Consider the following 56,015-nt stretch of genomic DNA (forward strand, 5'->3'; position numbering starts at 1 on the left):
CAGGAAGCGAAACCGCACCCCGGCGCCGCCGCCGATGGACAGCCTTATGACGAACCAATCCCCACACGTCAACACCCACACAACAGAAAAATGACAGGCCCACCACAGGATCGGTGAACGGTGTCGTTCCGAGACGTCCCACGGCGTTCGACGCGCCTTTCTTCCCTTGCCCGTTCCGTCACAGCGGATGGCCGGAGTAGGGACACAGGGCATCCGACAGGGAACGACGCCGTCACGGTTCGGCGGATCGCCCGGTTCCTTTCACCGGCAAATACGTCACGGGCAGGAACCTCGCTCACAGCAGCGGCGCCTCATTCTCGACATCCTGCCTCACGACATGCTTGGTCGGTCCAAGCCCGCTCGGGGTGCCTGGCCACGACACCAAGGACTTCTGCGTGACGCGTGGGCGCCTCAAGATCGCGAAGCAGGATCAGGGTTACGCGGAACGCGAGACCGTCCGGGACGATCGGGGCATCGATCCGCCCCTGGCCCGGCTCGGTGCCGATGCCACCCGGATCGATCGCCGCGAGGTCAACCTGCGCTGGCTCTGCGCCAGCGCTCTCACCGGCTTCACGGGCGCGGGCCTCATCGGCGGCGCGATCTTCGTCTCCCTCCAGGGAGACGTCTCCTTTGCGGCGATCCCTGAGCGCGTCCCCGTGGTGGTCCGCCAATCCACCGACGAGGCCGGCATCAACCTCTCGCGCAAAGGCGACCGCCTGGTGCGCAACCTGATGATCGCCTCGGCCAAGCAGACCTTCCGCACGCCGGTGACGGTCCGTCTGGCGGACCGGGAGATCATCAAGGTCCGGCCGTTCATGCGGATCACCAGTGCGCTCTCCATGACCACCGGTGTGTTCGCGCCCGAGGTGCCGCGCTTCGACCCGATGAAGTTCATCTCCGACGAGCCGGCCGAGCGCGCGGCGGACCCCACCGTCGCCGACAGTCCGGGCGCCGAGGTCTCCGTGATCAAGCGCGATCTCGTGGGCCTCACCGTGGAGCCCGGCGCGCCGGCGCTCACCGACGACGACGTCACCGCACAGGTCGCCGAGGAAAAGCGCCTCGCCGACGAGGCCGGCCGGCGCGCCACCATCCCCCTGGCGCCGCAGATGATGCTGTCGCGCACCCTGCAGCAGGCCGGGCCCGGCCCGGACTTCGACGCCGCCACCCGGTCGCAGGGCGAGGCGAGCCCCTTCAAGTCGATCGACGTCCTCGTGGTGCCCGAGAACGTCACCCGGCTCGCCAAGACCGAGATCCGCAGCGGCGACCACCCCCTGGTGGACGAGCGCGATCTCGCGATCAAACGCGGCGAAACCCTCGACTCGGTCCTCAAGGCCACCGGCAGCGCCACGGACGCGCAGGTGCGCGCCATCCTGTCTGCGTTGGGGGGCAAGGCCCGCACCGGAGACCTGCCCGAGGGCCAGCAGTTCCGGCTGCAGGTCGCCCCCGGCCCCAAGCCCGGCGATCCGCGACAGATCACACGGGTCATCCTCTACGGCGAGAACGGCGTCGAGGCGATCGCGGCGATGACCGACCGCGGCGTCTTCGTCTCGGTGGCGCCGCCCACCCAGGACGCGCCGGCGCGCAAGGGCCCGGCCGCCGTGGAGGCCGAGGGCGAGGAGGAGGACGGCGGTTCCGGCCCGCGTCTCTACCAGAGCCTCTACGAGACCGCCGCCCGGCACGAGTTGCCGCGCAGTGCGGTGGAGGACCTCGTGCGGATCTTCGGCTACGACGTCGACTTCCAGCGCCGCATCTCGTCGGGCGACGCCCTCGACGTCTTCTACGGCTACGACGAGGAGGCCGGCCCGGCCACGGCCGAGCGGCCGGACCTGCTCTATGCCGCCCTCACCCTCAACGGCGAGGCGCGCCGGGTCTACCGGTTCCAGTCGCCGGACGACGGGACGATCGACTACCTCGACGACCAGGGCCGGTCGCTCAAGAAGTTCCTCATCCGCAAGCCCATCGCCGACGGCATCATGCGCTCGGGCTACGGCTACCGGCGCCACCCCGTCCTCGGCTACGCCAAGATGCACACGGGCGTGGATTGGTCCAACCCGATCGGCACGCCCATCGTGGCGGCCGGCAACGGCACGGTCATCAAGGCGGAATGGGATTCCGGCTACGGGCGCCGGGTCGAGGTCCAGCACATCAACGGCTATGTCACCACCTACAACCACATGTCGCGCTTCGCCCGCGGCGTCTCGGCCGGGGCCAAGGTCCGCCAGGGCCAGGTGATCGGATACGTGGGCTCCACCGGCCTCTCCACCGGCGCGCACCTGCACTACGAGGTCATCATCAACGGCCATTTCGTGGATCCGATGAAGATCCGCGTGCCGCGCGGGCGCGAGCTCGACGGGCGCCTGCTGGCCGAGTTCCGCCGCCAGCGCGAGCAGATCGACGGCGTGATGCTGAAGGGCCGCAACGGCACGGCGGTGGCCCAGCGCGAACCGATGCGCTGACCCCACCTCATCCCATGTCGGTCGATCACGGCGTGGTGCGAACATGGGCTTCGCTCAGGCGCCCCCCGGGCTCGCCGATACGGTTCCCACTCGATTCGGGCGGTAACCGTATCAGCCGAATCCGACTTGGGCGCGCACGTCGCAGGCCGTCCAGCCGGCCGCCCTGAGATCGGCCAGCGATTCCGATCCCTTCGACTTGGCGAGCTTGTCGCCCTTCCCGTCGCGCACGAGGGCGTGGTGGTGATAGCGGGGACGGTCCAATCCGAGGAGGGCTTGGAGCAGGACGTGGATGTCGGTGGCGGCGAGCAGATCGGCTCCCCGCACCACATGGGTGACCGCCTGGGCATCGTCGTCGATCACCACCGCCAGGTGATAACTCGCCGGCACGTCGCGGCGGCCGATCACGACATCGCCCCAGCGGTGCGGTTCTGCGATGCGACAGCCGGTGTCGCCGAAGGCGTCGAACGTCGTCCAGCGATGCGGGCCGGGAGCGGCGGCGCGGGCGCGCTCACCGTGCAGGCGCCAGAGCGGAAGCGCCCCGGCACCGCGGCGCACGGCGATCTCCGCGTTCGTCAGATCGCGGCAGGAACCGGGATAGTGGGGGACGCCGTCGGGATCACGCGGCCAGGGCCGACCGGTACGCGCTTCCAGGGTCTCGACGGCCGCCGACATCGTCGCGCGCGAGCAGAAGCACGGATAGGCGAAACCACGCTCCGCCAGGGAGGCGATGGCGTCGCGATACACATCGAGACGGGACGATTGATGCAGGACAGGGCGCTCGAAGCGCAGCCCGAGCCAAATGAGATCCGCCTCGATGGCGGCGATCAGGTCGGGGCGCGAGCGCACGGGATCGAGGTCTTCGATCCTCAGCAGGATGCGGCCACCCATTCGAGCGGCCAAGTCAGCATTGAGGCAGGCCGAATGGGCATGACCGAGATGAAGGCGCCCGTTGGGGCTTGGCGCGAACCGGAAGACGGGTGTGGTCACGCTCGATCAGCGACAGAACACGTCACCCTCTGCGGAACCCGGCCGGCAGAGCGCCGGCCGAGTTCCAAACGCTTCAGCGGTCGCCGGCGCCCGAGAGCAGCTTCTCGATCTGCGAGAGACCGTTCTCACGGGCCTTGGCCTCGGTCGGCTGGCTGCGGTCGGACCGCTGCACCAGCTTGCCGTTCTTGCGGATCAACCACTGGTAGACGCCACCCGGGTTCGCGGGGGGCTGGATCTCCAGGGAGTACGGATGGGTGTTGGTCATTGTATCGCTCATTCCTCCGATATGGCACGGGCGGAGGGATTTCGCCACCCGCCGCGACCAAGAGAACTGAGCAAGAGCAGCATCCCGGCCCTCCCCGCCCGGTCGTCGGCGTGCCGGAGGCGGCGTTTCGTCAGCCGCCGACCCGGCGCAGGCAGGCCGTCTGACCGGTGACGCAGGCGATGCCCGGCATCGAGCAGGCCACGCCCTCCGCGCCGCGCTGGCAGACGCGGCAGCCGTCGCCCCATTCCGCGCAGCTCTCGTCCGTGGCCGGGGAGACCGCATGCGGCCGCGTGGCGGCCGGAGCGAGATGCGACAGCAGCACGCTCGCCAGGACGACCGCGGCGATGGCCAGCGCGATCATGCCGTCGCGTGCCGGTGAGGCGGAGGCGTTCTCAGATCCCATGACGTCCCAGATTCCGTGGCGCGGTGTTCGCGCGGCTGTCCGGATCTGTCAACGCGCGACCCGTGTCCTCGGGCATGGGGTTCGGGGACATGGGCTTGGGGGACATGGGCTCGGGGGACATGGGCTTCGGGACGCTTCCGGCATGGCCTCACGCCACGGCGCGACCCTCCAGCACCATCGGCAGCGCGCGCAGGTCGAGGGGCTTTGCCAGGAACCCGTCGAAGCCCGCATCGCGGGCGTCGCGTTCGTCGGCGAGGCCGGCGTTGGCGGTCAGGGCGACCACGTGCAGGCGCGGCCCTCCGGTCGCGGCCTCCCGGGCCCGGATGCGGCGGGCGGTCTCGAGCCCGTCGAGGCCGGGCATGCGGATGTCGATCAGGGCGAGGTCGAAACGATCCTCTCCTTGGGGGACTTCCGGGTTGGCGGGGCTCTCCAGCAGGGACAGGGCCTCCCAGCCGTCGCGGGCGAGGACGACGCGGGCGCCGAGCTTTTCCAGGGCGCGGGTCGCCAGGAGCGCGTTGATCGGGTTGTCCTCGGCCAGGAGCACGCGCAGGCGCCGGGTCGCGGGCGACCGGATCGGCAGGGCGGCGGGGGAGGACAAAGGAGCCGGAACGCGGGGCGCCAGCAGGCGATCGAACAGGGAGCGCGCCCGCACCGGCTTGACGAGGTAGCCGTCGAAGCCGGCGGCCCCCGGAGCGCCGAACTCGCGCCGGTCGAACGGCGACAGGAGGATGAGGCTGCAACGCACGCCCCTGCGGCGGGCCTCGAGCGCCACCGCGCGCACCGCCACGTCACCCAGGGCACGGTCGGCGATCACCGCATCGAACGCCGTGCCGTCGAGGGCGGCGATGGCCTCCTCGGGAGTCGGCACGATCACGGCCGCGGCGCCCGACCGGGACAGACAGCGTGCCAGGAACGGCCCCTGGAACGGCGAGCCGGCCACGATCAGGACGTGACGGCCCGCCAACGATACCGGGACGGCGGGGGCGCCGTCGCCCGGGGCCAGGGGCAGGACGACCTCGAAGGTGCTGCCGCTGCCGAGGATCGAGGTCGCCGCGATGCGCCCTTCCATGAGGTCGACGAGGCGCCGGGTGATGGCGAGACCGAGGCCGGTGCCCTCGTGGCGCCGGCTGGCGCTGCTGTCCTCCTGCTCGAACTCCTCGAACAGGGCCGGAATGCGGTCCTGCGGGATGCCCGACCCGGTATCGCGGACGCGCACCACCACCCCCTCCGGCGACGTCGCGATCTCGACGCCGACACCGCCCTGGGCCGTGAACTTGACGGCGTTGCCGGCGAGGTTGGTGAGGATCTGGCGCACCCGGTCGGCATCGCCCACCACCGTGGCGGGCAGGTCGTCGGCGAGGTCGAGGGCGATCTCGATGCCCTTGTCCTGCGCCCGCGGGGCGAGGAGCTCGACCACGCCCTCGGCCAGGGCACAGAGGTCGAAGGGCTCCGCGGCCAGGTCGAGCCGGCCGGCCTCGATGCGCGAGAAGTCGAGGATGCCGTCGATGAGCGAGAGCAGGGCCTTGCCGGAGGTGCGCACGGCCTCGACGTAGGTGCGCTGCTCGGCATCGAGGCCGGTGTCGAGCACGAGGTCGGCCATCCCGAGAATCCCGTTCAGCGGCGTGCGGAACTCGTGGCTGACCGTGGCGAGGAAACGCGACTTGGCGACGCTGGCGGCCTCGGCCCGGCTTAGGGCCTCGTCCAGGGAACGGGCCGCCTCGACGCGGGCGGTGACGTCGGACCCGGCGCGCAGCCATTGCACCTGGCCCTGCGCGTCGCTCACCGGCATCTCGATGAAGGAGAACCACCGCGCCGGCCCTGAGACCGGCCTGACCTGCACCTCGATCCGGCGCACGCCGTCGGCGCGGTCCTCGGTCGGTCCCTGCGCCACCACCGGCAGGATGGTCGTGGAGCCGACGAGGTCGATCGGCGCCCGCCCCAGGAGCCGCGCGAAGCCGTCGCTGGCGAAGGTGATGCGCCCCTGCGCGTCGCGCTGCACGACGACGTCGGTGGTCGCCTCGACCAGCGCCCGGTAGCGTTCCTCGCTCTCCGAGAGCTGCCAGATCCGATCCTCGAGATGCTCGACCTCCGAGACTTCCCCGGCGGCCGCGGACCGGCGGCGCCCGACGGCCGCGACGGCGGCCGCCCCCGTGAGCCCCGCCAGCAGGCAGGCGACGACCTCGATCCAGACCATCTCGCCTCCCCCGGCGTCGCCGCTGCCGCGGGCGATGGTGGCGAAGAAGCGTGAAGGACGCCTTTACCGCCCGGCGCCCGGATCGCCGGCCGGGTCGGGCGCCGCTTCACGGGCCGGTCGCGATGGTGTAGCGCGAGCGATCGAAGACGAGCCCGGCGCCCGCGAGCCCGCTCCCGACGGGATGTCCCCGACCGGGATGTCCCCGGGCCGGCCGGCAGCCTTCCGCGCGGACACCGACCGCCAGACGCATTCCGAGACGTGACGCCATGACCGAGACGACTTCGCCCACGACCCGCATCGATGCCACCTTCGCCCGGTGCCGGGCGGAGGGGCGGGCCGCCCTCGTCACCTACGTCATGGCCGGCGACCCCGATGCGGAGACCTCCCTGCGGATCCTCGAGGCCCTGCCGGGTGCGGGCGCCGACATCGTCGAGTTCGGGCTTCCCTTCACCGACCCGATGGCCGACGGCCCCGCGATCCAGGCCGCCGCCCTGCGCGCCCTCAAGGGCGGCCAGGGCGTGGTGGCGACCCTCGACCTCGTGCGCCGGTTCCGGGCCGGGAATGCGGGCACGCCGGTGATCCTGATGGGCTACTACAACCCGATCCACGCCTACGGCGTCGACCGCTTCCTCGACGATGCGGTGGCGGCGGGCATCGACGGCCTCATCGTGGTCGACCTGCCGCCGGAGGAGGACGACGAGCTGTGCCTGCCGGCGCTGGCCAAGGGCCTGGCCTTCATCCGCCTCGCCACGCCCACCACCGACGCGCGGCGCCTGCCGGCGGTCCTCGCGAACACCGCCGGTTTCGTCTACTACGTGTCGATCACCGGCATCACCGGGACCGCGACCCCGGACTTCGGCCGGGTGGCCGAGGCGGTGTCGCGCATCCGCCTTCACACCGACCTGCCCATCGTGGTGGGCTTCGGCGTCAGGACGGGGGCCGATGCGGCCGCGATCGCCAGGGGGGCGGACGGCGTCGTGGTCGGTTCGGCGCTGGTGGACGCGCTGCATCGCTCGCTCGACGCGCAGGGTGCGGCCGGGTCCGGCACCGTCGAGGCGGTGAGCGGCCTCGTGCGCGATTTGGCCGCCGGCATCCGGGAGGCGGCCGGCACCCGGGCCTGAGCCCCGCCGGCAACCTGCGAACGGGCCCTTCGTCGACCCGAGCCTTGAACGACGGGTCGCGCGCACCGAAGTCGCGTTGAGAGGAACGGCGTCTGGATGATGGTGGAACCGATGAACTGGATCTCTGAGGTCGTCCGGCCCAGGATCAAGACGCTGTTCAAGCGCGAGACGCCCGAGAACCTCTGGATCAAATGTCCGGACACCGGCCAGATGGTCTTCCACAAGGAGGTCGAGGGGAACCTGTGGGTCATCCCCGGCTCCGAGCATCACCTGAAGATGAGCGCCCAGGCGCGCCTCAAGATGATGTTCGACGAGGGCACCTGGATCGACGTGCCCCTGCCCGAGGTGGCGGCCGATCCGCTCCGGTTCCGCGACGAGAAACGCTACGTCGACCGGCTGCGGGAGGCGCGCGCCAAGACCGGCATGACCGACGCGTTCAAGATCGGGTTCGGCCGGGTCGGCGGTCTGCCCATGACCCTGGCGGTCCAGGATTTCGCCTTCATGGCCGGCTCCCTCGGCATGGCCGCCGGCGAGGCCTTCATCCGCGGGGCCGAGACGGCGCTCGACAAGCGCACCCCCTTCGTCCTGTTCTCGGCCTCGGGCGGCGCGCGCATGCAGGAGGGCATCCTCTCGCTGATGCAGATGCCGCGCACCACCGTGGCGATCCGCCGGCTCAACGCCGCCAAGCTGCCCTACGTGGTGGTGCTGACGAACCCGACCACGGGCGGCGTCACCGCCTCCTTCGCGATGCTGGGCGACGTCCATCTCGCCGAGCCGGGGGCCCTGATCTGCTTTGCCGGCCCCCGCGTGATCGAGCAGACGATCCGCGAGAAGCTGCCCGACGGCTTCCAGCGCTCGGAGTACCTCCTGGCCCGCGGCATGGTGGACCAGGTCGTCCATCGCCACGCCCTCAAGGAGACCGTGGTGCGCCTGTGCGGCCTGCTGATGGACCAGCGTGCCGACGCCGGCTCGCCCCGGCCCGCCCCGCAACAGCCTTCCGTGGCCGAACCGGCCTGACCCCGACGACGCAAGCGGCCTCCTATGGATTCCTCCGCCATGGATTCCTCCGACGCGCTCATGGCGCGCTTCCTCGCCCTGCATCCGCGCACCATCGACCTGTCCCTGGGGCGGATCGAACGGCTCCTGGCGCGGCTCGACCATCCCGAGCGGCGGCTGCCGCCGGTGATCCACGTGGCCGGCACCAACGGCAAGGGATCGACCATCGCCTTCATGCGGGCGATCCTCGAGGCGGCGGGCCTGGCCGCGCACGTCTACACCTCGCCCCACCTCGTGCGGTTCCACGAGCGCATCCGCATCGGCGCCATCGGCGGCGGCCATTTCGTGCCCGAGGAGCGCCTGGCCGAGGCGCTGGCGCGCTGCGAGGCCGTGAACGCCGGGGAACCGATCACGGTGTTCGAGATCACCACGGCCGCGGCGCTGCTGCTGTTCTCGGAGGCGCCGGCCGACGTGCTGCTCCTCGAAGTCGGCCTCGGCGGCCGGGTCGACGCCACCAACGTCATCGACAAGCCCGCCTGCGCGGTGGTGACGCCGATCGGGCGCGATCACGCCGAATACCTCGGCGACACCGTCGAGGCCGTGGCCACCGAGAAGGCCGGCATCTTCAAGCGCGGCTGCCCGGCGGTGATCGCCGCGCAGGATTACGCCGAGGCGGACGCGGTCCTGTGCCGCCATGCGGACGCGGTCGGGGCGACGCCGGTGTGGGTCGGCAACCAGGACTTCTCCGTCCACGAGGAGAACGGCCGCCTCGTCTACCAGGACGAGACCGACCTGTTCGACCTGCCCCAGCCACGCCTGTCGGGGCGCCACCAGTTCACCAACGCCGCCACCGCGATCGCGGCCCTTCGCGCCGCGGGCTTCGGCGACATCGGCGTCGAGGCGGTGGAGGCGGGCCTGCGCAACGTCGAATGGCCCGGTCGCCTGCAGCGCCTCAACCGCGGCCGTCTCGCAGACCTCGCCCCGGCGGGCGCCGAACTCTGGCTCGACGGCGGCCACAACGTCGACGGGGGCCGCATCCTGGCCGCGGCGATGGCGGATCTCGGCGAGCGCAGCGACGTGCCCCTCGTGATCATCGCGGGCCTGCTCGGCACCAAGGACGCGGAGGGCTTCCTGCGCAACTTCGTCGGGCTGGCGCGCGGCCTCGTGGCCGTGCCGATCGCCGGGCAGATGGCGGCCCGCCCGGCCGAGGAGATCGCACGCATCGCCACCGACGTCGGCCTCAACGTCACGATCGCGTCGGGCGTCGAGGCGGCTCTCGAAGGGCTAGCCGACACCGCGTTCGAGAAGCCGCCGCGCATCCTGATCTGCGGATCGCTGTATCTCGCAGGCGCCGTACTGGAGGCCAACGGCACGCCGCCGACCTGAAGACTCGTCCCGGCACAGGGCGAAAGACGTCGCAACTTCACGTCCGCCAGTCGTGTGTCCTCGGCGCTACAGCTTAGCAAGCCCGGATCGATTAGCTTCCCTTCGAACGGACTTCGTTTCTGGGGACAACCGATGAAAAAGCTTCTCACCTCGCTCGCCGCCTTCACCGCGCTGACCACCGTCGCTTCGGCCGCAGACCTTCCGCGCCGCGCCGCGCCGCCGGTCTTCGTTCCGGTCCCGGTCTTCACCTGGACGGGCTTCTACTTCGGTATCAACGCCGGCTACGGCTTCGACGTCTACGACAACGTGTTCCCGAACCTCGTTCGCAGCGGCAACCTCACCGGCTTCGCCGCCGGACCGTCGCAGATCGCCTTCTCCAACAGCTCCAACGAAGGCTTCACCGGCGGTGGCCAGGTCGGCTACAACTACCAGTTCACCCCGGGCTCGGGCCTGGTGGTCGGTATCGAGGCCGACGCCCAGTACGTCGACTTCGGCCGTAACCGCACCAACTTCGTCCTGACCCCCGGCTTCGCCCCGATCGACGGCAACGTCACCTTCGTCGATCCCCGTGGCACCGCCAGCCTCGACTACTTCGGCACCGTGCGCGGCCGCATCGGTTACGCCTTCGACAAGGTCCTGTTCTACGGCACCGGCGGCTTCGCCTACGGCGCCGGCAGCAACGAGCGTTCGTTCGGCGGCTTCCGCGGCAACGACGACTTCCGCACCGGCTACGCCGCCGGCGGYGGTRTCGAGTACGCCCTYCCCACCGACTCCTTCCTGAACTTCTTCAAGTCCTCGGCCGACGCTCTTCCGATCTAACAACAACCGCAACGCCGGCGTCTACGCCTTCGACACCAACGGCGTCACCTACCGCCAGCCCGGCTTCTCCAACCGCAGCAACGGCACCGAGTTCGTCGCCGTCCGCGCCGGCCTGAACTACAAGTTCGGCTCCTACTAGGATCCGAACGCTCCCTCGCCGGCACGCCCGGCGGGGGAGGTTCGACGACAGAACGTCAAAAAGCCCGGCCTCGCGGCCGGGCTTTTTCGTTGTCAGACGACAACGCATCGGGACACCCTCCCCACGACTGGGGAGAGATGTTCCGGCGCGCCTCAGATATCGAGTTCCGCCCCGTCCGCGAAGGCGGCGCGTTCGGAGATGAAGGCGAAGCGCGCTTCGGGCTTGTTGCCCATCAGGCGCTCGACGGCGTCGCCGGTGGAGGCGCGGGCGTCCTCCAGGACCGCGACGCGCAGGAGCGTGCGCTTCCCCGGGTCCATGGTGGTCTCCTTCAGCTGCGCCGGCATCATCTCACCCAGGCCCTTGAAGCGCCCGATCTCGACCTTGGCGCCCTTGAACACGGTCTTGATCACCTGCGCCTTGTGGGCGTCGTCGCGGGCATAGGCCGTCTTGGCGCCGTGGGTCAGCCGGTAGAGCGGCGGGATCGCGAGGTAGAGGTGCCCCTTGTCGATGAGCTTGGGCATCTGCCGGTAGAAGAAGGTGATCAGCAGCGAAGCGATATGGGCGCCGTCGACGTCGGCGTCGGTCATGATGATGACCTTCTCGTAGCGCAGGTCCTCGCCCCGGTAGGCGGAGCCGGTGCCGCAGCCGAGCGCCTGGGTCAGGTCGGAGATGAGCTGGTTGGCGCCCATCTTGTCCCGGCTGGCGCTCGCCACGTTGAGGATCTTGCCCCGCAGCGGCAGGATCGCCTGGCTCGCCCGGTCCCGGGCCTGCTTGGCGGAACCGCCAGCGGAATCGCCCTCGACGATGAAGATCTCCGAGCCGGCCATGCCGGCCTTGGAGCAATCGGCGAGCTTGCCCGGCAGGCGCAGCTTGCGGGTGGCGGATTTCCGCGCGACCTCCTTCTCCTGGCGGCGGCGCAGGCGCTCCTCGGCCCGGTCGATCACCCAGTCGAGCAGCTTGTTGGCCTGGGCCGGGGAGGCGGCGAGCCAATGATCGAAGGCATCGCGGATCGCCGTCTCGACGATGCGCGAGGCCTCCACCGTGGCGAGCTTGTCCTTGGTCTGGCCTTGGAACTCCGGCTCGCGGATGAAGACGGAGAGCATCGAGGCGCAGGTAGCCATCACGTCGTCGGTGGTGACATGGGCCATGCGCTTGGCCTGGCCGACCCGCTCGGCGTGCTCGCGCAGCGCCCGCAGCAGGGCGACGCGCAGGCCGCTCTCGTGGGTGCCGCCCTCTGCGGTGGGGATGGTGTTGCAGTAAGAGGCCGAGACGCCGTCGTCCACGACCATCCAGGCCACCGCCCATTCGAGGGAGCCGTGGCCTCCCGGTTTGGCGACCTTCCCCGAGAAGATGCCGTCGGTGACGAGTTCCTTGCCCTCGAGATCGCGGGCGAGATAGTCGCGCAAGCCCCCGGGGAAACGGTGCACGGTCTCGGCCGGGACGTCGTCGATCCCCTCCAGAAGGGCGGGCGCGCAGCGCCAGCGGATCTCGACGCCGCCGAACAGATAGGCCTTGGAGCGGGCCATCCTGAACAGCCGGCGCGGGTCGAACTTCAACGCCCCGAAGATCTGCGCGTCGGGGTGGAAGCGCACCCGCGTGCCGCGCCGGTTCTGCACCCGGCCCACCGTCTCCAGGCCGCCCTGCGCGTGCCCGCGCGAAAAGGTCTGGCGGTAGAGGGTCTGGCCGCGGGCGACCTCGACCTCGAGGAGGTCGGACAGGGCGTTGACCACCGAGATGCCGACGCCGTGCAGGCCGCCGGACGTCTCGTAGACCTTGGAATCGAACTTTCCGCCGGCATGCAGCGTGGTCATGATGACCTCCAGCGCCGACTTGCCCGGAAACTTCGGGTGCGGGTCGACGGGGATGCCGCGGCCGTTGTCGGTGACCACGAGGTGGCCGCTCTCCTCCAGTTCGACCTCGATGAAGCTGGCGTGGCCCGCCACCGCCTCGTCCATCGCGTTGTCGACCACCTCGGCGAAGAGGTGGTGCAGGGCGCGCTCGTCGGTGCCGCCGATGTACATGCCCGGCCGGCGCCGGACGGGTTCCAGCCCCTCCAGCACCTCGATGGAGGAGGCGTCGTAGCCCGCTTCCGCCACGTCCTGCGGAGCCTTTATGTCCAACAGAGCCTTGCCGTCCTGCGGAGGCTTGCCGTCCTGCGGAGCTTTGGGCAACGGCGTGCGGGCGGCCGCCGGCGACCGGGCGCGCGGGGGTGCCGGAGCGAAGAGATCCACCGGCCGGCCGACGGCTTCGGCCTGGGGAGCCTGACGGGGCGTCTCACGTTGAGTCATCGCGCGACCATACTGGAACGAAACGGAAACGTGAAGCGGCGCACCCGGGGCGGGGCGGGCCGCTTCACGGTTTAGATCAGCTTGCGCCGTTTCCGTTAACGTCCTCCCGACGGCGCCTCAGCTTCCGACCCGGCCGCCCCCGCGCCGAGTGATCGCCACCACCGCCGGGCGCGGCGGCATGCCCTCGTCGAAGTCCGGCCAGCGGGTCGAGGGCGCCTCGAAGGTGGCGGGCTTGGCCTTCGGATCGTCCTCGTCGGCCTCGCCGGGGTGCTGCACGGCCACGAAGAAGGTGGTGTCGTCGGGGGTGAAATAGGGGCCGCACATCTCGGCGCCGTTGGGCACGCGGAAGAAGTGCTTGGCGGTCCCGCGTCCCGCCCCTTCGGTCTCGAGTCCCCAGATGCCGTCGTTGCGCCCGGTGCGGGAAGCGGAATTGCCGTCGGTGGCGACCCAGAGCCGCCCTTGTGAATCCACCGCGCAATTGTCGGGCATGCCGAACCAGCCGTCCTTGGTGGTGGACGAGGAGAAGGTCGCCCCCACCGCCGCGATCGCCGGATCGCCGCAGCGCACCAGGATCTCCCAGGCGAACCCGGGGGCGGCATGGTCGCCGTCGTCGGGGGTGAGTTCGACGATGTGGCCGAAGCGGTTGTCGCCGCGCGGGTTGGCGGCATTCACGTCGTCGGGCTTTCGCGAGGCATTGTTGGTGAGCATGACGTAGACCTTGCCCGTCCTGGCGTTGGCCTCGACGTCCTCGGGCCGGTCCATCTTGGTGGCGCCGAGCGCATCCGCCGCGAGGCGGGTCTGGATCAGCACGTCGGCCTGGCTGGCGAATCCGTTCTGCGGGGTCAGCGGGCCCTGGCCGAACACCAAAGGCAGCCAGGTGCCGCGTCCGTCGGCGTCGAAGCGGGCGACATGCAGCGTGCCGCGGTCGAGGATGTCGCGGTTGGCCGATGCATCGGCGGCGACCGCGTCGGCGGTGACGAACTTGTAGACGTAGTCGAAGCGCTGGTCGTCGCCCTGGTAGACCACGTAGCGGCCGGCGCTCGAGACGATGCCGGCCGCCCCCTCGTGCTTGAACCGGCCCATGGCGGTACGCTTCTTGGGCACGCTGGCGGGGTCGAAGGGGTCGATCTCCACCACCCAGCCGAAGCGGTTGGCCTCGTTGGGCTCGGCGCCCACGTCGAAGCGGGGGTCGAAGCGGCCCCAGGCGTAGGCGTTCCCGGGGATGCCGAGGCGCTTGTGGTTCCCGGCCTCCGGCGAGCCCTCGGCGAGGGTCCCGGAAAAGTAGTAGTTGATGTTCTCCTCGCAGGTGAGCCACGTCCCCCAAGGCGTTGTGCCGCCGGCACAATTGTTGATCATGCCGAGTACGGTGCGGCCGTCCGGGTCGGCGCTTGTCTTCATCCGGTCCGCGCCCGCGGCCGGGCCGGCGATCGTCATCGGCGTCGTGGCGGTGATGCGGCGGGCGTAGGCCGAATCCGGCACGACCCGCCATTTCTCGTCGACCTTCCGGACCTCGATGACCGAGCCGCCGTGGGCGGCCATCTCGATCCCGACGAGGTCGGCCGTCATCCCGGCCAGGGCGACGCTCTTGATGTCCTGCCGGCCGAGGCCGGGGAACATCAGCTCCTCGTTGGTGTACTCGTGGTTGACGACCAGCAGGCCGTGCGCCGCCGGGTCCGCCGCCCCCGGCATCGGGAAATACCCGACGAAGTCGTTGTTGTAGCCGAACTGTCGGCCCTGCGCCTCGGCCGACTGGTTGCGCGGGTCGAAGGCCGGCGCGCCGGGCAGGACCGGATCGCCCCAGCGGATCAGCACGTCGGCATCGTGCCCCTCGGCGACGTGATGGCGGTCGTCAGAGCCGGCGGCGATCTCGTTGAACGGAAACGGCGAGGCCGCCGTACCGTCCGCCGCCCGCGCGCTGCCGGCCGCGAGCGCGCGGGGCGTCACCACGGCCGCGATGGCGCCGACGCCGAGCAGCCCCCGCAGCAGGTCGCGCCGGTCGAAGCGGGCGGCCACCACGTCGCCGAAGGTGGGGTTGGGGCTGAGGTTGGTGCCGATGTCCTCGGCGTCCTCGGCCGCCTGCGAACGGGTGCGGGACGGGTCGATCATGGTCGGCTCCGTTTTGGTCGGGCCAATGGGGTCTGCGGTGGCCGGTGCGATCCTGCCGCGTATCCTGCCTGCGTGGCAGTGCGATGACGCCGCGGCGGCCATAGGCGGCATGACGGCCTGGAGAAAGACCGTGTCGAGGCAGACCGTCACGACGACCTGAAGCACCGGGAACAAAGCGCGACCGTTCGCGTCATCCCCCCAGTGGTCCGGGACCGTGAGCGGGGGATGGCATGGCACCGTCGGCAGCACTCAGCATGGCCCGTCACGACGACCTCATGCGCACGGCGGCCGCGGCCGGGCATACCTTCGCCCCGCCGGAATACGGCCAGGACGACGGCGCCGTCGGAACGCCGAGGCGCCTGCTGACCCTGTCGGCCCTCTCGGTTTCCGGCTTCATCGCGAGCTACGGCGTCTTCCTCATCCTCGGCTGATCCAGACTCCTGTCGAAGGCAGCGGCTCGACCGGCCGGCAACGACCAACCCGGATGAGGGTGCGTCCCATCGCGAGCCGGATATCACCGGGGACAAAAGGGGTCAGCCTCCGCAGACATTGGCGAAGGCTCCGAGACCGATCGGGACGGTAGGTCGTCTCGCGGCACCCCGGTGAAGCCGGGCGCCCCGTCCGTTCACGCTTTCTTACGCACCGCCGGCTTCTTCGCCGCAGGCTTGCGGGCGGTGGTGGCCTTGGGCGCCGCTTCGGCGGCCTCGGGCTTGGCAGCCTTGGCCGTAGCAGCCTTGGCCGCCGGCTTCTTCGCAGGCGCCTTCTTGGCCGGGGTCTTGGCGGGGGACGCCTTGCCGGCCGCACTTCTGGTCGCCGTCTTGCGGGCCGGGGCCTTCTTCTTGCCCCCGCCCGCCGCCTCGCGGGCGGCGATCAGTTCCAGCGCCTGGGGCAGGGCGATCTCGTCGGACGAGAGCGACTTCGGCAGGGTGGCGTTGGTGGTGCCGTCGGTGACGTAGGGGCCGTACTTGCCCGACTTCACCACGATCGCCTTACCGGTCTCGGGGTGGTCGCCGAGCGCCCGGCCGGGGTCGGAGGCGGGTCCGCGCCGGCCGCCGCCCTGCTCCTTGGCGACGATGATGTCGATGGCGCGGTTGGCGCCGATCTCCAGCACGTCGTCGTCGCGCCCGAGGTTGGCGTACATCTTCCCGTGCTGCACGTAGGGGCCGAACCGGCCGAGGTTGGCCAGGATCGGCTCGCCGCTCACCGGGTGGCGTGCCACCTCCCGTGGAAGGGATAGGAGCGCCAGGGCCTTGGCCAGATCCACCGCCGACGGGCTCAGGCCCTTGGGCAGCGACGACCGCTTGGGCTTGGCCGCATCCTTCTCGGTGGAGGCCTCGCCGAGCTGCACGAACGGGCCGAAACGCCCGTCGCGCAAAGTGACGGGCAGCCCGGTGACGGGATCGTTGCCGAGCACCCGCGTGCCCGGCTGAGCCCCGTTTTCGGAAGACCCCTCGCCCTCGCCGTCGACGGAGGCCGCCGCGAGCTGGCGGGTGTATTTGCACTCGGGGTAGTTCGAGCAGCCGACGAAGGCGCCGAACTTCCCGAGCTTGAGCGAGAGCTGCCCCGAGCCGCAGGTCGGGCAGGTGCGCGGGTTCGAGCCGTCCGCCTTCTGCGGGAAGATGTGGGCGCCGAGCAGGTCGTTGAGGGCGTCGAGCACCTCGGTGACGCGCAGTTCCTTGGTGCCGCCGATGGCGGCGGAGAAGTCGCGCCAGAAGTCGCGCAGGACCTCGCGCCAGTCGATCTCGGCGTTCGAGACCCGGTCGAGCTGGCCCTCGAGGTCGGCGGTGAAGTCGTACTCGACGTAGCGCTTGAAGAAGCTCTCGAGGAAACCCGTGACGAGGCGGCCCTTGTCCTCGGCCACCAGCCGCTTCTTGTCGATGCGCACGTACTCGCGATCGCGCAGGGTCTGCAGGATGGCGGCGTAGGTGGAGGGACGGCCGATGCCGAGCTCCTCCATCCGCTTGACGAGGCTGGCCTCGGAGAAGCGCGGCGGCGGCTCGGTGAAATGCTGGGTCGAGACGATGCGCTCGCGCTTGAGCGGGTCGCCGGCCCTCATCGGCGGCAGGCGCTTGCCGTCCTCGTCCTCCTCATCGTCCTTGCCCTCCTGGTAGAGGGTGAGGAAACCGTCGAACTTCACCACCTGGCCGGTAGCGCGCAGGTCGATCTTTCGCAGGCCCACCGACCCCACGATGTCGACGGTGGTACGCTCCAATTCGGCCGATTCCATCTGGCTCGCCACGGTGCGGGTCCAGATCAGGTCGTAGAGTCTTGCCTGTTCGGCATCGACGTACCGCGCCACGGTCTTGGGCAGGCGGCCCATGTCGGTGGGGCGCACGGCCTCGTGGGCTTCCTGCGCGTTCTTGGCCTTGGCGCTGTACTTGCGCGGAACGTTCGGCAGGTAGCGCTCGCCGTATTCCCGGCCGATGACGCGGCGCGCGTCGGCGATTGCCTCGGGCGCCATGTCGACGCCGTCGGTCCGCATGTAGGTGATGAGGCCGACCGTCTCGCCCCCGATCTCGACGCCCTCGTAGAGCTTCTGCGCCGCCCGCATGGTCTGGGCCGGGGCCATCCCGAGCTTTCGAGAGGCCTCCTGTTGCAACGTCGACGTGGTGAAGGGCGGGGAGGGGTGGCGCTTGGCCGGCTTGGCCTCGACGCTGCCGACCTGGAACGTCGCCAGTTCGAGGTCGCGCTTGAACGCCGCCGCCTCCTCGCCGGTGCCGACGTCGAGGCGCTGGATGCGCTTGCCGTCGGCGCCCACGAGGCGGGCCTCGAACACCGCGCCCTCCTGCGTCACCAGGGTGGCGACGAGGGACCAGTATTCGCGGGGCTTGAAGCTCTCGATCTCGCGCTCGCGCTCGCAGACGAGGCGCAGGGCCACCGACTGGACGCGGCCGGCGGATTTCGCGCCGGGCAGCTTGCGCCACAGCACCGGCGAGAGGTTGAAGCCGACGAGGTAGTCGAGCGCCCGGCGGGCGAGATAGGCGTCCACCAGCGCCTGGTCGATCTGGCGCGGGTTGCGCATGGCGGTGTCCACCGCCGCCTTGGTGATGGCGTTGAAGGTCACCCGCTCGACGGGCATGCCCTTGAGCGCCTTGCGCAGGTTGAGCGCCTCGACCACGTGCCACGAGATCGCCTCACCCTCGCGATCCGGATCGGTGGCGAGGATCAGCCCGTCGGCGCCCTTGAGGGCCTTCACGATCTCGGAGACGCGCTTGGAGCCGCGGTCGTCGAGCTCCCACAGCATGTGGAAGTCGGCTTCCGGATCCACCGAGCCGTCCTTGGCCGGCAGGTCGCGGATATGGCCGAACGAGGCCAGCACCTCGTAGTCGCGACCGAGATACTTGTTGATCGTCTTGGCTTTGGCCGGCGACTCGACGACGACGACTTTCATGTCGGATTCAGCCTCTCGTCATGTCGTCCCGGTCCGAGCCTTCTTCTCCGCCGAGTCGAGACTTCGGCGAATCGAAGGTCGTCAGACATGATGCGGAAGGGCGCGGCACCCTCGACGCCCGGGACCTTGCGCCGCGATGAAGTGGGTGAAGGCTTTCGCGATGTCAAATGCGCGCCGCCCCGGCCGGGGTGCGACGTGGCGGTTCCACGGCCCGTCCCGCCACGGTTCCGCGGCAGCGGACACGGGACCGATCCCGGACGTGACCGGCTTGCGGGCGCCCGGCCCCGCCTGTAGCCATCGGCGGGCCATGACCGCCCCCGCACCCGCCTTTCCCCACCGCCACCTCCTCGGCATCGAGGGCCTGAGCCGGCCCGACATCGAGGCGCTGCTGGCGCGGGCCGACGACGCCGTCGCCTTGTCGCGCCAGGTCGAGAAGAAGCGCACCACCTTGCGCGGGCGCACCCAGATCAACCTGTTCTTCGAGCCCTCGACGCGCACGCAGTCGTCGTTCGAACTCGCCGGCAAGCGCCTGGGCGCCGACGTCATGAACATGTCGGTGGCCTCGTCCTCGGTGAAGAAGGGCGAGACACTGATCGACACCGCCGCGACCCTGAACGCCATGCACCCCGACATCATCGTGGTGCGCCACCATGCGGCGGGCGCCGTGCATCTCCTGGCCCGCAAGGTCGATTGCGCGGTCGTCAACGCCGGCGACGGCGCCCACGAGCACCCGACCCAGGCCCTCCTCGACGCGCTCACCATCCGCCGCAACAAGGGCCGGATCGAGGGGCTGAGGATCGCGATCTGCGGCGACGTGCTGCACAGCCGGGTCGCACGCTCCAACATCATCCTGCTGCAGGCGCTCGGCGCCCGGGTGCGCGTCATCGCCCCCTCGACGCTGCTGCCCACCGGCATCGACCGCTTCGGCGTCGAGGTCTTCACCGACATGCGAAAGGGCTTGGCCGGCTGCGACATCGTGATGATGCTGCGCCTGCAGCGCGAGCGCATGAACGGCTCGTTCGTGCCAAGCGTGAAGGAGTACTTCCGCTATTTCGGCCTCGACGCCGAGAAGCTGGCGCTCGCCGCCCCCGACGCCCTGGTGATGCATCCCGGACCGATGAACCGAGGCGTCGAGATTTCCTCCGACATCGCCGACGGGGCGCAATCGCTCATCCGCGAACAGGTCGAGATGGGTGTGGCCGTGCGCATGGCGGTGCTGGAAGCGCTGGCGATGCATCTGCCGAACGGATAACGCCATGGCCCTTTTCAGCAAGACCCCACCGGTCGACGAGCGTCGCGACCTGTTCCTCACCGACGCGACCCTCGTCGATCCGGCCACCGGCCGAGAGGGGCCGGGCCACCTCCTCGTGCGCGACGGACGCATCGCGGACATCACCTGGGGCGCCGCTCCCGATGCACCGGAGGGGTTCCAAAAGATCGACTGCGCCGGCCACGTCCTCGCCCCCGGCCTCATCGACCTGCGCGCCTTCGTCGGCGAGCCCGGCGCCGAGCACCGCGAGACGCTGGCCAGCGCCAGCGCGGCGGCCGCCGCGGGCGGCGTCACCACGCTGGTGTGCATGCCCGACACCAACCCGGTGATCGACGGGCCGGCCATCGTCGACTTCGTGCTGCGCCGGGCGCGCGACACCGCCTGCGTCACCGTGCTGCCGGCGGCCGCCATCACCAAGGGCCTCGCGGGCCAGGAGATGACCGAGTTCGGCCTGCTGCAGGAGGCGGGTGCGGTGGCCTTCACCGATGGGTTGAAGGCGGTGCGCAACGCCCAGGTGATGCGCCGCGCCCTCACCTACGCCCGGGATTTCGGGGCGCTGATCATGCAGCACGTGGAGGAGCCCGACCTCGTCGGCGAGGGCGTGATGAACGAGGGCGAGATGGCCTCGCGGCTCGGGCTCATCGGCATCCCGCGCGAGGCCGAGACGGTGATGCTGGAGCGCGACATCCGCCTCGTGCGCCTCACCGGCGCGCGCTACCACGCCGCCATGATCTCCTGTGCCGATTCGGTCGAGATCGTGCGCCGCGCCAAGGAGGACGGCCTGCCCGTCACCTGCGGCGCCTCGATCAACAACCTCGTCCTCAACGAGGGCGACATCGGCCACTACCGCACCTTCTGCCGGCTCTCGCCGCCCTTGCGCCACGAGCACGACCGCCTCGCCCTGGTGGCGGCCCTCAACGCGGGCGTGGTCGACGTGATCGTCTCCGACCACAACCCGCAGGACGTGGAGACCAAGCGCCTGCCCTTCGCGGAAGCCGCCGACGGGGCGCTCGGCATCGAGACCCTGCTCGGGGCGGCATTGCGCCTCGTCCATACCGGCGACGTCGCCCTGCCGCGCCTGCTCGCCGCCCTCGCCACCGCGCCCGCGGGCCTTCTGGGGCGCGAGGCCGGGCGCCTCGCGGTCGGGGCGCCGGCCGACCTCGTGCTGATCGACCCGGACGTGCCCTACGTCCTCGACAAGCGGCGCCTGAAGTCGCGCTCCAAGAACTCGCCCTTCGACGAGGCCCGCCTGCAGGGTGCGGCCGTGATGACCTTCGTCGCCGGACGCCTCATGTTCCGGGCCGAGGAATTCGCGCCGGAAATAGGCGTACCGAGGCCGGCAGCATGACGACGGACCTGATGATGGGTATGGGTGCGATGGATGATCCCGGCTGGTTCGTACTCCTGCCTCTCCTTGTACCTCTCGTCGGACTTTTCCTCGGTTACGCCTTCGGGTCGATCCCTTTCGGATTGATCCTGACAAAGTACGCCGGGCTCGGCGATGTCCGTTCGATAGGTTCGGGCAATATCGGTGCGACGAATGTGCTGCGTACCGGCCACAAAGGACTTGCCGCTGCAACGCTGCTTCTCGACGCGTTGAAGGGCACCGTGCCCGTCCTGATCGCTATGCGATGGGGGGAAAACCCAGCGCTGGCGGCCGGGCTCGGCGCCTTCCTCGGCCACCTCTTCCCGGTGTGGCTGCGCTTCAGGGGCGGCAAGGGGGTCGCGACCTTCATCGGTTTGTTGATCGCCTTCAGCCCGCCAGCGCTCCTCGCCTTCGCAGGCGTCTGGCTCGGGCTGGCCTTCACGCTGAAATACTCTTCGCTTGCGGCGCTGGCCGCCTCCGCCGCCACCCCGATCGTCCTGTGGGCACTGGGACAGCCTTCGGTTGCGCTGCTGTTCCTTCTCCTGTGCGCGCTGCTATGGTGGAAGCACGCCCCCAACATCCGACGGTTGCTCGACGGGTCGGAGGGGCGGATCGGGCAGAAGGGCTGAGCGTCGGGCCGGCCCGTTCGGGGGCGGCCATGCAACTCACCGACCGGCAGCGGCGCGACTGGCTGCGCCTCATCCGCACCGAGGGCGTCGGCCCGCGCAGCTTCCGCACCCTGATCAACCGCTTCGGCGGCGCGGGTCAGGCCCTCGACGCCCTGCCGGGCCTGACCATGCGCGGCCTGAAGCGTGTGGTGCCGCCGACGATCGCCCAGGCCGAGGCCGAGATCGAGGCCGCCGCCCGCCTCGGCGTCAGCCTCGTCGCCATGGGGGAGGAGGCGTATCCCAAGCTGCTCCAGGCCGCCGATTCCGCGCCGCCCCTCCTCGCCGTGCGCGGGCAGGCGGCCATCCTCGACCGGCCCGCGGTGGCCATCGTCGGCTCGCGCAACGCCTCGGCGGCGGGTCTCGCCTTCACCGAACGCCTGTCGCGGGGGCTCGGCGAGGCCGGACTGGTGGTGGTCTCGGGCCTGGCCCGGGGCATCGACGCCCGCGCTCACAGGGCGGCGCTGAGGGACGGGACCGTGGCGGTGCTGGCGGGCGGCCACGACCGGATCTATCCGGCCGCCCACGCGCCGCTGGTGGAGGCCATCCTGGCGCAGGGCGGGGCGGTGGTGGCCGAGATGCCCATGGGCTGGGAGCCGCGCGGGCGCGACTTCCCCCGGCGCAACCGCATCATCTCGGGGCTCGCCTTCGGCACTGTGGTGGTGGAGGCGGCCCGGCGCTCGGGCTCGCTCATCACCGCACGCTTCGCCAACGAACAGGGCCGCGAGGTCTTCGCGGTGCCGGGCTCCCCCCTCGACCCGCGGGCGGAGGGCACCAACGACCTGATCCGGCAGGGGGCGACCCTGGTGGCGGAGGTGGAGCACGTCACCTGCGCCATCGCCCCCCTGATCGACCGCGGCGGCTTTGGCGAGATCGCGGACGAGGCGGGTCCCGACCTCGGCGAGTCGCCTCTGTTCTGGGACGAGCTCGATTTCGGCGACGGGCCGGGCGGCGTGCCGGCGGGAGAGGCGAGGGCCGCCGACGTCTACGCGCGCGACGACGGCCCGCCGCAGGACGAGCGCGCCCGGCTCGTCGCCTATCTCAGCCCGACCCCGATCGGCACCGACGAACTCGCCCGTGCCTCGGGCCTGGGCGTCCGCGTCGTCCAGACGATGCTGCTGGAAATGGAACTCGACGGCCGCATCGAGCGCCACGGCAGCGGGGCGGTGTCTCTGGTGGGGTGATACGGTTTCCGCTTGGATCAAGCGGGAACCGTATCACCGAGCCCGCTCGGCGCCTGAGCGAAGCCCATGTCCGCATCACGACGTGATCAACCGGAAATGGGATGAGCGCGCACACCCGCTCGACGGCATGCTCCAGAAGATCGGTCACGGGGCCTGTGTATCGCCCTCGCGGAGGCCAAACAGACCATCGTTGCGTCAGGCTCCGGAGGGGGCATCGGGGTCGAGCGCCTCTCCGGTCTCCTCCTCCACCAGCCCCCGCATCGTGTCGAGGCAGCCCTGCAGGATGTAGGCGGCGGCGAGCTGGTCCACGACCTGGCCGCGCCTGGCCCGCGAGGCATCGGCGGCGATCATCGCGCGGGTCACCGCCGCCGTGGACAGGCGCTCGTCCCAGAACAGCACCGGCAGCGGCAGCAGCGGCTTCAGGTTGCGCACGAAGGAGCGGGTGGATTGCACCCGGGGCCCCTCGCTGCCGTCCATGTTCAGCGGCAGGCCGATCACCAGCCCGCCGACCGCATGGGTCTCGCACAGGCTGCGCAGGCGGGCGACGTCGGGGGTGAACTTGACCCGGCGGATCGTCTCCAGAGGCGAGGCGATGCGGCGGCCGCCGTCGCACAGGGCGAGGCCGATGGTCTTGGTGCCCAGATCGATGCCGATGAGGCGCGAGCGCGGTGCGGCGGCGGCGAGGAAGGCGAGGATCTCGGCCTCGCTCACGACAGCAGCGTCCCGTCCGGGGCCGCGTCGTCGCCCACGAAGGTGGCGGGCAGGGGGACGGCGTCGAGCCCGAGGATGCCGCGCACCGCCGGCCCCTGCAGCCGGGCCAGCAGGTCGGCGAGGTCGGCGCCCCCGAACCGGACCGATTCGAGGTCGGCGGCCAGCACCCAGATCTCGTACTCGCCCCGCCCCGGCACCACGTCCCAGAACAGCAGCTCGCCGGCCTCGCCGCGGCCGAAGAAGCAGGCCCGGTCGACGACGCTGGCATCGTCGCCGGCCACGTCGAAGACGCCGATCTCGTGCTCGGCGCGGGCCGCGGCGACCCCGTGGGCGATCACCTCCGCCACGCTGACGAGGTCGGCGCCCTCCGCCTGGTCCGGCACCGCGATCCGGATGTGGCCGCCGGCCAGCCCCGCGCCGCAGGTCCGACAGAAGCTGCGGTAGCTCTCGGGCAGGGGGAAGCCGAGGGCGGCCTCAGCCCGGGCGAGGGCCTCGTCGTCGCAGACCACCCCGGGCCGCAGGGTGGCAAACACCGCATCCCACATCACGCACGCACTCCCGGCCAAGCGTTAACCCTGTTCACAGGTGGTTCCGGCGCGTGCGTAGCCCAGCCCATGGCGATTGCGTTAACGGTTTGTTAACCAACGACGCCAAGCCCCCCTCGACGTCACGCCCCGGAGCCCGAGCCGCCCATGCGCCCCTCACACGCTGTCGCGCCCCGTCCCCGGCGTCCCCTGCGGCTTCGGCACAAGCTGATGCTGCTCGTCGCCTTCGAGATCCTGGTGGCCGGCTTCACCCAGGCCGGCATGAAGCCCTACCGGCCGGGGGTGGCCGTGGAGCTTCCCGGCAATCCGGACCACGAGATCGTCTGACCCCGGGGTCGTCGGTGCCCGGGGTCGTCGGGGCCAACCGTTGCGAGCCCGCGAAGCCCGGTGCTATAGCCGCGCGGCGCCTTCGGGCTCCCTTCGCGGATCGGGTTTGAAATCAGCATGTCGGTGGACGCCAACACGGTGAGGCGTATCGCGCATCTCGCCCGCATCGCGGTGAGCGAGGAGGAGGTCGCGCCGCTCCAGGACGAGCTCAACGCCATCCTCGCCTTCGTCGAGCAGCTCGGTGCCGTCGACGTGTCGGGCATCGAACCGATGACCTCCGTCACCCCGATGGCGATGAAGAAGCGCGAGGACGTGGTCACGGAGGGCGGCCGCGCCCGCGACGTCGTGTTCAACGCCCCCGAGACCGAGGACCATTATTTCCTGGTTCCGAAGGTGGTCGAGTAGCGGGCGGGATTTTCTCTCCGGGGATCGTTCGGCGCCGGCACGGCGACGCGATGCCACCGGACTTCTGGGGCCGAGCGCCGGGACGCGAGTGACCATGACGACGTTGAACGACCTCACCCTGGCGCAGGCCCGCGACGGCCTCAAGGCCAAGGACTTTTCCGCCGTCGAAATGGCGCAGGCGCATATCGGCGCCATCGCGGCGGCGCGCAGCCTCAACGCCTACCTCCTGGAGACCCCCGAGCGCGCCCTCGAGATGGCGGCGGTGGCCGACACCAAGATCGCGGCCGGCGAGGCGCGCCCGCTGGAGGGCCTGCCCCTGGGGATCAAGGACCTGTTCTGCACCCACGGCGTCACCACCACGGCGGGCTCGAAGATCCTCGAGACCTTCCAGCCGCACTACGAATCGGCGGTGAGCCACAACCTGTGGCGCGACGGCGCGGTGATGCTGGGCAAGCTCAACCTCGACGAGTTCGCCATGGGCTCGTCCAACGAGACCAGCGCCTACGGCAGCGTGATCTCGCCCTGGCGCCGGACCGGCTCCGACGCGCCGCTGGTGCCCGGCGGCTCCTCGGGCGGGTCGGCGGCGGCGGTGGCCGCGCGCCTGTGCCTGGGCGCCACCGCCACCGACACGGGCGGGTCCATCCGCCAGCCCGCCGCCTTCACCGGCACGGTGGGCATCAAGCCGACCTACGGGCGCTGCTCGCGCTGGGGCACGGTGGCCTTCGCCTCGTCCCTCGACCAGGCCGGGCCGATCGCCCGCACGGTGCGCGATTGCGCGATCCTGCTCGCCTCCATGGCCGGGCCGGATGCCCGCGACACCACCTGCGCCGACTTGGCGGTGCCGGATTTCGAGGCCGCCGTCTCGCGCGGGGTCAAGGGCCTGACCATTGGCATCCCGAAGGAGTACCGGGTCGAGGGCATGCCCGCCGAAATCCAGGCGCTGTGGGACCAGGGCGCGGACTGGCTGCGCGCGGCCGGCGCGACGATCAGGGAGATCTCGCTGCCGCACACCAAGCTGGCGCTGCCGGCCTACTACATCGTGGCGCCGGCGGAGGCCTCCTCCAACCTCGCGCGCTACGACGGCGTGCGCTACGGCCTGCGCGTGCCGGGGCGTGACATCGCCGAGATGTACGAGAAGACCCGCGCGGCGGGCTTCGGCCGCGAGGTCAAGCGCCGCATCATGATCGGCACCTACGTGCTCTCGGCGGGCTATTACGACGCCTACTACGTGCGTGCCCAGAAGATCCGCACCCTGATCAAGCGCGACTTCGAGGAGGCCTATGCGGCCGGCGTCGACGCCATCCTCACCCCCGCCACGCCGTCGGCCGCCTTCGGCATCGGCGAGAAGGCGTCGGCCGATCCCGTCGAGATGTACCTTAACGACGTGTTCACGGTCACCGTGAACATGGCCGGCCTGCCCGGCATCGCGGTCCCGGCCGGGCTCGACGCGCAGGGGCTGCCGCTCGGCCTCCAGCTGATCGGCCGGCCCTTCGACGAGGAGACCCTGTTCGCCACCGCGCAGGTGATCGAGGAGGCGGCCGGGCGCACGGTGCTGCCGCTGGCGTGGTGGGCATGAAGGATCTGTGATGAAGGATCCGCGATGACCGTCCCAGTCTATCCCTTCGACGTCTGGATCTGGGCGGCGCTCGATCCGGTGCTCATCCTCGTCGCCGTGGTGATGGGGTGGAAGTCCGACCAGGTCGTCAAGCTGATCCTGGTGGCGCTGATGGCCTTCACGGCCTCGGTGCTCACGAGCTGGCTCCTGACCATGGCGGGCATCCCGTGGCCGGCCCCGATCGGGCGCGACCTGCCGACCTTCTTTCCCGTGCGCACCGGCGGGGCGTTCCTGTGGGCGCTGGCCGCCTTCGGCGCGCGGATGGTGTTTCGCCGCCGCGCTTGACCGCCTTCGCGGCCGCTCCCTAGATGCTCCGACCGGCGGTCGAGACGAGCGCGGACTCCCTCTCCCATGGGGAGAGAGGCAGGTGTGAGGGGAGTGCGATCTCCGGCGAGGTCTTACTCCTCACCCTATCCCTCTCCTTCCAGGAGAGGGAAGCCGCGTCTCAGGCAGCAACCGCGCAGACATGCGAGAGGCCTGTGGCCTCCCAAACCCGAGTCCGACCGCCATGACCGCACCCGTAAACCCAAAAAAGCTCATCAAGGGCGGCCTGCACGACTGGGAGGTCGTGATCGGCATGGAGATCCACGCCCAGGTCACCAGCCGCTCCAAGCTGTTCTCCGGCGCCTCGACGGAATTCGGCGGCGAGCCCAACGACCATGTCTCGCTGGTGGACGCGGCCATGCCCGGCATGCTGCCGGTGATCAACGCGGAATGCGTCGCCCAGGCGGTGCGCACCGGCCTCGGGCTGAAGGCGCGGATCAACCACCGTTCGGTGTTCGACCGGAAGAACTACTTCTATCCGGACCTGCCGCAGGGCTACCAGATCAGCCAGTTCAAGGACCCCATCGTCGGGGAGGGCGAGGTGATCGTCGACCTGCCCGACGGCACCAGCATCACGGTGGGCGTCGAGCGGCTGCATCTCGAGCAGGACGCGGGCAAGTCGCTGCACGACCAGAACCCGACCCAGAGCTTCGTCGACCTCAACCGCTCGGGCGTCGCCCTGATGGAGATCGTCTCGCGGCCGGATCTGCGCTCCTCGGAGGAGGCGCGCGCCTACGTGACGAAGCTGCGCACCATCCTGCGCTATCTCGGCACCTGCGACGGCGACATGGAGAAAGGCTCCTTGCGCGCCGACGTCAACGTGTCCGTGAGGAAGCCCGGCGACCCGCTCGGCACCCGCTGCGAAATCAAGAACGTCAATTCGATCCGCTTCATCGGTCAGGCCATCGAGACCGAGGCGCGCCGCCAGATCGCGATCATCGAGGACGGCGGCACCATCAGCCAGGAGACCCGCCTGTTCGATCCGGCCAAGGGCGAGACCCGCTCGATGCGCTCGAAGGAGGAGGCGCACGACTACCGCTACTTCCCCGACCCCGACCTGCTGCCGCTGGAATTCGACCAGGCCTATGTCGATGCCCTGGCCGCCGGCCTGCCCGAACTGCCCGATGCCAAGAAGGCCCGCTTCATCGCCGACTACGGCCTCTCCGCCTACGACGCCGGCGTGCTCGTGGCCGAGCGGGCGAGCGCCGATTACTTCGAGGCTGTCGCCAAGGGTCGCGACGGCAAGGCGGCGGCCAACTGGGTCATCAACGAGCTGTTCGGGCGCCTCAACAAGGAATCCTTGAGCATCGAGACGAGCCCGGTCTCGGCCGACCGGCTCGGCGCCATCGTCGATCTCATCGCCGAGGGCGTGATTTCCGGCAAGATCGCCAAGGACCTGTTCGAGATCGTGTGGTCGGAGGGCGGCGACCCGCGGGCGCTCGTCGAATCGCGCGGCTTGCGGCAGGTCACCGACACCGGCGCCATCGAGGCGGCGGTGGACGAGATCATCGCCAGGAATCCCGACAAGGTCGCACAGGCCAAGGAGAAGCCGACCCTGCTCGGCTGGTTCGTCGGCCAGACCATGAAGGCCACCGGCGGCAAGGCCAACCCGGAGGCGGTGAACGCGCTCTTGAAGGCGAAACTCGGAATCGAAGGATAGGGCACCGGACAAGACGACGGCCCCAGCCCATCGGGGCCGTCGACGGCGTATTCCGTATTCAGAAGATCGGCCGGCTGTCGTCTGTGGAGACAGGCTAAGAGACGATATTGCGGCCATCCGTCCGAGACATTACCAAGAATTCACGCAACATCGCCCCCGCAAAGTCGTTTCATGATCGTGCGTTCGGCGGTGCAAGAAGACGGCCTCGATGGCTCGCCACACCGTTCGGAGCGAACGGAGACGATCATGACGAAGACGAGAACAGCCGGTGTCGCGGCTTTCATGGCAACCGTCCTCCTTTCCGGGGTCGCCCTGCCGGGCGGCTACGCGATGGCCGACAACACGGCTTCCAAGGATGTCGCCGTCGAGCGCGCCGCCGGAAAGCTGTCGGCCGACGGCGCCCGCGCCTACCGTGACCTGCGGCTCGCGCGCCTGGCGATCTTCGAGGCGAAACCGGAGGATGCGGGACGCTACGTGGCCCAGGCCAAGACCGCGCTCGACCAGGCCAAGACCGACGAGGCGGTCTTCACCAAGGCGGAGGCCGACCTCATGCCGATGAAGGACACGGCCTCCAAAACGACGGGGCCCACGACGATGGGCCGGCAGCAGCCCCCAACCGACGGGAAGCCCGACACCCAGCCCGTGGCTTGGCTGCCGGTGGACGGCCAGCTCGTCCTCGCCAACGACTTCGTCGCGACGCCCCTGAAGACCGCGGCCGTGGCGGATGCGAACAAGCACGTCGCCAAGGGTGACCGGAAGGCGGCCATCGAACGGCTGAAGCTCGCCGATGTCGACGTGAATTTCACGATGGCCGTCGTGCCGCTCGTCAAGACCACCGACGAGGTGAATCAGGCGGCCAAGTTCATCGCCGCGGGCCAGTACTACGAGGCCAACGTGGCGCTCCAGACCGCCGAGAACGGCGTCCGCTTCGACGTGATCGACGTGACGGCGATGCCCAAGGCGGCCACCAAGGCCGATACGACGGCGACGCCGAGTGTCAAGCCGGCACAGGCTCCGGCGGTCAAGTAAGCGCAGCGCCACCGAAACGGACTATGCGTCGGCATCCGACGCATAGTCCTCCGAAATCAGAGCATGAGAGTGAGGGACGACACGCCATAGCCTGCGCCCCTGCCTTTCACCGGTGATACGGTTTCCGCTTGGATCGAGCGGGAACGGTATCACCGAGCCCGCGCGGCGCCTGAGCGAAGCCCATGTCCGCATCACGAAGTGATCAACCGGAAATGGGATGAGAACCGGAAATGGGATGAGAACCGGAAATGGGATGAGACATGGGTTTCCCAAGAGCAGAGGCCCTTGGACAGGTTCACAAGGTAGGACCCCGATATCCGCAGCGCTCGACCCTGGACCTGTAAAAACCCCGCTCTCCGACATCTCGGCTGGCCCGAGGCACGAACGGCGGGAGCACAGGCCGCGATTTGAGCTGAGGGGATGAGAGGACGGCCGTCGACTACGGCCGCCGGGCGGTGAGCGTCGCGGATCCACCGATCGCGGCGGAAGCGGCTTGAGTTGGGGCTGATGCGCGTTCGAAGTCGTGCCGTATCGGCCGCTTCTGCGCCCCTGAAACCGCTTCCGTCGCGATGTCCGTCAGTGCTGCTACGCTTCGGGCCGAACCGGTCCCTCAGGCGATCCTGGCAGCGTCCTGCTGGGGTGGAGTCATTCCTGTCTCCTTCAGCGTCGACCGAAGACCCTCAGCCCAATACTTAAGGCTTTGGCCTTCTGTGCTTCACGGGCGAAGCACAGGGGTAGAGTGCGACCGGATCGGGACGTCGTCAAGCACTTTGAGAGTTCTTGCGGTCGATGACGCTTGACGGAGCGATACCGAACGCGCCGCATCCCTTGCAATTCAAACACTTGCGGCGAATTTGCAGGCGCTGCAGAAACGCTCTGCGTTCGATCGCTACCCCCGTGAACCGGCCGACATACGGCTCGCGGGAGCCTGCTCGACCGGACCTTGCCCGGACGGGTGGAGCGACGCGGAGGGTGATCCGGGGAAGGGCGAGGAGGGCCGGCCGACGGGATCATGGGGCGGAGGAGATCAACCGCCCGCATGCGTCCGGGGCGGCGGGGAGCGGTGGTTTTCCGCGCGCTCCTCGCCGGTGCCCAGCACCCGGTCGCGCAGGGCCATGAGCCAGTCTCGCCCATGCCCCCCGGGCTCACCCACCGACACGGTGGCGGTCATGCCGGCGACCAGGGTGACGCCGTCTGGCACCCGGTCGATCCGGATGCGCACGGGGACCCGCTGGGCCAGCCGCACCCAGGTGTAAACGGGATCGACGTTGGGCAGCCCCTGCGTGCTCGGCGCGGCGTTGCCGCTGCTGATGCCCAGGGTGATGCTCTCCACCGTCCCGGCCACCGGGGCGGCGTAGCCCATGAGTTCGGCGGTGGCCCGGTCGCCGACACGGATGCCGGCCATCTTGGTCTCTTCGAAGTAGCCGTCGATCCAGAACGAATCGGTGTCGATCACCGCGATGTTGACGGTGCCGGTGGTGGCGTAGTCGCCCCTGCGCAGCAGCAGATTGGTGACGCGGCCGCTGACGGGCGAGCGCACCTGAGCCCGCTCCAGGTTGAGCCTGGCCTTGGCGAGGCCGGCCCGGGCCGAGGCCAGCGCGGCCTCGGCGATCCGGGCGGTGCCGGCGTACTGCTGCTTTTCCTCCACCGAGGTGGAGAGGGTGGTCAGCGCCTCGCGCCGGGCCGCCTGGGTGCGCTTCACCTGGAGGTCGGCCTCGCGGTTCTCGACCTCGGCCTCGGCCTGGCGGATGGCGATCTCGAAATCGACCGGGTCGATCACGTAGAGCACGTCGCCCTTGGCCACCGCCTGGTTGTCGACGACCCTCAGGTCGACGATCTGGCCCGAGACCTGGGGCGCGACGCTGGCCACCTGCACCCGCACCCGGCCGTCGCGGGTCCAGGGGGCGACCACGTAGTAGCGCCACACCACGATTGCCGCGACGAGCGCGGCGCCCAGGATCAGACCGGTGAGGAGGAGCCGCCCCAGGCGGGCGAGGCGACGGGAACGGCGGGGAGCATGGTCGGGCATCACAGGAACACGATCAGGAGGGCGAGGAGGCAGACGTAGATCCCGGCCTCGGCCAGCGGCGGGTTGGCGACGTAGCGCGACAGGCGCAGGCCGGCGAAAAGCCGGCGCAGCAGCACGAGCAGGAGCAGCGCGCCGGCGGCATAGGCGAGGAACGGCGAGACCAGGACGCCGCCGATATCGAGGTCATGGAACATCGGCGCGCCTCGCATCCGTCCGGGCCGGCAGCCCGAGCCGCCTCAGGAAGCGGCCGTGGTCGTGGACGAGGGCGGCGGCCGTGGCGAGATCGCCGGCGGCCCGGGCGATGCACCCGCGGGTCGCCGCGTCGCCCCCGCGACCGGCCTCCACGAGGGCGCGGCCGGCGCGCTCCATGGCGGGGCCGTCGAGGGCGGCGAACGCCCGCCGGCCGGAGGCGACGGGCGTCTCCAGGGCCGGGATCCGGTCGAGGACGCGGAACTGCCCGTGCGCTCTGGCCGCGGCCGCCTCCAGGCGCGAGAGCGCGAAGGCGTGGGCCATGGCCATCGCCCGCACCGCGCCGCTGCCGGAGGTCCACTGCGCGAACTGGAGCAGGCGGTCGCTGTTGAGGCTGGTGCGGGTGGTGGCGTCGCCCCCGTCTCCGGCCAGCGCGTCGAGGAGGGAGCGGCGGGCCGAGTCGAGGGCGAAGGCGCGGTGGCGGGCGGGGGTCAGCGGCAGAATCACCCGCACCGCCACCGACAGGATCACGGCGGCCACCACGACGAGGAAGGCGTTGCCGAGGAAACCCTGCGGATCGTAGCCCTGCGGATTCGAGGGCGACAGCAGCACCGGAAAGAACACGAGCAGGATGAAGCCGACCGAGAAGGTCGCCGGGTTGAGGCAGAGGAAGCAGGCCACGGCCACCACCGGCGCGATGGCGATGGCCAGGAGCGGGAAGCCCTGCACGCCCGACAGCATGCCGAACAGGACGAAGCCGGCACAGGCGGACGCCAGGGGCATGCCGATGAGGACGCCGCGGGCGAAGGCCTTCGGATTCGGTGCGGTGGTGGACAGGGCGCCCATGGCCGCCACCTGGACGAGGGCGAAGGTGGTGCCGGGCCAGCCGGTGGCGACGAAGAACAGGGCGGTGAGGCCGAAGGCCAGCGCCACCCGCGCGGCCCCGCGCAGGGCGACCGGCGCGTCGCGATGGGTGGGCAGCGACACGGTGCGCAACGGGCGGCGTCCGGCCTCGAGGCTGGCCAGGCCGTCCTCGGCGTGAACGACCGCCTCGGCGACGTCCAGGGCCCGCTGCAGGACGAGGATGGTGCCGAGGTCGTCGCCCTCGGCTACGCCCGCCTCGACCAGGGCGTGGAGATCGGCCGCGACCAGGGTGGAATCCTCACGCGAATCCGGCGCGAGGAGGCCCCGGCAGAGCCCTAGCGCCTCTCGCGGCCGCGGACCTTGGTCGGGGCAACGCCGCGCAGCCTCGGCGAGGGCCCGGGCCGCGGCCGTCATGGCGTAGAGGGCGGCGATGGTGCTGCGCGCCCCGGCGGAGCGATGGTCACCGTCGCGGAATTCCTCGCGCACGGCCACCGCATCGCCGCGCAGGGCCGCCACCCGCCGGATCAGGGCGGCGGTGCGCTCGGGCCCCGGATCGGCCCTGGTCAGGGCCTCGCGGGCGAAGGCCCTGGCCTCGGCATGGGCGTCGGCGAGGCTCCGGCGCAGGCCGCGCCAGATCCCGGGCGCCCCCAGGGCATCGTTGACGAGGGTGACGACGAGGATCCCCACGGCGATGGCAGCGACCCGGTCCACCGCGGCCTCGAAAGTGGCCTGGGGGGCATCGATATGGGCGATGGCGACGATCGCCACGGTGTAGCCCGAGAGCATCGCGCCGTAGGAGCGCGTATCCTGCAGGAACTGGCCGACGTAGACGCACAGGCTCAGCCAGGCGGTGAAGGACACCAGGAGCAGGACCCGGTCCTGCGCGAACAGGCCGATCAGCGCGAGCCCGACCACGGCCCCGACCAGCGTGCCGAGGAAGCGATAGGTCGCCTTGGCGCGCGCCTGACCGCGCTTGGGTTGCGCGAGGATGGCGACGCAGACCATCGCCGAGGAGGCGCTGGCGAGTTGCAGCCAGAACGCCATGCCGAGGGCGAGCACCATGGCGAGCCAGATCCGCAGGGCGAAGGCCCAGGCGGCCGGCGCCGGGACCAGCGCCTCGATCCGGTCGAGCGCCCGGTCGAGGCGGGAGACCGCGGCACGGTCGCTCACGCGACCGGCTCGTCGGCCGCCAGACGCGCGATACGCGCCTGCCACAGGCACAGCAGCGGCGTGAGGAACAGTTCGACGGCGAGCGCGGCCAGCATGGTCAGGGAGGGCAGGCCGGTGAGGTAGAGGCCGAGGAGGCGGGCGAGGCCGCCCAGGACCACCACCAGGGTGAGGAAGCGAAACAGCCCGGTCTTGCCCTCGATCCCCGGCACGCAGGTCCAGAACAGGATGCCGATGCCCGTCAGCAGGCCCGAGAGGTAGCGGAAATGACTGTCGGCCGAGACGTCGGCGGCGCCGGCCCGGCCGATCCCGTCGATGCCGAACAGGACGCCGTAGGCACCGGCCGCCACCGGGATCACGGCGGCCAGGGCCACGGTGCGTTGCAGGAAGCGTCGTTCGGCGATCATGGTCGGTCCGGCGGGGAGAGGGTCGTCACGGTTATCAGCGCGGCGATCCGCCGGACGTTCCGGGAAGACGGTGCGTTGCGGCACGAAGCTCAGGATATCGACGGGATCCTCGGATGGTTCGCGGGGCCGATCGGCTCGGAGGAACCGGCCGGCGCCATCATAGGGAGGGACGATGCTCACGATCCGCGACGCCGAAGCCGACGATCTGGCGGCGATCGTCGCCCTCTATGCGGCGGATACGCTGGGCGGCCACGGCGACGCCTGGACCGACGGGAACGAGGCCCACTACCGGGCCGCCCTCGCGGCGATCACCGCCGCGCCGGGCACGAGCCTCCACGTCGCCGTCGAGGATGGCGACATCGTCGGCGTGTTCCAGCTCGTGTCGTTCGTCACCCTGGCCGGACGCGGCGCCCGCCGGGCCAAGCTCGCCAGCGTTCAGGTCAGGGCCGACCGCCGCTCGCGCGGGATCGGCGCCTGGATGATCGGACAGGCCGAGGACATCGCCCGCCGGCAGGGCGTGGCCCTGATCGAATTGTCCTCGTCGCGACTGCGCCACGACGCCCACCGCTTCTATGACCGCCTCGGCTACGAACGCGGTCACGAGGGGTTTCGCAAGCGGCTGTGACGCGCAGGGCCCGGGACGGGGCTTCAGGCCTTCTGCTCCTTCAGCTTCTTGACGCATTTGCTGAAGTACTGCGGCCACTTCGGGCCCTGCGTCGCCTTTTCGCTCACCGAGAGCGTGCGCCACTGGGCGCCGCAGGTCTTCTGGCGCTGGCGGGCCGCGCTCTGGCCGACCGTCATCTCCTTGGGCGCGTCCTTGGCGGCCGGAGCCTGGGCCACGGCGGGGAGGGGGATCGCGAGGGCAACGCCGATCAACGCGGCACAGACGAGACGATTCAGCATCGGACGATCCCCACTAGGCTCCGCACACGGGCGATCATCCCAAGCGCAACCGCAGCCGCAGGGCAAGGGCGATGTCCACGTCCTGCAACCCTGCGCTGTGGATGATCGCGGTCGGATCGGCGCGAGGGATGCTTGAGCTCGGCGCCACAAGCGGTCTAGCTGAGCCCGCGTGCAACCTTCCCCCGCCCGCCGGCTTGAACCGGGTGGCGACCGCCCCTGACACGATCGAGACCAGCCGCATGGCCATCGCACCGGGACACCCCATCGACGTCCACACCTGGAGCACGCCCAACGGCTGGAAGGTCCCGATCATGCTCGAGGAGTGCGGCCTGCCCTATCGGGTGGTGCCGGTGAACATCGGCAAGGGCGAGCAGATGGCGCCGGACTTCCTCTCGATCTCGCCCAACAACAAGATCCCGGCCATCGTCGATCCGGACGGGCCGGGCGGCACGCCGATCTCGGTGTTCGAATCGGGCGCGATCCTGCAGTACCTCGGGCGCAAGACGGGATGCCTCTACCCCGCCGACGAGCGCGCCCGCGTCCTGGTGGACGAATGGCTGGCCTGGCAGGTGGGCGGGTTCGGGCCGATGCTCGGGCAAGCGCACCATTTCCGGATCTACGCCGAGGAAAAGATCGCCTACGCCATCGACCGCTTCACGCAGGAGGCCCACCGCCTCTACGGCGTCCTCGACCGGCGCCTGGCCGCCCACGAGCACGTGGCGGGCGACTATTCCATCGCCGACATCGCGATCCTGACCTGGGCCAAGTACCACGAGAAACAGGGCGTCGACCTCGAGGGCCTGCCCCATGTCCGGCGCTGGCTGACCCAGGTGCTCGCGCGCCCGGCGGTGAAGCGCGGGCTGGCGGCGATCTAAGCAGTCATTCGTGGGTCACCCGACGAATGACTGCTTAGATTTCCTTGATGGTGCAACATTTTTTCCTGCGAACCGCCAAACACTTCGCAGAGTGATGCTTGGCTCACGCCAAGCCCTTCACCCCCTCCACGAGAGAGGTGGTGCCCTCCAGGGCGAGCGCGTTCTCGGCCAGCGCCGTGTGCTGGCTCCGGCGATCTCCTTACCCTTGTGGTCCTTAAGCGGGCCCTCGATGATCGAGACCTCGCCGTCGCCGTCTCGGCATCGACGGCGTCGGCCCGCTCGCGCGCGGCCTCGGACCTCCCCGGTCCGTCGGCGCTCATGGCGACGAACCCGTCGGCCAGACCGCCGCGCAGACAATGCGACAGCGCGGCAGGGGTTCGGCGGCAGGGGTTCGGCGGCAGGGGGAGGCGGCAGGGGGAGGCGCGTCGCCCGCCCATTGATCGTGCGGCGCCTGTACGCGCGGGCATCCGGCCCCGGTCCGGCGCACGGAGGCGACGAGCCCTCGCCGAGACCCCGCATCACGAAAAAGGGCCGGCCCTCCTCGCGGAACGCTTCCCTTTCGCCCTCGGATACGGATGGGAGCGCCCTACCGGCCGTAGCCGTCTGGGACATGGCGGCGGGTGCGGACCGAACCGGTGCCGATGTCGTCGTGGCGCATCGCGTGGCCGCGGGCGTGCCGCTCCTCGGCGAGGTTGTAGGGGGCGGCACGGCCGGTGAGGCCGCCCGGGGCCGTGGCGGCGGGGATGCCGGCCGGGGCGTTGTAGCTCTGGGCGAGGGCGGCACCGGCCGAAAGGCTCAGCGCGGCGGCAAGCGCGGCGGCGGCGAGGCGATGGGTCATGGCAATTGTCCGTGGGCAATCATGCGGTATCGGGTGTAGGGCAAAAGCGGCGACAGCGTACCGGGTTCCCGCCTTTTGGACATGACGGCCCTGTGAAACGACAGACCAGGCCTGAGTCCCGTGCAACAATCGCGTGACCGTCATTCCGCGACGACCGCCGAACGGGATCGCTGCGGCCTCGGACACTGGGAAAAGACAACGGTCGCCAGCGTATCGTACCGGATACCGCCGATTTTTGCGGCGTCACGACCGATTTGGCACGACCGACTTGGCACGATCCTTTCGCGCCGGGTCCGCTTTGGCACGCCCGCCCGGCACGAACGACGGCGCCGCCCGCCGCTACAGGCTGCGCAGGGCGCCCTCGGGAAAGGCCACGTCGTCGGCGAAGACCACCCGGTCCCCGTCGAGGCGGGCCCGGCCGCCGGCGACCAGGGCGAGGGCCTGCGGGTAGAGCCGGTGCTCCTCGACGAGGATGCGGGCGGCGAGGCGGTCGGGGTCGTCGCCCGGCCGCACCGGCACGGCGGCCTGGGCCACGATCGGCCCGGCATCGAGCTCGGGCACCACGTAATGCACGGTGCAGCCGTGCAGGCGCACCCCGGCCGCCAGGGCCTGGGCGTGGGTATCGGTGCCGCGAAACAGCGGCAGCAGCGAGGGATGGATGTTGATCATCCGCCCGGCCCAGGCCTCCACGAAGGGCCCTGAGAAGATGCGCATGAAACCGGCCAGGCACACGAGCTCGATGCCCGCCGCCGTCAATTCGGCATGGAGGGCGGCATCGAAGCTGGCGCGGTCCGGAAAGGCGCGGTGATCGACGGCACGGGTCTCGATGCCCGCAGCCGCCGCATGGGCGAGCCCGGCCGCCTCCGGCCGGTTCGACAGGACGAGGGCGATCTCGGCCGGATAGTCGGGGGCCGCGGCGGCCGCCAGGATCGAGACCATGTTGGAGCCGCGCCCCGAGATCAGGATCGCGACGCGGGTCTTCCTCGGGTGCGTCATGTCAGAGCGCGAGGGTGCCGGTGAAGGTCACGGGCTCGGGCCCGCGCGGGGTGATCCGGCCGATCCGGACGGCGGCCTCGCCGGCCGCCGCCAGGGCCGCCGTCACCGCCTCGGCCGCCTCGGCCCGCACCACCGCCACCATGCCGATGCCGCAGTTGAAGGTGCGCAGCATCTCCGGCACCGCGACGTTGCCGGTGGCGGCCAGCCAGCCGAACACGGGGGGCACGGGCACCGCATCGAGGTCGATGGCGATTCCGACGCCGTCGGGCAGCACCCGGGGCAGGTTGTCGGGAAAGCCGCCGCCGGTGATGTGCGCCAGCGCCTTGATGCCGTCGGTGGCCTTCAGGGCGGCCAGCAGCGGCTTCACGTAGATCCGCGTCGGCGTCAGCAGCGCCTCGCCGAGGGTCTGGCCGGGGGCGAAGGGGGCGGGCGCCTCGTAGCCGAGCCCGCTCGCCTCGACGATCCGGCGCACCAGCGAGAACCCGTTGGAATGCACGCCCGAGGAGGGCAGGCCGAGCACCACGTCGCCCTCGGCGATGCCTTCGCGCGGCAGCAGCGTGCCGCGCTCGGCCGCGCCGACGCTGAAGCCGGCCAGGTCGTAGTCGTCGCCCGCGTAGAGGCCGGGCATCTCGGCGGTCTCGCCGCCGATGAGCGCGCAGCCCGCCTGCCGGCAGCCTTCCGCGATCCCGCGCACGATGTCGACGCCGACCCCCGGCACCAGCCTGGCGGTGGCGTAGTAATCGAGGAAGAACAGCGGCTCGGCCCCCTGGACGACGATGTCGTTGACGCACATCGCCACGAGGTCGATGCCGATGGTGTCGTGGCGCCCGGTGAGGATGGCGATCTTCACCTTGGTGCCGACCCCGTCGTTGGCCGCCACCAGGATCGGGTCGGCAAAGCCGGCGGCCTTGAGGTCGAACAACCCGCCGAAACCGCCGATCTCGGCATCCGCACCCGGCCGGCGGGTGGCGCGCACCAGCGGCCTGATGGTGTCGACCATGGCGTTCCCGGCGTCGATGTCGACACCGGCCTGCGCGTAGGTCAGTCCGTTCTGCTTCTCGGCCGTCATCCGCAGCGAGCCCTTCATCCGATCGTCAGCGACCTCTAACCAGTCCTGCCCGTCTTCGCGAGTCCGGGAGCCAAGCGTTCCGACAACCATTGCGCGCGAGGCAAGGGACGGCCTAATCCCCTGGCGAGACCGCCTTGACCGGGCCGGACCCGATTCCCACTGTCGACAGCGACGACGAACCCGAGAAGGACGGCCGATGCGCGGCAGGACGATGATCGCAACGGCGGGCCTGGTGGTCTTCGTCGTGCTCTTCTACCTCCTCAAGGACGTGATCCTGCCCTTCGCCGCCGGGCTGGCGCTCGCCTATCTCCTCGATCCCCTGGCCGACCGCCTGGAGCGCCTCGGGCTCGGGCGCCTGAGCGCCTCGCTGCTCATCCTGGCGCTGTTCGCGGTGGCGCTGGTCCTGGTGGTGCTCATCGTCGGGCCGCTGGTGGCCAAGCAGGTCTCGGCCCTGGTCGCGACCCTGCCGGGCATGGCCTCGAAGCTGCAGGGCCTCATCGTCGAGCGGGCCGGCCCGCTGCTGGAACGGATCGGCGGCCCGGGCATCTTGAGCGACCTGCAATCCTCGGCCGGGACTTTGGTGGGGCAGGGGGGAAGCTGGGGCCTCTCGGTGCTGAGCTCGCTCTGGACCGGGAGCCAGGCGCTGGTCTCCATCGTCTCGCTCCTGTTCATCACCCCGGTGGTGGCCTTCTACATCCTGCTCGACTGGGACCGGATGGTCGCCAAGGTCGACGCCTGGGTACCGCCACGCCATCGCCCGGTGGTGCGCCGCCTCGGGCGCGAGATGGACGGGGCCGTCACCGGCTTCCTGCGCGGGCAGACGCTGGTCTGCCTCATCCTCGGCACCTTCTACGCCGTCGGCCTGTTCATGGTGGGCGTGAACTTCGGCATCCTGATCGGGCTCATCGCGGGCTTCCTCACCTTCATCCCCTACGTCGGCACCATCGTCGGCTTCCTGCTCTCGGTGGGCGTCGCCCTGGTGCAGTTCTGGCCGGATTCCGACTGGCTGCGCATCGGGCTGACGGTGGCGGTGTTCGCGGTCGGGCAGTTCCTCGAGGGCAACGTCATCTCGCCCAAGCTCGTGGGGGACTCGGTGGGCCTGCACCCGGTCTGGCTGATGTTCGCGCTGCTGGCGTTCGGGTCGCTGTTCGGGTTCATCGGCCTGCTCATCGCGGTGCCGGTGGCCGCCTCGATCGGCGTCCTGGTGCGCTATGCGCTCGAACGCTACCTCGCCAGCCCGCTCCACCAGGCGCCGGATCCGGCGGCCCCGGCCTTCCCGAAGGGGCCCTGAGCCCGCCATGGACCGCCCGCGCCGCGACACCGCCCCCCCGAGGCAGCTGGCCTTCGACCTGCCCCTCGACCCGCGCTACGGGCGCGAGGACTTCCTGGTCGGGCCGGCCAACGAGACCGCCTACGGCCTGATCGAAGCGTGGCCCGAATGGCCCGACACGGTGTTCCTGCTCACGGGGCCGCCCGGCAGCGGCAAGAGCCACCTCGCCTCGATCTGGGCGACGCGGGCCCATGCCTGGACCGTGGCGGCGGCCGCGCTGACGGGGGAGGGGGTGCCCCATCTCGTCTCGAACGGCGCCCTCGTGGTCGAGGACGTCGACCGGCTCCAGGGGGGCGACGAGGCCGCCCTGTTCCACCTCCTCAACCTCGCCCGCGAGCACCGGACCGCGATCCTGCTCACGGCGGCCAAGCCCGTGGAGGTGATCGGCCTGGCGACCGCCGACCTGCGCTCGCGCCTGCGCCTGGCACCCGGCGCCACCATCCTGCCGCCGGACGAGGCGCTGCTGCGGGCGGTCATCGTCAAACTGTTCGTCGACCGACAGCTCGTGGTCGACCTCAGCGTGGTCGAGGCGCTGGTGCTGCGCATCGACCGCTCCCTGGCCCTGGCCCGCGAGGTCGTGGCCGAACTCGACCGCGACGCGCTCGGCCGCGGCCGGCGCATCACCCGGCCGCTGGCGCTGGCCGTCCTCGCCAGGCTCGGCCTCGGTTCGGAGGGGGACGAGTAGAGGCCGGCCCGGGCGGTGTCATGGAACCGTCACAAACGCGGGCCGACCGCATGCTAGGGACCCGTTCGTGGTCGACGAGAAGGAGATGTGCCGTTGTCGGAGAGGGAAGCGGACAGGATGAGCCCGGATGCCGAGGTCGGCGACGCCGAGACGACGCGGCCCCCCGCCACCCCGGGCAAGCCGCCCGCTCCCAGGCCCGCGGCCGCCAAACCCGCCGCATCCAGATCCACCGCGTCCAAATCCACCGCATCCGGGCCCGCGTCGTCCCCCAGGGCAGCGACCTCCAAACCGGCGTCGTCCCTGCCCGTGAAGGCGCCATCCCCGCCGGAGCCCGCCTCCGCCGATGACGCCATGCCGGCGCGCGCCGAGGCGGCGGCGATCGTCGCCGCGGCGGGCAAGAATCCGGAGGAGGAGCGCGAGCTGCGCGCCGCCGTGGTCGAGGCCGGCCGCGCCCTGCGCCGGATGCCGGAGCGGTTCGTGAACCGCGAGATCTCGTGGCTGCAGTTCAACCACCGGGTGCTGGAGGAGGCCTCGAACCCCAACCACCCCCTGCTCGAACAGCTTCGCTTCCTCTCGATCTCGGCCAACAACCTCGACGAATTCTTCATGGTGCGGGTCGCCGGCCTGCACGATCAGGTCCGCGCCGGCCTCGTGGTGCCCTCGCAGGACGGGCTCACCCCGACCGAGCAGCTCGCCCGCATCGGCACCGAGGTCTCGCGCCTCGCCCTCGAGCAGCAGCAGCGCTGGCGCGAATTGCGCAAGGACCTGCACGGGGTCGGCGTCGACCTCGTCGAGCCGGCCGACCTCAGCCAGGACCATGCCGCCTGGCTGCAGGACTACTTCCTCAACCACGTCCTGCCGGTGCTGACGCCGCTGGCCATCGACCCGGCCCACCCCTTCCCGTTCATCCCCAACCTCGGCTCCACCATCGCCCTGATGCTGGTGCGCCCGCGCGACGGGCGGACCCTGCGCGCGCTGATCCGCCTGCCCTCGGTGGTCGAGCGGTTCGTGCGCCTGCCCGACGTGGGCGGGGACGCCATGGCCCGGTTCATCGCCATCGAGCAGGTGATCGTGCTGTTCACCGGGCGGCTCTTCCCCGGCTACTTCGTGAAGGGGCAGGGCGCCTTCCGGGTGATCCGCGACTCCGACCTCGAGATCGAGGAGGAGGCCGAAGACCTCGTCCTGCATTTCGAGACCGCCCTCAAGCAGCGTCGCCGCGGCGTCGTCATCCGCCTCGAGATCGAGGCCGGGATGCCGGAGGACCTGCGCGGCTTCGTCGCCGACGAACTCGAGATCGGCCCCGACGCGGTCTTCCTCGTGGAGGGGATGCTGGCCCTCAACGAGCTGTCGCAGATCGTCGGCATCGACCGGCCCGACCTCAAGTTCAAGCCCTACAACCCGCGCTTTCCCGAGCGCATCCGCGAGAGCGGCGGCGACGTCTTCGCGGCGATCCGCCAGAAGGACTTCATCGTCCACCACCCCTACGAATCGTTCGATTCGGTGGTGCAGTTCCTCGCCCAGGCCGCCCGCGACCCGCATGTGGTGGCGATCAAGCAGACCCTCTACCGCACCTCCTCGAACTCGCCGATCGTGGCAGCACTCGCCGAGGCCGCCGAGGCCGGCAAGTCGGTCACCGCGCTCGTGGAGCTGAAGGCCCGTTTCGACGAGGAGGCCAACATCCGCTGGGCGCGCGACCTCGAGAAGGCCGGCGCGCAGGTGGTGTTCGGCTTCATCGAGCTCAAGACCCACGCCAAGCTCTCGATGGTGGTGCGCCGCGAGGGCGACAGGCTCGTGAGCTACTGCCACGTCGGCACCGGCAACTACCATCCGATCACGGCCCGGGTTTACACCGACCTGTCGTTCTTCACGGCCGACCCGGCGGTGGGCCGCGACGTGGCGCGGCTGTTCAACTTCATCACCGGCTACGCCGAGCCCGCCGAACTCGAGAAGATGTCGGTCTCGCCCCTCACCCTCAAGGCGAAGCTCCTCGACAGCATCGAGCAGGAGATCGGCCACGCCAAGGCCGGGCGCCCGGCCGCGATCTGGCTGAAGTGCAACTCGCTGGTCGACCAGCAGATCATCGACGCCCTCTACGACGCCTCGGAAGCCGGCGTGCCGATCGACTGCATCATCCGCGGGATCTGCTGCCTCCGGCCCGGCGTCCCCGGCCTGTCGGAGACGATCCGCGTCAAGTCCATCGTCGGGCGCTTCCTGGAGCACGGCCGCGTCTACGCCTTCGGCAACGGCTACGGCCTGCCCCACCCCAAGGCCACCGTCTCCATCTCCTCGGCCGACCTCATGAGCCGCAACCTCGACCGCCGGGTCGAGGCGCTGCTGCCGATCACCAATCCGACGGTGCACCAGCAGGTGCTCGACCAGATCATGCTCGCCAACCTCCTCGACAACCGCCAGAGCTGGCGTGTACTGGCGTCGGGTGCGAGCGAGCGGATCCAGCCCTCCGACGGCGAGGAGCCGTTTAACGCGCACAAGTACTTCATGACGAACCCGAGCCTGTCCGGGCGCGGCAAGTCGTCGAAGAAATCGAGTCCGCGTGCGCTGAGCCGGCGAGCCCAGCGTTCCTGAAGGACCCGGCATGGGACAGGCACCGGGCATGAAACAGGCAGTCGGCACGACGGTCGGCCCGCCCCGCGATCCCCTCGCGATCATCGACATCGGCTCGAACTCGGTGCGGCTCGTCGCCTACGACCGCCTGAGCCGGGCACCGACCCCGCTCTACAACGAGAAGGTGCTGTGCGGGCTGGGCCGCAACGTGCTCACCACCGGCCGGCTCAACGAGGAGGCGGTCAGGCGGGCGCTCGCGGCCCTGGCCCGGTTCCGGATGCTGTGCGCGGTCATGGAGATCGAGCGGGTCTTCGTCCTGGCCACCGCGGCGGCGCGCGACGCCGAGAACGGGCCGGACTTCCTGGCGGCGGCCGAGGCCGCCTGCGGCCACCCGATCGAGCTCCTCTCGGGGCGGCGCGAGGCGGAACTCTCGGCGCTCGGGGTCGTCTCGGGCTTCCATGCCCCGGACGGGGTGGTGGGGGATCTCGGCGGCGGCTCGCTGGAACTCGTCGACGTGCGCGGCGCGGAGGTGGGGCAGGGGGTGACGATGCCGCTGGGCGGCCTCGCCCTGCAGGACCTCACCGGCGGCTCGCCCAAGAAGGCCCAGAAGATCGTCCGCGAGCACCTCAAGAAGGCCGCTCCCCAGCTCGAGACCCTGCGCGGGCGCAGCTTCTACGCGGTGGGCGGCACCTGGCGGGCCCTGGCCCGCCTGCACCAGGCCGCCCGCGCCTATCCGCTCCACGTCATGCACGGCTACACGGTGGAGCCCTCGGACGAACTCAACTTCCTCGAAGTGGTGGAGCGGGTCGACGCGGCCCTGCTCGCCGACGTCGAGAGCGTCTCGGAGGCCCGCCGCCCGCTCCTGGCCTATGGCGCGGTGGTGCTGGAGGAGATCCTGCGCCTGGGCCGCCCGCGCGAAGTGGCGATTTCGGCCAGCGGCGTGCGCGAGGGCCTGCTCTACGAACTCCTCGACCGCGAAACCCGGGCCGCCGATCCGCTCCTGGCCGCGGCGGCCGAGCTGAACGCCCTGCGCGCCCGCTCGCCGGGCCACGCCACCGACCTCATCGCCTGGACCGATCGCTTCGTTGCCGAACTCGACGGCCCCGAGACGGCGGACGAGCGCCGCCTGCGCCACGCCGCCTGCCTGTTGTCCGACATCGGCTGGCGGGCGCATCCCGACTATCGCGGCGGGCACAGCATCGACGTGATCACCCAGGCGCCCTTCGTCGGCATCGACCACCCGGGCCGCGCCTACCTGGCGCTCGCCGTCTACTTCCGGCACGAGGGCGTCGCCCCCGAGAAGGCGAGCCCGATCCTGCGCAACCTCGCCGGCCCGCGCCTGTTCGAGCGCGCCCGCCTCGTCGGCGGCCTGCTGCGGGTGGCCTTCCCGACCTCGGCGGGCATGGCGGCGATCCTGCCGCGCCTGCCCGTCGGCATCGCCGAGGGCCGCGTCGTGCTCACCGTGCCCTCCGACTGGCGATCCCTCGCCGGGGACCGCGTCCTCAACCGCGTGCGCGGACTGGGACGGGTGGTCGGCCTCGACGGCCGGGTCGAGGTGGTGTGATACGGTTTCCGCTCGATTCGAGCGGGAACCGTATCGCCGAGCCCGCGCGGCGCCTGAGCGAAGCCGACATCCGCATTGCGAAGCCATCGAACGGATTATGTAAGAGTGGCCGACCCATCCCGGCGGCGCCGGTCCCGCCGCCCGATCAGACCTGGACCTGACCGGCCGTCGAGACCTGCTTCCAGGGCAGGATACGGCGCTCGGCGAAGTCGATGACGTGGTAGAGCAGGAAGCCCACGAACATCAGGACGAACAGCCCGACCCAGACAGAATTGAGGTCGTAGAGGCTGGAGGCGTTGTAGATCATGTGCCCGAGCCCGCGCTGGGACGAGATGAACTCGCCGACCACGGCGCCCACCAGCGCGAAGCCGATGTTGATGCGGAACATCCCGATCATCGCCGGCAGGGTCGAGGGCACGATCACGCTCTTGAAGATGCGGTGCTTCGAGGCGCCCATCGACGCGAGGAGCGCCTGCAGGTCCGGGTCGGCGTCCCGCGCCGCCTGGTAGGCGGCGATGAGGGCGACGAGGGCGGTGAGCGACACCGCCAGCGCCACCTTCGAGACGAAGCCGGTGCCGAACCACAGGATCACGATCGGGGCGAGGGCGATCTTGGGCACCGAGTTGATGGCGACGATGAACGGCTCGACGAGGCGCGCCACGAAGGCCGAGTACCACAGCCCGAGCCCGGCGGCGGAGCCGAGGACGGTGCCGATGACGAACCCGAGGATCGCCTCGATCAGCGTGTACCAGGTGTCGACGAACAGGCTGCCGTCCATGACGGCACGCACGAACACCCGCCAGATGCCGGAGGGAGCGCCGACCAGGAAGTCGCTGACCCAGCCCGCCCGCACCCCCAGCTCCCAGGCGCCGAAGAACGCCATCACCGCCGTGAACTGGATGAGGGCGCGCCCGGCCTGCGTGTCGGCGGCCAGCGCGAGGGCGCCGGGCCGGCGGGAGCGGGCGGGGGAAGGAGGAGGGGCCGCCTCGATCGATCGCGTCGTCATCAGGCGACCTTCGCGTGTGAGCGGGCCCGGGGAAGGGTCTGGGCCCGGGGACGGGTCTGGATGTCGAGTTCCCCGCACAGGGCGTGGAAGTATTCCGAGAAGCGTGGATCGGAGCGGGCGCCGATCGGCGAGCGGTCGGCGATGGCGATGTCGTGGACGGCCTTGACCGTGGCCGGGCGGTTGCCGAGCACCACCACGCGCTTGGACAGCGCCACCGCCTCGTCGATGTCGTGGGTCACGAGCACCACGGTCTTGTCGTAGGTCTCCACCGCGTCGAGCAGCACGCCTTCGAGGTAGAGCCGGGTCTGGTAGTCGAGCGCCGAGAACGGCTCGTCGAGGAGCAGGATGTCGGGGTCCATGATCAGGGTCCGGATCAGCGCCGTTCGCTGGCGCATGCCCCCCGACAGGGTCTTGGGGTAGGCGTTCTCGAATCCCGAAAGGCCGAAGGTGGAGAGGTACTCGCGGGCGGTGTCCAGCGCCTGGGCCGGGTCGACGCCCTTCATCTCGAGGCCGAGCATCACGTTCTGCAGGACCGTGCGCCAGGGAAACAGCAGGTCCTTCTGCATCATGTAGCCGACCCGGCCGCGCAGGCCCGGCACGACCTCGCCCCGGTAGCGGATGGTGCCGCCGTCGGGGTCGAGGAGGCCGGCGATGATGTTGAACACCGTGGTCTTGCCGCAGCCGCTCGGGCCGATGATGCTGACGAAGTCGCGCTCGTAGATATCGAAGCTCAGGCCGTCGAGGACCGGGACCGGGCCGGTTTTACTGGGAAAGGCCTTGCGGATTCCGCGCAGGCCGAGCTGCACCGTCTGCGCCGTCATGAAGCCTCCATCGCCGTGCGCATCGCCCAGCAATGTTCGGGCCAAAGTGCATGCAGAACCGAAGGCGAGGCCTCGCAGCGCCGATCAGGCGACGCGGCTGCGGCGGGCCGGATGGCCGGCGGATGCGTCGGTCCGGAAGGTGTTCCGGCCGGCCGCCTTGGCGGCGTAGAGGGCGGCATCGGCCCTGGCGAACAGGGTGGCGGGGGCCGCGGCGTCGTGCCAGGCGACGCCCACGGATGCGCCGAGGGACGCGCCAAGCGGCAGGCCGTGGTCCTCGCCCTCCGCCGGGCGGCGCAGGGCCGCGACGATACGGCCGGCGAGGTCTTCGGCGATTGTCGGGTCATCCGTACCGAGGAGCACGCCGAACTCGTCGCCGCCGATGCGCGCCACGAGCTCGGCGCGATCGCAGACCGTGCGCAGGCGGGCGGCCGCCCGGCGCAGGCAGGCGTCGCCCGCCAGGTGCCCGAGGGTGTCGTTGACCGCCTTGAACCCGTCGAGGTCGACGAGGAGGAGGGCGGCCCCGCAGCCCTCCTCCTCGACCGCGGCGAGCCGCGCCTGGAAGCTGGTGCGGTTGGCGAGCCCGGTCATGTCGTCGAAGGCGGCGAGGTAGCGGGTCCGGTCGAACAGGGCCTTCTCCTCGGTGATGTCCTGCTTCATCCCGAAGATGCGGGTGGGGACCCCGTCCTCGCATTCCACCGTGGCGGTGATCCTGATCCAGCGCCGGTTGCCCAGGCCGGTGACGATCTCCGCATCGAGGGTGAACCCGCGGGCCTCGCCGATGGCGCGGGCGCGGATCGTGTCGAGGGCCTTTCGCGAGTCCGGCGCGTAGAGGGCCAGGGTCGCCGCCCGGTCGAGGACCGAGCCGCGGGGGAGGTCGAAGAGGTCGTAGACGACGTCGGTCCAGGTCAGGTGTTCGCCGTCGAGGGTGCATTCCCACACCCCGATCCGGGCCGCCTCCGAGGCCCGCGCGAAGATCTTTTGGGCATGGGCGAGGGCGGCCGACTGCCGGGCGAAGGCGGCCTTCAGCCGTTCCAGTTCCGCCGTGTCGTCGTCTTCGCCCAGGTCGATCACCGCTTGCGCGTCGTCGGGTGCCGGGTCGTCGCGCATGCAGAGCATCGTCCGCCATCGTCGCCGTTCGATCAAGGCGTCTATCATGGGGCAAGGTCGATTAAGAGACCTTCACGGGATGGCCCGATGCCGACGCTCCGGGCGTGTTGTGCTACCGCCGGGGACGCCACCAGGAACCGATCCGATGACGATGAAGACGACGTTCGTGGTCCAGACCTTCGTGATCAAGCGCAAGCGCCTGGTGCCCGGAGACCGCGAGGTCGCGCCCACCGAGAGCGGCGCGTTGAAGAAGGCCGAGGCGATGGCCGGCCGGATGCCGGGCACGGCCGCCCTCAAGGTGGTGGCCGACGACGAGACCGGGGAACTCGAAGGGGTGACCATCCTCGGCCGCTTCGGCGAGATCCCGGAGGATTTCGCCGAGAGCCTGCAGGGCGGTTGAGATCCCGAGCCGCGGGACAACGGGCGACGTTGACCCGCCGGTCGGTGGTATTATGCATGCAGTCATAGGCCGCGACGAAGACGGCGACGGGGCGGGACAGGGACGGGACACCATGGCGACAACGGCCGAGCCGGCGACGGGTCCCGAAGCGATGGGCGCCGGGACGACGAGCCCGCGGGCGGCGCGGCGGCAGGGTGCCGGCCTGGCCCGCCGCCTGGCCGAGGCGCTCCGGGGAGAGGCACGCTTCGACGCCTTCACCCGCGGTCGCTACGCCACCGACGCCTCGATCTACCAGATCGTGCCGACCGGCGTGGTCTTCCCGAAATCGGCCGCCGACATCGCCGCGACGCTCGCCATCGCCGCCGAGCACGGCGTGCCCGTGATCCTGCGCGGCGGCGGCACCTCGCAGAACGGCCAGCCGATCGGGCGCGGCCTCGTGGTGGATTGCTCGCGCCACCTCGACGGCATCCTCGCCTACGATCCGCAGGGCGGCACCGTCACGGTTGAGCCCGGCATGGTGCTGGAGCGCCTCAACGCCCGGGTGAAGGCGGACGGCTGGTTCTTTCCCGTCGAGCCCTCGACGGCCAGCCGCTGCACCATCGGCGGCATGGCCGGCAACAACTCCTGCGGCGCCCGCTCGCTGCGCTTCGGCAAGATGAGCGACAACGTCCTGGCGATGGAGGCGCTGTTCCACGACGGCGAGGCGTTCGGCTTTTCGCTGACGGGAAACGAGGCCACCGGCGTGTCGGGCTCGGCGCGGGCAAAGGATCTCGCGCGCCGCATGGTTTCCCTGGCGGAATCGGAGCGGGACGAAATCCTGGCGATGTACCCGCGCGTGCAGCGGCGGGTCGGCGGCTACAACCTCGACGCCCTGATCGAGCCGCGCCCGAACCTCGCCCATCTGCTGGTCGGCTCGGAGGGGACGCTGGCAGCCACCACCTCGGTGACGCTCAAGCTCTCGCGCCTGCCGACCCACCGGGTGATGGGGGTGTGCCACTTCCCCTCGTTCCGTTCCGCGATGGAGACCACGAAGGCGATCGTCGACCTGAACCCGGTCGCGGTCGAACTCGTGGACAACAACGTCCTGGTGCTGGGCGCCGACATCCCGCTGTTCCGCACCACGCTCGCCGACATCACGCGGGGCCGGCCGAACTGCCTGCTCCTCACGGAGTTCGCCGGCGAGGACCGCGACGCGCTGCTGGCCGACCTCAGGCGCCTCGACGCCTGCATGGCCGACCACGGATTCCCCGACGCGGTGGTCGAGGTGCCCGAGCCTGTGCGCCAGCGCTCGGTCTGGGAGGTACGCGAGGCCTGCCTCAACATCATGATGTCGACCAAGGGCGACGCCAAGCCGGTGTCCTTCATCGAGGATTGCGCGGTGCCGCTCGAGCACCTGGCCGACTACACCGACGCCGTCACCGACGTGTTCACCCGGCACGGCACCCGCGGCACCTGGTACGCCCACGCCTCGGTCGGCTGCCTGCACGTGCGCCCGATCCTCGACATGAAGCAGGGCGGGGACGTCGCCAAGATGCGCTCCATCGCGGAGGAGGCCTCCGCCCTGGTGCGCCGCTTCAAGGGCTCGTACTCGGGCGAGCACGGCGACGGCATCTCGCGCTCGGAATACGTGGAGCCGCTGTTCGGCGCCCGCCTCACCCGCGCCTTCGAGGCGGTCAAGGACGGCTTCGACCCGGACAACCGGCTCAACCCGGGCAAGATCGTGCGGCCCCTGCGGATGGACGACCGCTCGCTGATGCGCTTCGCGCCGGGCTACGCCGTCACCGCGCCGGCGGCGACGGCACTCGATTGGTCGGACTGGGGCGGCCTCGGCGGGGCGGTCGAGATGTGCAACAACAACGGCACCTGCCGCAAGCTCGCGGGCGGGGCGATGTGCCCGTCCTACCGGGCGACGCGGGAGGAGCAGCACCTCACCCGCGGCCGGGCGAACTCGTTGCGGCTCGCGATCTCCGGACAGCTCGGGGCCGACGCCTTCACATCCCCCGAGATGAAGCGCACGATGGACCTGTGCGTTTCGTGCAAGGCCTGCCGCCGGGAATGCCCCACCGGCGTCGACATGGCGAAGATGAAGGTCGAGTTCCTCCACCACTACCACGCCCGCCACGGCCTGCCCCTGAAGGAGCGGCTGGTGGCCGAACTGCCGCGTTATGCCAAGCTGGCGGCGAAACTCGCCCCGCTCCTCAACCTGCGCGACCGGGTGCCCGCCCTGGCGCGGCTGTCGGAAAGGGTCGCGGGGCTCTCGGCCCGGCGGACCCTGCCGGCCTGGCGCCGGCCCTGGGCGGAGACGGGCGAGCCGGCCCACCCCTCCGACGTCACGGGCACGTTTCGCGACATCGTCCTGTTCGGCGACACCTTCAACCGCGCCTTCGAGCGCGAGAACCTGGAGGCGGCCGAGCGCGTCCTGGTCGCCGCCGGCTACCGCCTCCACCGGGTTTTCCCGCACACGGGCCGGCGACCCTTGTGCTGCGGGCGGACCTATCTCGCCTCCGGCCAGACCGACCGGGCGCGGGAGGAGGCGCGCCGCACCCTCGACGCGCTGCTGCCCTACGTTCGGGCCGGCGCCCGCGTCGTCGGGCTGGAGCCCTCCTGCCTGCTGACGTTCCGCGACGAGTTCGCCGCCCTGCTGCCCGGCGAGGAGGCCACGGCCCTGGCCGGTGCCAGCCTCCTGTTCGAGGAACTGCTGGCCGCCGACCTCGCGGCCGGGCGGATCGCGCTGCCGCTGGCCGACCAGGGCGGGCGCGTCGCGCATCTCCACGGCCACTGCCACCAGAAGGCCTTCGACGCGATGGGGGCGGTGGAAACGGTCCTGCGGCAGGTGCCGGGCCTCGAGGTCAAGGTGATCGAGTCGAGCTGCTGCGGCATGGCCGGCGCCTTCGGCTACGGGGCCGACACCATCGACGTCTCGCTGGCCATGGCCGAGCTGTCGCTGTTCCCGGCGCTGCGCAAGGCCGGTCCCGACGATTGGGTCGTCGCCGACGGCACCAGTTGCCGGCATCAGATCCACGATGGGCTCGGGATCACCGCGCAGCATGTGGCGCGGGTGTTGGATGGGGCGTTGGTAACGGGTGGGCGGCCGCGGTAGCGGCACACGCCCGTCGTGTTCAGGTCGACACGTTATGAAGTGCGGTGTTTGAGCAGAAGCTGCACGGCGAAGGCTATGGCATCCTTCGTAGAGACCGATTTCAATGCCGTGATCCCACCCTCGGCAGAAGCGATGGCAGCGAGAGGTAGTGGGTCAATTTGAAAAACGTTTTGCTAGGTTGTCGCGATTGGCCATTTATGCCTATCTACGCAACGACCTGTTTCGGAGCAGAAAAACAATGAATGATGAAACACCGGTTCCCCGCCCGAAGCCGCGCCGCAGGACTAAAAAAGCCCTAGTTCGTAAAGACGTTTTGATCAAAAAATACGTTGCTGACGGTCTTAATGAGGAGGAGGCAGAGGTTAGAGCCCATGCTGAAATGAGAGATAATCCACGCGGCGATTGGAGAGAAGGGTAATCTTAGGCACTTTCCAACTGCTCATTGACCAGTGGGGCGAGATATTCTTCAACAGCCGTAAAATCTAGATCGCCTTCATCCCATGCTTCATCTGCGAATTTTAGGGCTTTTTCGTATCCGTCTCGATTCTCCCTAATTAGTTCAGGAAGTATTTTTTTTCCTGGAAGCAGAGTCCCAGTACGCACACACAGTAAGTAGTAGCAAACAGCTCTTGCTGTTCTACCATTTCCTTCAACGAAGGGGTGTATCCAATTCAGCCGCCATAATCCGTAGGCTGCAAGCTCTGTCGGCTCCCATACGTACCAATTTTCCTGAACGTTAGCTATGAATCTATCCATAGCATCAGGAACTTCGTTAAAGTGAGGCGGTTTATGGTCGCCTACATAGATCGGTTATTTTCTAAACCTTCCACCAAAGGAAGATATATTTACAACTGCAATATGGTTAAGTGCCCAAAGCAAATATTTGTCAAAAGCAACCGGACCCTGCTTAATTCCAATCTCAATGCAATTAGTCATTAAATCATATTGTCGAATCAAGTTCTGCTCTTGTACGCGATCGTACAATTCTTGATCTTGGTTTTCGAGAACCAGCATAATATTTACGCCCGGCGCAGAACGCCGGGCGCCTCTCTAGGTTACGGGCTGCGGGTCAGACAATCTAATACGCTTGGTCGCACTCGTTGCAGATGCTTTGGTGATGCGAGAATTACGAGGAGCATTGCCATAGGCAAAGCTTGCCCTCTGCTCCTGCATCTGCTCCTCGGTCAGCACTATCGTTTTTGCCCGCTCCAGCCGCTCTTTCAGTTCTGGTCGTGCCGGCGCCCGATTGAGGGCTGCCTTCCGTTCTGCCATTCTAATCCTCCTTGGACGGGCGCGAGGGTACGCCATTGATCGCCACATAAATATGGAGACTCAGACACGGTACGCCTAGCGGGTCGCGTTCTCCAGAGGATAAATGACTCGCAGTCAGATCACTGTCTCATTTTTGGCTCTGTAGGAGCCTCGCCTCCCCGGCTTCTCATCCGTCGCTTCAACTAGCGTCACGATCTCACGGATATCCCCAAGCCGATTCGATACGCCAGCCGCCATTGCAGGGCTCAGCCGCAGCTTCGCGTGAAAGCAGACGAAATTGTAGTACATCAAGTGGAAGGCCACGGCGTAGGCGTGGCTCTCGCCCTTCTTGGAGCATGTGCGCCAACGACGAGCCATCGTCGCAACCGGCGCCTCACCCCACCGTCTCGCGCACCACGCCCCGCGCCAAAAACCCCTCGATCTCCGCTTCGTCGTACCCGACCCCCCGCAGGATCGCGCGGCTGTGCTCCCCCAGCAGCGGTGCGGCCCCCTGCACCCGCCCGGGCGTGCCCGAAAACTTCACCGGCAGTCCCAACGTCCGCATCGGCCCGATGCGGGTGTGGTCGACCTCCACCACCATCTCGCGGGCGAGCGCCTGGGGGTCGCGGTGCATGGCGAGCACGTCGAGGACCGGGCCGGCCGGGACGCCGCCGTCCTCCAGGCGAGCGAGCCACGTCGCGGACGATTCCCGGCGAAACCGCGGGGCCAGCACCGCGGCCAGTGCCTTGCGGTTTTCCATCCGCTCGGCGTTGCGGGCAAAGCGCGGATCGTGGCCGAGATCGGCGGCACCCAGCACCTCGAGGAGGCGCAGCCAGTTGGTCTGGTTGGCCGCCCCGACCGTGATCCAGCCGTCGGCGGTCTGGAACGCCTCGTAGGGGGCGTTGAGCGGGTGGGCCGAGCCCATCGGGCCGGGCGCGATGCCGGTGGCCATGGCGATGGCCGATTGCCAGTAGGTCAGGGTGATGCCTGCCTCGAACAGGGAGGTGTCCACCGCCTGGCCCTCGCCGGTCCTGAGGCGGTGGGTGTAGGCGGCCAGCACCCCCATCGCCGCCAGGATGCCGGCGGTGACGTCGGTGACGGGCGGGCCGCACTTCATCGGCGCCTCGCCGGGTCCCGCGCCGGTGATGCTCATGAGCCCGCTCATGCCCTGCGCCACGAGGTCGAAGCCGGGCCGCTCGGCATAGGGGCCGGTGCGCCCGAAGCCCGAGAGGGCGCAGTAGATCAGGGCGGGGTAGGCGGCCTTGAGGGTGTCGTAGCCGAGGCCGAGGCGCTCCATGGTGCCGGCGCGGTAGTTCTCGATCAGCACGTCGGCCCCGGCCAGCAGCCGGTGCAGGATCGCCCGGCCCTCCGGGCTCTTGAGGTCGAGCGCCATGCCGCGCTTGCCCCGGTTCATCATCATGTAGGCGGCGCTCTCGCCCTCCAGGGACGGCGGCACCGAACGGCGGGTGTCGTCGCCGCCCTCGATCTTCTCGACCTTGATCACCGTGGCGCCCATGTCGGCGAGCATCAGGCCGCAGACCGGGCCGGCCATGATGTGGGCGAGTTCGATCACCGTGAGGCCGCGCAAGGGGCCGTGAGGCTCGTCGGAGGTGGTGTGCATGGAATCCCGCCCTGGCGTTTTTCCCATCATCGGCGAGCCGGCGCGGGAAGGCCACAGGAGCGGTCGTGATCGAGAAAACCCACTGTTGCCAAACGGCCCCGAAACTTCATACCCTGGTATACAAGGCGGGGCCGCCAAGAGCACCGCCGGAGGACAACGCCATGCAATCCATCGTGAAGGCCGCCCTGGCGGCCACGCTGCTGCCCGTCGGCCCGGCCCTGGCCTGGGAGCCGACCAAGCCCATCGAGATCATCGTGCCCTTCCCGCCCGGCGGCTCGTCCGACCAGATGGCGCGCACGATCCAGGGTGCGATCCAGAAGAACAACCTCGTCTCCCAGCCGATCATCATCGTCAACAAGCCGGCCGCGGCGGGCGGCGAGGCGATGCTCGACATCCAGAAGTCGGCCGGCGACCCCCACAAGCTCATCACCACCTCGAGCGGCATCTACATGACGCCGCTGGCCACCAAGCTGCCGGTGAGCTGGAAGAACTTCACCCCGGTCGCGATGATGGCGCAGGACGCCTTCCTGCTCTGGGTGAACGCGAGCACCCCCTACAAGACCGCGGGCGACTTCGTCGCCGCCGCCAAGGCCGCCAATCCGCCCCTGAAGACCGGCGGCAACGGCTCGAAGCGCGAGGACCACCTCATCTCCGTGACGATGGAGCAGGCGGCCGGCATCAAGATCACCTACATTCCCTACCAGGGCGGGGGACCTTCCTCCGTGCAGCTCGCCGGCGGCCACATCGACGCCAACATGAACAACCCGGCCGAGGAGATCGCCAACTGGCGCTCGGGCGCGGTCAAGCCGCTGTGCGTGTTCTCCGACAAGCCGCTGGGCTACACCCAGAAGATCACCGCCGACATGTCCTGGGCCGACGTGCCCACCTGCGTCTCGCAGGGCCTCGACGTGAACTACCAGATGCTGCGCGGCATGTTCATGCCCGGCAAGGTGACGCCCGAGCAGCAGGCCTTCTACGTGAACCTCTTCAAGAAGGTCACCGAGACGGCCGACTGGAAGGCCTACGTCGAGCGCAACGCCCTGGTGCCCGACTTCCGCTCCGGCGACGCGTTCGTCTCGTTCCTCACCACCGACGAGCAGAAGCACAAGGACCTGATGGGCAAGGCCGGGTTCATCGGCACCAACTGAGGGCGGCCGCCGGGTGAGCACTCCGGCGCGTTCGCGCTGACCCCTCGGTCCCTTTCCCTCGCGGGGAGGGACCGAGGGTGGGAGTGGCCGGGCGACCCTCCTCCGGGGACAAGCGGAACCGCCCCCACTATCGACTCCTCCCCGCACCCGGGTCGGGCCTGCCCGACCCGGACCCCCGGGGTGCATCTCTCGGGCAGGCCCGAGAGATGCGGGGGACGAGAGGTGCGCGCCGAACGAACGATCAGGATGAACGGATGACCGAGACGTCCCAAACGGCCACCGAGCCCGGCCTGTCGCGCCGGATGGTGGAGATCCTCGTCGCCCTCGTCCTGATGGGGCTGGCGGGGCTGGTGCTGTGGGATTCCTACGAGCGCGGCGCGGGCTGGGACGCCGGGCCCCAGAACGGGTTCTTCCCCGCCCGCGTCGGCTGG

The 56,015-nt window shown here is 70.0% G+C and carries 48 protein-coding genes and 1 pseudogene (1 of these 49 running past the window's edge); 26 read left to right on the top strand and 23 right to left on the bottom strand.

Features of this window, described 5'->3' with window-relative positions; all coding sequences use genetic code 11:
- Positions 1-473: 473 nt before the first annotated feature.
- Positions 474-2,456: a M23 family metallopeptidase gene (locus ASG59_RS05595; protein WP_244475638.1), complete on the top strand. Its 1,983-nt coding sequence runs from the start codon at positions 474-476 to the stop codon at positions 2,454-2,456.
- Positions 2,457-2,567: 111 nt separating this feature from the next.
- Here ASG59_RS05595 and gluQRS read toward each other — a convergent pair whose 3' ends face one another.
- The 4 genes from gluQRS to ASG59_RS05615 form a co-directional block, all read right to left on the bottom strand.
- Positions 2,568-3,443, bottom strand: coding sequence for a tRNA glutamyl-Q(34) synthetase GluQRS (gene gluQRS / locus ASG59_RS05600; protein ID WP_055885290.1), 876 nt, complete (start codon positions 3,441-3,443; stop codon positions 2,568-2,570).
- 73 nt (positions 3,444-3,516) lie between these two features.
- On the bottom strand, positions 3,517-3,708 hold the full coding sequence (locus ASG59_RS05605; protein ID WP_055885294.1) for a hypothetical protein: 192 nt from the start codon (positions 3,706-3,708) through the stop codon (positions 3,517-3,519).
- Positions 3,709-3,838: 130 nt separating this feature from the next.
- Complete coding sequence (locus ASG59_RS05610; RefSeq protein ID WP_055885297.1) at positions 3,839-4,111, bottom strand: hypothetical protein; 273 nt, start codon at positions 4,109-4,111, stop codon at positions 3,839-3,841.
- 148 nt (positions 4,112-4,259) lie between these two features.
- Positions 4,260-6,305 (bottom strand): ATP-binding protein, encoded by a 2,046-nt coding sequence (locus ASG59_RS05615; RefSeq protein ID WP_056407437.1) that lies wholly within the window; start codon positions 6,303-6,305, stop codon positions 4,260-4,262.
- A gap of 266 nt (positions 6,306-6,571) precedes the next feature.
- On the opposite strand from ASG59_RS05615, the gene trpA reads away from it, so the two are divergent.
- The 4 genes and pseudogenes from trpA to ASG59_RS05635 all read left to right on the top strand — a co-directional run.
- A complete protein-coding gene (gene trpA / locus ASG59_RS05620) occupies positions 6,572-7,426 on the top strand; it encodes a tryptophan synthase subunit alpha (RefSeq protein ID WP_055885301.1) in 855 nt (284 codons plus the stop codon).
- Positions 7,427-7,525: 99 nt separating this feature from the next.
- Positions 7,526-8,443 (top strand): acetyl-CoA carboxylase, carboxyltransferase subunit beta, encoded by a 918-nt coding sequence (gene accD / locus ASG59_RS05625; protein ID WP_056407477.1) that lies wholly within the window; start codon positions 7,526-7,528, stop codon positions 8,441-8,443.
- A 39-nt stretch (positions 8,444-8,482) separates the two neighbouring features.
- Positions 8,483-9,808, top strand: a complete 1,326-nt coding sequence (locus tag ASG59_RS05630; RefSeq protein ID WP_055885315.1) for a folylpolyglutamate synthase/dihydrofolate synthase family protein — start codon at positions 8,483-8,485, stop codon at positions 9,806-9,808.
- A 132-nt stretch (positions 9,809-9,940) separates the two neighbouring features.
- Positions 9,941-10,609: pseudogene (locus tag ASG59_RS05635) on the top strand (porin family protein); the annotation flags it as partial.
- 309 nt (positions 10,610-10,918) lie between these two features.
- Here the strand turns inward: ASG59_RS05635 and parE are convergent.
- Together parE and ASG59_RS05645 are read right to left on the bottom strand one after the other, a co-directional pair.
- The gene (gene parE, locus ASG59_RS05640; protein WP_056407439.1) at positions 10,919-13,054 is read right to left on the bottom strand and encodes a DNA topoisomerase IV subunit B; all 2,136 of its coding nucleotides are present in this window, start codon (positions 13,052-13,054) and stop codon (positions 10,919-10,921) included.
- Between the two features lie 117 nt (positions 13,055-13,171).
- A complete protein-coding gene (locus ASG59_RS05645; RefSeq protein WP_056407441.1) occupies positions 13,172-15,160 on the bottom strand; it encodes a PhoX family phosphatase in 1,989 nt (662 codons plus the stop codon).
- Between the two features lie 230 nt (positions 15,161-15,390).
- On the opposite strand from ASG59_RS05645, the gene ASG59_RS05650 reads away from it, so the two are divergent.
- Positions 15,391-15,591 (top strand): hypothetical protein, encoded by a 201-nt coding sequence (locus ASG59_RS05650; RefSeq protein ID WP_056407443.1) that lies wholly within the window; start codon positions 15,391-15,393, stop codon positions 15,589-15,591.
- 194 nt (positions 15,592-15,785) lie between these two features.
- On the opposite strand, the gene topA is transcribed toward ASG59_RS05650, so the two are convergent.
- On the bottom strand, positions 15,786-18,551 hold the full coding sequence (gene topA, locus ASG59_RS05655) for a type I DNA topoisomerase (protein WP_056407446.1): 2,766 nt from the start codon (positions 18,549-18,551) through the stop codon (positions 15,786-15,788).
- A 307-nt stretch (positions 18,552-18,858) separates the two neighbouring features.
- On the opposite strand from topA, the gene ASG59_RS05660 reads away from it, so the two are divergent.
- Genes ASG59_RS05660 through dprA form a run of 4 tightly spaced genes read left to right on the top strand, consistent with a single transcriptional unit; the run spans position 18,859 to position 23,036 of the window.
- A complete protein-coding gene (locus ASG59_RS05660; RefSeq protein WP_055883010.1) occupies positions 18,859-19,803 on the top strand; it encodes an aspartate carbamoyltransferase catalytic subunit in 945 nt (314 codons plus the stop codon).
- A 4-nt stretch (positions 19,804-19,807) separates the two neighbouring features.
- Positions 19,808-21,169, top strand: coding sequence for a dihydroorotase (locus ASG59_RS05665; RefSeq protein WP_056407448.1), 1,362 nt, complete (start codon positions 19,808-19,810; stop codon positions 21,167-21,169).
- Positions 21,170-21,198: 29 nt separating this feature from the next.
- Positions 21,199-21,816: a glycerol-3-phosphate 1-O-acyltransferase PlsY gene (gene plsY / locus ASG59_RS05670; protein ID WP_244475639.1), complete on the top strand. Its 618-nt coding sequence runs from the start codon at positions 21,199-21,201 to the stop codon at positions 21,814-21,816.
- A gap of 29 nt (positions 21,817-21,845) precedes the next feature.
- Positions 21,846-23,036, top strand: a complete 1,191-nt coding sequence (gene dprA / locus ASG59_RS05675; protein WP_056407450.1) for a DNA-processing protein DprA — start codon at positions 21,846-21,848, stop codon at positions 23,034-23,036.
- Between the two features lie 195 nt (positions 23,037-23,231).
- On the opposite strand, the gene ruvX is transcribed toward dprA, so the two are convergent.
- Both ruvX and ASG59_RS05685 read right to left on the bottom strand, forming a co-directional pair.
- Positions 23,232-23,747: a Holliday junction resolvase RuvX gene (gene ruvX, locus ASG59_RS05680; RefSeq protein WP_055882867.1), complete on the bottom strand. Its 516-nt coding sequence runs from the start codon at positions 23,745-23,747 to the stop codon at positions 23,232-23,234.
- Complete coding sequence (locus tag ASG59_RS05685) at positions 23,744-24,292, bottom strand: SMI1/KNR4 family protein (protein ID WP_056286860.1); 549 nt, start codon at positions 24,290-24,292, stop codon at positions 23,744-23,746. Before ASG59_RS05685 ends, ruvX begins: the two co-directional genes overlap by 4 nt.
- Positions 24,293-24,439: 147 nt before the next feature.
- Between ASG59_RS05685 and ASG59_RS19745 the strand changes: the two genes are divergently transcribed.
- The 6 genes from ASG59_RS19745 (at position 24,440) to ASG59_RS05710 (ending at position 29,652) form a co-directional block, all read left to right on the top strand.
- The gene (locus ASG59_RS19745) at positions 24,440-24,619 is read left to right on the top strand and encodes a hypothetical protein (protein ID WP_082494686.1); all 180 of its coding nucleotides are present in this window, start codon (positions 24,440-24,442) and stop codon (positions 24,617-24,619) included.
- Between the two features lie 117 nt (positions 24,620-24,736).
- A complete protein-coding gene (gene gatC, locus ASG59_RS05690; protein WP_055882871.1) occupies positions 24,737-25,024 on the top strand; it encodes an Asp-tRNA(Asn)/Glu-tRNA(Gln) amidotransferase subunit GatC in 288 nt (95 codons plus the stop codon).
- A 94-nt stretch (positions 25,025-25,118) separates the two neighbouring features.
- Entirely contained in the window at positions 25,119-26,600 is a 1,482-nt protein-coding gene (gene gatA, locus ASG59_RS05695) for an Asp-tRNA(Asn)/Glu-tRNA(Gln) amidotransferase subunit GatA (RefSeq protein ID WP_056407481.1), read from the top strand.
- 24 nt (positions 26,601-26,624) lie between these two features.
- Positions 26,625-26,924, top strand: a complete 300-nt coding sequence (locus tag ASG59_RS05700) for a hypothetical protein (RefSeq protein WP_055882873.1) — start codon at positions 26,625-26,627, stop codon at positions 26,922-26,924.
- A 223-nt stretch (positions 26,925-27,147) separates the two neighbouring features.
- The gene (gene gatB / locus ASG59_RS05705; protein WP_056407452.1) at positions 27,148-28,623 is read left to right on the top strand and encodes an Asp-tRNA(Asn)/Glu-tRNA(Gln) amidotransferase subunit GatB; all 1,476 of its coding nucleotides are present in this window, start codon (positions 27,148-27,150) and stop codon (positions 28,621-28,623) included.
- A gap of 282 nt (positions 28,624-28,905) precedes the next feature.
- The gene (locus tag ASG59_RS05710) at positions 28,906-29,652 is read left to right on the top strand and encodes a YfdX family protein (protein WP_056407453.1); all 747 of its coding nucleotides are present in this window, start codon (positions 28,906-28,908) and stop codon (positions 29,650-29,652) included.
- A 1,027-nt stretch (positions 29,653-30,679) separates the two neighbouring features.
- On the opposite strand, the gene ASG59_RS05715 is transcribed toward ASG59_RS05710, so the two are convergent.
- The 4 genes from ASG59_RS05715 to ASG59_RS05730 are packed head-to-tail and all read right to left on the bottom strand — an operon-like array spanning position 30,680 to position 34,308.
- Positions 30,680-31,681, bottom strand: a complete 1,002-nt coding sequence (locus ASG59_RS05715; protein WP_056407455.1) for an HlyD family secretion protein — start codon at positions 31,679-31,681, stop codon at positions 30,680-30,682.
- Positions 31,681-31,875 carry a DUF1656 domain-containing protein gene (locus tag ASG59_RS05720; RefSeq protein WP_055882883.1) on the bottom strand — a complete coding sequence of 65 codons (195 nt, stop codon included), beginning with the start codon at positions 31,873-31,875 and terminating at the stop codon, positions 31,681-31,683. The genes ASG59_RS05715 and ASG59_RS05720 overlap by 1 nt, the downstream gene beginning before the upstream one ends.
- Entirely contained in the window at positions 31,865-33,904 is a 2,040-nt protein-coding gene (locus tag ASG59_RS05725) for an FUSC family protein (RefSeq protein WP_056407457.1), read from the bottom strand. The genes ASG59_RS05720 and ASG59_RS05725 overlap by 11 nt, the downstream gene beginning before the upstream one ends.
- A complete protein-coding gene (locus tag ASG59_RS05730) occupies positions 33,901-34,308 on the bottom strand; it encodes a DUF4345 domain-containing protein (RefSeq protein ID WP_055882887.1) in 408 nt (135 codons plus the stop codon). Before ASG59_RS05730 ends, ASG59_RS05725 begins: the two co-directional genes overlap by 4 nt.
- A gap of 172 nt (positions 34,309-34,480) precedes the next feature.
- Here ASG59_RS05730 and ASG59_RS05735 point away from each other — a divergent pair, with 172 nt between their 5' ends.
- Entirely contained in the window at positions 34,481-34,933 is a 453-nt protein-coding gene (locus ASG59_RS05735) for a GNAT family N-acetyltransferase (protein ID WP_056407460.1), read from the top strand.
- A 23-nt stretch (positions 34,934-34,956) separates the two neighbouring features.
- On the opposite strand, the gene ASG59_RS05740 is transcribed toward ASG59_RS05735, so the two are convergent.
- On the bottom strand, positions 34,957-35,211 hold the full coding sequence (locus ASG59_RS05740) for a hypothetical protein (protein WP_055882891.1): 255 nt from the start codon (positions 35,209-35,211) through the stop codon (positions 34,957-34,959).
- A gap of 239 nt (positions 35,212-35,450) precedes the next feature.
- Between ASG59_RS05740 and ASG59_RS05750 the strand changes: the two genes are divergently transcribed.
- Positions 35,451-36,086 carry a glutathione S-transferase N-terminal domain-containing protein gene (locus tag ASG59_RS05750; RefSeq protein WP_056407461.1) on the top strand — a complete coding sequence of 212 codons (636 nt, stop codon included), beginning with the start codon at positions 35,451-35,453 and terminating at the stop codon, positions 36,084-36,086.
- A gap of 586 nt (positions 36,087-36,672) precedes the next feature.
- On the opposite strand, the gene ASG59_RS05755 is transcribed toward ASG59_RS05750, so the two are convergent.
- The 3 genes from ASG59_RS05755 to purM all read right to left on the bottom strand — a co-directional run bounded on the left by ASG59_RS05755 (position 36,673) and on the right by purM (position 38,989).
- The gene (locus tag ASG59_RS05755; protein WP_055882897.1) at positions 36,673-36,924 is read right to left on the bottom strand and encodes a hypothetical protein; all 252 of its coding nucleotides are present in this window, start codon (positions 36,922-36,924) and stop codon (positions 36,673-36,675) included.
- 339 nt (positions 36,925-37,263) lie between these two features.
- On the bottom strand, positions 37,264-37,920 hold the full coding sequence (gene purN, locus ASG59_RS05760) for a phosphoribosylglycinamide formyltransferase (protein ID WP_056286876.1): 657 nt from the start codon (positions 37,918-37,920) through the stop codon (positions 37,264-37,266).
- A 1-nt stretch (position 37,921) separates the two neighbouring features.
- Positions 37,922-38,989 carry a phosphoribosylformylglycinamidine cyclo-ligase gene (gene purM / locus ASG59_RS05765; protein WP_055883016.1) on the bottom strand — a complete coding sequence of 356 codons (1,068 nt, stop codon included), beginning with the start codon at positions 38,987-38,989 and terminating at the stop codon, positions 37,922-37,924.
- Between the two features lie 196 nt (positions 38,990-39,185).
- Here purM and ASG59_RS05770 point away from each other — a divergent pair, with 196 nt between their 5' ends.
- From ASG59_RS05770 to ppx, 4 genes are all read left to right on the top strand, one after another.
- Complete coding sequence (locus tag ASG59_RS05770; protein ID WP_055882901.1) at positions 39,186-40,280, top strand: AI-2E family transporter; 1,095 nt, start codon at positions 39,186-39,188, stop codon at positions 40,278-40,280.
- Positions 40,281-40,287: 7 nt separating this feature from the next.
- Positions 40,288-41,004 carry a DnaA/Hda family protein gene (locus ASG59_RS05775; RefSeq protein WP_056407463.1) on the top strand — a complete coding sequence of 239 codons (717 nt, stop codon included), beginning with the start codon at positions 40,288-40,290 and terminating at the stop codon, positions 41,002-41,004.
- A gap of 117 nt (positions 41,005-41,121) precedes the next feature.
- The gene (locus ASG59_RS05785; RefSeq protein WP_244475635.1) at positions 41,122-43,587 is read left to right on the top strand and encodes an RNA degradosome polyphosphate kinase; all 2,466 of its coding nucleotides are present in this window, start codon (positions 41,122-41,124) and stop codon (positions 43,585-43,587) included.
- A gap of 28 nt (positions 43,588-43,615) precedes the next feature.
- A complete protein-coding gene (gene ppx, locus ASG59_RS05790) occupies positions 43,616-45,130 on the top strand; it encodes an exopolyphosphatase (RefSeq protein ID WP_244475636.1) in 1,515 nt (504 codons plus the stop codon).
- Between the two features lie 145 nt (positions 45,131-45,275).
- Here ppx and ASG59_RS05795 read toward each other — a convergent pair whose 3' ends face one another.
- The 3 genes from ASG59_RS05795 to ASG59_RS21390 all read right to left on the bottom strand — a co-directional run bounded on the left by ASG59_RS05795 (position 45,276) and on the right by ASG59_RS21390 (position 48,064).
- Positions 45,276-46,136 carry an ABC transporter permease gene (locus ASG59_RS05795; RefSeq protein ID WP_055882909.1) on the bottom strand — a complete coding sequence of 287 codons (861 nt, stop codon included), beginning with the start codon at positions 46,134-46,136 and terminating at the stop codon, positions 45,276-45,278.
- Complete coding sequence (locus ASG59_RS05800; RefSeq protein ID WP_055882911.1) at positions 46,136-46,957, bottom strand: ABC transporter ATP-binding protein; 822 nt, start codon at positions 46,955-46,957, stop codon at positions 46,136-46,138. Before ASG59_RS05800 ends, ASG59_RS05795 begins: the two co-directional genes overlap by 1 nt.
- 84 nt (positions 46,958-47,041) lie before the next feature.
- Positions 47,042-48,064 carry a diguanylate cyclase gene (locus ASG59_RS21390; protein ID WP_277996098.1) on the bottom strand — a complete coding sequence of 341 codons (1,023 nt, stop codon included), beginning with the start codon at positions 48,062-48,064 and terminating at the stop codon, positions 47,042-47,044.
- Between the two features lie 145 nt (positions 48,065-48,209).
- Here ASG59_RS21390 and ASG59_RS05810 point away from each other — a divergent pair, with 145 nt between their 5' ends.
- Together ASG59_RS05810 and ASG59_RS05815 are read left to right on the top strand one after the other, a co-directional pair.
- Complete coding sequence (locus ASG59_RS05810) at positions 48,210-48,464, top strand: hypothetical protein (RefSeq protein WP_055882915.1); 255 nt, start codon at positions 48,210-48,212, stop codon at positions 48,462-48,464.
- A 112-nt stretch (positions 48,465-48,576) separates the two neighbouring features.
- Positions 48,577-51,564, top strand: a complete 2,988-nt coding sequence (locus tag ASG59_RS05815) for an FAD-binding and (Fe-S)-binding domain-containing protein (RefSeq protein ID WP_056407467.1) — start codon at positions 48,577-48,579, stop codon at positions 51,562-51,564.
- Between the two features lie 420 nt (positions 51,565-51,984).
- Here the strand turns inward: ASG59_RS05815 and ASG59_RS21185 are convergent, their stop codons facing one another.
- The 3 genes from ASG59_RS21185 to ASG59_RS05820 all read right to left on the bottom strand — a co-directional run bounded on the left by ASG59_RS21185 (position 51,985) and on the right by ASG59_RS05820 (position 54,436).
- Positions 51,985-52,371: a Fic family protein gene (locus ASG59_RS21185; protein WP_277996099.1), complete on the bottom strand. Its 387-nt coding sequence runs from the start codon at positions 52,369-52,371 to the stop codon at positions 51,985-51,987.
- Between the two features lie 243 nt (positions 52,372-52,614).
- Positions 52,615-52,836: a hypothetical protein gene (locus ASG59_RS20285; RefSeq protein ID WP_156399122.1), complete on the bottom strand. Its 222-nt coding sequence runs from the start codon at positions 52,834-52,836 to the stop codon at positions 52,615-52,617.
- Between the two features lie 373 nt (positions 52,837-53,209).
- Positions 53,210-54,436 carry a CoA transferase gene (locus ASG59_RS05820; protein ID WP_056407469.1) on the bottom strand — a complete coding sequence of 409 codons (1,227 nt, stop codon included), beginning with the start codon at positions 54,434-54,436 and terminating at the stop codon, positions 53,210-53,212.
- 161 nt (positions 54,437-54,597) lie between these two features.
- On the opposite strand from ASG59_RS05820, the gene ASG59_RS05825 reads away from it, so the two are divergent.
- The gene (locus ASG59_RS05825; protein WP_055882924.1) at positions 54,598-55,584 is read left to right on the top strand and encodes a tripartite tricarboxylate transporter substrate binding protein; all 987 of its coding nucleotides are present in this window, start codon (positions 54,598-54,600) and stop codon (positions 55,582-55,584) included.
- Between the two features lie 254 nt (positions 55,585-55,838).
- Positions 55,839-56,015: the beginning of a tripartite tricarboxylate transporter TctB family protein gene (locus ASG59_RS05830; protein WP_156387608.1), read on the top strand. Its footprint extends 321 nt past the window's final position; only the first 177 of its 498 coding nucleotides appear in the window; the start codon lies at positions 55,839-55,841; the stop codon falls past the right edge of the window.

It is taken from the genome of Methylobacterium sp. Leaf466, assembly GCF_001425565.1.
Taxonomy (GTDB): domain Bacteria; phylum Pseudomonadota; class Alphaproteobacteria; order Rhizobiales; family Beijerinckiaceae; genus Methylobacterium.

What these genes read in the sequence shown, in the direction of transcription:
- ASG59_RS05605 (WP_055885294.1), bottom strand. Translation starts at nt 3,708, where the DNA reads ATGACCAACACCCATCCGTACTCCCTGGAGATCCAGCCCCCCGCGAAC.
- ASG59_RS05610 (WP_055885297.1), bottom strand. Translation starts at nt 4,111, where the DNA reads ATGGGATCTGAGAACGCCTCCGCCTCACCGGCACGCGACGGCATGATC.
- ASG59_RS05615 (WP_056407437.1), bottom strand. Translation starts at nt 6,305, where the DNA reads ATGGTCTGGATCGAGGTCGTCGCCTGCCTGCTGGCGGGGCTCACGGGG.
- trpA (WP_055885301.1), top strand. Translation starts at nt 6,572, where the DNA reads ATGACCGAGACGACTTCGCCCACGACCCGCATCGATGCCACCTTCGCC.
- accD (WP_056407477.1), top strand. Translation starts at nt 7,526, where the DNA reads ATGGTGGAACCGATGAACTGGATCTCTGAGGTCGTCCGGCCCAGGATC.
- ASG59_RS05630 (WP_055885315.1), top strand. Translation starts at nt 8,483, where the DNA reads ATGGATTCCTCCGACGCGCTCATGGCGCGCTTCCTCGCCCTGCATCCG.
- parE (WP_056407439.1), bottom strand. Translation starts at nt 13,054, where the DNA reads ATGACTCAACGTGAGACGCCCCGTCAGGCTCCCCAGGCCGAAGCCGTC.
- ASG59_RS05645 (WP_056407441.1), bottom strand. Translation starts at nt 15,160, where the DNA reads ATGATCGACCCGTCCCGCACCCGTTCGCAGGCGGCCGAGGACGCCGAG.
- ASG59_RS05650 (WP_056407443.1), top strand. Translation starts at nt 15,391, where the DNA reads ATGGCACCGTCGGCAGCACTCAGCATGGCCCGTCACGACGACCTCATG.
- topA (WP_056407446.1), bottom strand. Translation starts at nt 18,551, where the DNA reads ATGAAAGTCGTCGTCGTCGAGTCGCCGGCCAAAGCCAAGACGATCAAC.
- ASG59_RS05660 (WP_055883010.1), top strand. Translation starts at nt 18,859, where the DNA reads ATGACCGCCCCCGCACCCGCCTTTCCCCACCGCCACCTCCTCGGCATC.
- ASG59_RS05665 (WP_056407448.1), top strand. Translation starts at nt 19,808, where the DNA reads ATGGCCCTTTTCAGCAAGACCCCACCGGTCGACGAGCGTCGCGACCTG.
- plsY (WP_244475639.1), top strand. Translation starts at nt 21,199, where the DNA reads ATGGATGATCCCGGCTGGTTCGTACTCCTGCCTCTCCTTGTACCTCTC.
- dprA (WP_056407450.1), top strand. Translation starts at nt 21,846, where the DNA reads ATGCAACTCACCGACCGGCAGCGGCGCGACTGGCTGCGCCTCATCCGC.
- ASG59_RS05685 (WP_056286860.1), bottom strand. Translation starts at nt 24,292, where the DNA reads ATGTGGGATGCGGTGTTTGCCACCCTGCGGCCCGGGGTGGTCTGCGAC.
- ASG59_RS19745 (WP_082494686.1), top strand. Translation starts at nt 24,440, where the DNA reads ATGCGCCCCTCACACGCTGTCGCGCCCCGTCCCCGGCGTCCCCTGCGG.
- gatC (WP_055882871.1), top strand. Translation starts at nt 24,737, where the DNA reads ATGTCGGTGGACGCCAACACGGTGAGGCGTATCGCGCATCTCGCCCGC.
- gatA (WP_056407481.1), top strand. Translation starts at nt 25,119, where the DNA reads ATGACGACGTTGAACGACCTCACCCTGGCGCAGGCCCGCGACGGCCTC.
- ASG59_RS05700 (WP_055882873.1), top strand. Translation starts at nt 26,625, where the DNA reads ATGACCGTCCCAGTCTATCCCTTCGACGTCTGGATCTGGGCGGCGCTC.
- gatB (WP_056407452.1), top strand. Translation starts at nt 27,148, where the DNA reads ATGACCGCACCCGTAAACCCAAAAAAGCTCATCAAGGGCGGCCTGCAC.
- ASG59_RS05710 (WP_056407453.1), top strand. Translation starts at nt 28,906, where the DNA reads ATGGCAACCGTCCTCCTTTCCGGGGTCGCCCTGCCGGGCGGCTACGCG.
- ASG59_RS05715 (WP_056407455.1), bottom strand. Translation starts at nt 31,681, where the DNA reads ATGCCCGACCATGCTCCCCGCCGTTCCCGTCGCCTCGCCCGCCTGGGG.
- ASG59_RS05720 (WP_055882883.1), bottom strand. Translation starts at nt 31,875, where the DNA reads ATGTTCCATGACCTCGATATCGGCGGCGTCCTGGTCTCGCCGTTCCTC.
- ASG59_RS05730 (WP_055882887.1), bottom strand. Translation starts at nt 34,308, where the DNA reads ATGATCGCCGAACGACGCTTCCTGCAACGCACCGTGGCCCTGGCCGCC.
- ASG59_RS05735 (WP_056407460.1), top strand. Translation starts at nt 34,481, where the DNA reads ATGCTCACGATCCGCGACGCCGAAGCCGACGATCTGGCGGCGATCGTC.
- ASG59_RS05740 (WP_055882891.1), bottom strand. Translation starts at nt 35,211, where the DNA reads ATGCTGAATCGTCTCGTCTGTGCCGCGTTGATCGGCGTTGCCCTCGCG.
- ASG59_RS05750 (WP_056407461.1), top strand. Translation starts at nt 35,451, where the DNA reads ATGGCCATCGCACCGGGACACCCCATCGACGTCCACACCTGGAGCACG.
- ASG59_RS05755 (WP_055882897.1), bottom strand. Translation starts at nt 36,924, where the DNA reads ATGACCCATCGCCTCGCCGCCGCCGCGCTTGCCGCCGCGCTGAGCCTT.
- purN (WP_056286876.1), bottom strand. Translation starts at nt 37,920, where the DNA reads ATGACGCACCCGAGGAAGACCCGCGTCGCGATCCTGATCTCGGGGCGC.
- purM (WP_055883016.1), bottom strand. Translation starts at nt 38,989, where the DNA reads ATGACGGCCGAGAAGCAGAACGGACTGACCTACGCGCAGGCCGGTGTC.
- ASG59_RS05770 (WP_055882901.1), top strand. Translation starts at nt 39,186, where the DNA reads ATGCGCGGCAGGACGATGATCGCAACGGCGGGCCTGGTGGTCTTCGTC.
- ASG59_RS05775 (WP_056407463.1), top strand. Translation starts at nt 40,288, where the DNA reads ATGGACCGCCCGCGCCGCGACACCGCCCCCCCGAGGCAGCTGGCCTTC.
- ASG59_RS05785 (WP_244475635.1), top strand. Translation starts at nt 41,122, where the DNA reads ATGAGCCCGGATGCCGAGGTCGGCGACGCCGAGACGACGCGGCCCCCC.
- ppx (WP_244475636.1), top strand. Translation starts at nt 43,616, where the DNA reads ATGAAACAGGCAGTCGGCACGACGGTCGGCCCGCCCCGCGATCCCCTC.
- ASG59_RS05795 (WP_055882909.1), bottom strand. Translation starts at nt 46,136, where the DNA reads ATGACGACGCGATCGATCGAGGCGGCCCCTCCTCCTTCCCCCGCCCGC.
- ASG59_RS05800 (WP_055882911.1), bottom strand. Translation starts at nt 46,957, where the DNA reads ATGACGGCGCAGACGGTGCAGCTCGGCCTGCGCGGAATCCGCAAGGCC.
- ASG59_RS21390 (WP_277996098.1), bottom strand. Translation starts at nt 48,064, where the DNA reads ATGCGCGACGACCCGGCACCCGACGACGCGCAAGCGGTGATCGACCTG.
- ASG59_RS05810 (WP_055882915.1), top strand. Translation starts at nt 48,210, where the DNA reads ATGACGATGAAGACGACGTTCGTGGTCCAGACCTTCGTGATCAAGCGC.
- ASG59_RS05815 (WP_056407467.1), top strand. Translation starts at nt 48,577, where the DNA reads ATGGCGACAACGGCCGAGCCGGCGACGGGTCCCGAAGCGATGGGCGCC.
- ASG59_RS20285 (WP_156399122.1), bottom strand. Translation starts at nt 52,836, where the DNA reads ATGGCAGAACGGAAGGCAGCCCTCAATCGGGCGCCGGCACGACCAGAA.
- ASG59_RS05820 (WP_056407469.1), bottom strand. Translation starts at nt 54,436, where the DNA reads ATGCACACCACCTCCGACGAGCCTCACGGCCCCTTGCGCGGCCTCACG.
- ASG59_RS05825 (WP_055882924.1), top strand. Translation starts at nt 54,598, where the DNA reads ATGCAATCCATCGTGAAGGCCGCCCTGGCGGCCACGCTGCTGCCCGTC.